This is a genomic window from Lysinibacillus sp. NPDC058147 (assembly GCF_042884205.1).
Lineage (GTDB): Bacteria > Bacillota > Bacilli > Bacillales_A > Planococcaceae > Lysinibacillus.
Map to the genome: position 1 here is coordinate 286,227 of NZ_JBHVUJ010000005.1, position 55,322 is coordinate 341,548.

A 55,322-nucleotide genomic window follows, 5' to 3' on the forward strand; every position below is an offset into this window, starting at 1 on the left:
GTACCCCAGAAAAGTGATCGGGTAAGGCCCGGAAGTGATCAGGTACCCCAGAAAAGTGATCGGGTAAGGCCCGGAAGTGATCAGGTACCCCAGAAAAGTGATCGGGTAAGGCCCGGAAGTGATCAGGTACCCCTGAAAAGTGATCGTGTAAGCCCCAGAAGTGATCAGGTAAGGCCCGGAAGTGATCAGGTGCCCCAGAAAAGTGATCGGGTAAGGCCCGGAAGTGATCAGGTACCCCTGAAAAGTGATCGGATAAGCCCGGAAGTGATCGGGTATCCCAGAAAAGTAATCGGATAAGCCCAAGAAGTCACCTTGCCACCCAATCAACTACTGAGCATATGTTTTAACAAATGTCATCCTTAACTATTGCTAATTAACTAAAATTCTGTTGAAGCTGAATGTTTGTCATACAATAGTCAAAATTGATATGATAATAAGTAAGAAGGAAGGTGATTGGGATGACAAGTAAGCAAGTAATTGAAATTACTGAGGCGGCTGTCTTTCATATTAATGGAATGATGGAGCACAATGAAGAGCAAGGTTCGTTTTTACGTGTAGTTGTTAATGGAGGCGGATGCAGTGGCCTATCATACGGCATGCATTTTGATAAAGAGAAAAAAGAAGATGATTTTGAAGATGTACAGCATGGTTTAACAATTCTTGTTTCCCGTGAAGATGCGCCGATTTTAATGGGGACAAAAATTGACTATAAGCAATCACTAATGGGTGGTGGCTTCACGATCGACAATCCAAATGCGATCGCATCATGCGGCTGTGGCACGTCTTTCAAAACGGCGAAACGTGAAGGTACGCCTGAGATTTGTGATTAAAAAATAAACATAAAGCTCATTAGTAATGGGATCTAATAATAAGCTTCTTTGATTTATGATGTTGTCAAACATGATAAATGAAGGAGGCTTTTTTTATGACTTTTTATAAGAAAAAAACGTACAGAATAGGTCGGTTTTTTGATATTGAGAAGGCTTTAGTATTAATAGAGAATGGAGGTTTTAAACACGAATTATTACATTGCTTAAACAATGAAGCAGAATCTTTTTGTATATCTTTTTAATAAGAAATAAGCCACGATTATTTCTAATCGTGGCCTTACTACTGTACCGATAATTCGTAATTAGTGAAGCTGTGTTAATACATAATCATAAATTTCATCGGAAGATTTATTTAGAGCTATGGAAAACTCTGAAAAGATAGTATCCTGTAAAGATTGCAGTATTTTTTCTTCCTGGTTAGGGAATTTTTTTTCATTGGTCTTATATTCGAGCTTTTTTCGTAACAATGTGTTTAAAAGCTTTGCTTGTTTTTGGCGATTGCCGGATTTAATGATTTCTAAATGAAATCTCATTCGATGTGTATTTTGTTCAATCCATTCCACACCAGGTGATGTGAATGAATGTAAAATACTTAGGGCTTCTTCTTTTTTTATAATATCTCTAAGCTGCTTTTTGGAATTGTCAATAGGGGTACGAATGATTAATTGTGGTTCATTTAGTGGTTGTAAAACGTAATAAGATCTAGTAATGTCGTTAAAGGTTTGTTCACAAATATCTTCAATAGAACAAAGTCCATGTGATGAGTAAATGACTACATCGCCAATGTTATACATATATATCCCCTCCAACAAACTATATTGTCAACTAAGTTGACTAAATTTATTGTAAGCAATTAAATGATTTTTGTCAACTTAGTTGACGATTGCTGCTGTTTTTTGTATATTAGTAACGAAAAAAATGAAATGAAGGTGAACTAGTTGAAGGACGAATTGCAGAATCGAGATGTCATTGATTTGCTGAGCGAACGTCACGAACTACTTCGAAGACTTGCGGAAGAGAAGTGGAATAAGCATAACGATATTTATATTTCAAATTCGGAATGGTATATTCTGGGTATTGTTAATAAAAAGCAACTTACGATTTCAGATGTAGCTAAAAATGTTAAATTTTCAAGACAAGCAACCCATAAAATAATTAAGAGTTTGGAAGTTAAAGGGTTGGTAACGGTTATGAGTGTCGAACATAGTAAAAAACATAAAGCTATTCGTATGACTGAATTTGGTGAAGACTGCTTTGAAAAAAATCAATACTGTAAAGCAGAAATAGAAAAACAACTGGTCAATACAATTGGAGAAGATCAGGTCATCCGATTAAAAAATATATTAACGCTTAATTGGGATATGGAGCAGCTGGAAGCGTAAGTATTCGTTGCTTAGGAATGGAAATTTTCGGAACACAACTTATAACATGAAAAGGTAGATTACAGTCTTAAGCCACTTTCGTTCTATTCGAAAGTGGCTTTTTTTAACTTTTTTCAGCAAAAGACACCTGTAGCTGACGCTTCGCTTTTGCTACAGAAGATAATTGCTGAAAGAAGTTAAAGCCTCCGGCGGATGTCACGGAATCGGAAGGGAGTTCTTAGGGGATATTAGCCTAAAACCATCGCATCCATGCGATAACGGCTAATTAATCTGCATCGGTGCTGTGTTGCTGACGCTTCGCTTTCGCACAGACAAAGAGACGTTGCTGTCGCTGCGTTAGCACTACGCTTTCGCGCAGAAAACATCTGCAGGCCTAAGCACAAAGCCGATTCCGGACGCAATTATGCCGGGGCATAATTGATAATCGTTACTTTGCCTTCTCGCGTTCTATAAATATTGCGCCATTTTCATTTGCTAAATTGTAAATAGCGCTTTTTTCCTCTGGGCCAAATTGTCCGTTTTCTTCAATGACAAACTTTTCGTTATTTTTCGTTTGGAAATAAAAAGTGCCTACTGTACCTATTTCATACTCATAAATGACTTCCTTAATATCCTGCCATTCATATGTAGTTTTATGGAGATATTCTTTGAAAACAATTCGTGTATTCTGTATAGCGATATAACTTAAAAGAGAAAAATAGCCTAAAACCAGACCGCTCACAATTGTTATAATCGTAATCAGATAGGTATATTTATTTCTTTTGAAACCAAGTAAGATCAACGTTAAAATGATTAGTGTAATTGCTAGGAAAAGCATAGTGAAGTTGCTTATTGGATTGATCAGCACGATATTATCACTACTATAATAAAACGTTTGGGAAACAGTAAGGGGCAACATGAAAACAATTACGGGCGATAGTAAAAGTAACGCTATCGCAAAAATAAAAAGCTTTCCATTAGGTGATAATTCGTTTAACATAAAACTCTCTCCTCTAAATAGAGTGAATATTCTATATTTTAAATAGTGTAACATATTTACAAAATTGGCGTACATGTATACTTTATGTTTGAGAGTGAGGAGTAACCATAAAATTCTGAATTAATACTTCTATATATGGAAAATTGCCCGTTATAATAGTGATATAGAGGTGAAGATGATTATGAAAAAAGACAGAGGAAAAGTTTGGTTAGGTGTTGCAGGAGTTACAGTAAATGAGTTAGGACAATGGCTAGTTGTCAAAAAGGCATATAGCGGATTAAAGGGAAGATGGTCATTGCCAGCTGGTTTTGTCAATGCTGGTGAAACAGTAGATGAGGCTGTTGTTCGCGAATTAAAGGAAGAAACGGGTATTGATTGCTACGTATCAGGCTTAATTGGTTTTCGAACGGGTGTGATTCGTGGTGACATTAGTGATAATATGGCTATATTTTATTGTCGGATGAAAGATGAGCAGCAGAAGATTTGCATTCAGGAAAATGAAATATTGGAAGCGAAGTGGATGTATCCAAAGGAGCTCGCTCAGGATGAAATGACATCAGTGATGTTAAAGGAAATGGCATCTAATCAATTTGAAAAGCATCAATTAGAGGGGATTGAAGGCATTAATCCTGGAGATGTCTTCGGTTATTCTTCTTATAAATTGTTCTTTAAAAAATAGAGTGATAGAGGGGGAAACCTATGATGGAGCTATTTTTATTTATGCTAGAGCGAGTAGGGCTAATCATTGTGTTTGCCTTTTTAATGTCAAGATGGCGCCTCTTTCGGGGAGTGCTTTTTCAGGATCAAGGGGTTAAGGAAAAAGTTTGGCTCATTGTTATCTTTAGTGCTTTAAGTATAGTTAGTAGCTATACAGGGATAAAAATTGAAAGTGGGTCCATTAATCCTTTAAATCAAATGATACATAGCTCTATAAATGCAGAGGAGGCCATTGCGAATACGAGGCTAATTGGCGTAGCGATTGCTGGTATTTTTGGTGGGCCACTTGTTGGTGTTAGCGTGGGGGTTATTGCAGGGATTCATCGTATTACCCTTGGCGGTTTTACAGCGGTTGCCTGTGGTGTTTCTACAATACTAGCAGGATTCATCACTGGTAGTTTAAGTAAGCAATTAAAAATACGTCAAACCTTCTCCTATAAAAAAGCTGTTATCATCGGAATTTGTGCAGAGACTTTACAAATGATTGTTATTTTACTTGTGGCAAAACCATTTGAACAAGCTTTGCAATTAGTTTCTTTAATAGCGCTACCGATGATTTTTATGAACGCCTTTGGGATTTTAATATTTTTCATTATTATTAAAACTTTTATTGATGAGGAAGAGCGCACAAAAGCATTACAAACACACCATGCTTTTTCTATTGCCCAACAAACAATTGAACATTTTCGTAAAGGGTTAAACGAAGAATCTTGCCGAACGGTTGCAGAAATTATTAAAAGAGAGATCGAGGTTGATGCAGTCGCGATTACGGATACAAATGGAATCTTAGCACATGCAGGAGTGGGCGAGGACCATCATGTCATCCATCAAGAAATAATGACGGCTTTAACGAAACGGGTATTAGTAGAAGGACGAATTATTACAGCGACGTCCGCAAAAGAAATCAATTGTCCACATGAAGATTGTCCGTTAAGTGCTGCGATTGTTTTACCATTAAAAGTACAGCATAAAACGGTAGGTACATTAAAGCTATATTTTAACAATGTTTCTTCATTAACAGGGGCGAAAAAGGAGCTTGCTGAGGGCCTCAGTCGACTATTTTCCTCGCAGCTTGAATATGCTGAAATTGAGCAGCAAAGAAAGCTATTAAAGGATGCCGAAATTAAAGCGCTACAAGCACAGGTTCATCCTCATTTCTTTTTTAATAGTCTCAATACTATTTCAAGTTTGATTCGAACGGATGCTGATGAGGCTAGAGCATTATTGATAAAGCTTAGTACATTTTTTAGGAGTAATTTGCAGGGAGCTCGTCAAATGCTGATTCCGTTAAAAAATGAAATTGACCACGTGGAGGCTTATTTGTCGATTGAACAAACGAGGTTTCCGAACCGCTATGATGTCCAATTTAACTTGGATGAAACACTTTTTGACGTACAAATTCCCCCATTTACTTTACAGCCACTTGTTGAAAATGCCATTTATCATGCCTTTAAAAATCGTAAGGAAGGCAAAATTGACGTCAAGGTGCAACGAATCAATAATATGCTATTGCTGTCAACAGAGGATAATGGTTGTGGGATGAGAAAAGAGCAGGTAAAACAGCTTGGCAAAACGATCATGCAATCCGAGCAAGGAACAGGGACAGCGTTATGGAATATTTATCAACGTATTCATGAAATTTATGGAGCTGAGGCAGATTTTCACATTTCAAGTACGTTAGATGTTGGCACGAAAATTATGATCCAGCTGCCGTTAAAAGCTACAAGATGGGAGTAGAGAAATGTTAAATGTCTATATTGTAGATGATGAACCGTTAGCAAGGGCTGAATTGCGATATTTATTGGAGCAAACAAAGTTAGTTCAAATCATTGGTGAATCGGAGGATTTGGAGGACATACTGCAGGACCCACAGTTTGAGCAGATTGATTGTGTGTTTTTAGATATTCAGCTAGGTGTAAATAATGGCCTTGAATTAGCAAAACAGCTACAACAAAACATACTTAAACCTGAAATTATTTTTGCTACTGCTTATGATGAGTATGCACTCCAGGCATTCGAAGTGAACGCTTTTGATTATATTTTGAAACCGTTTGAGCAAGAGCGTGTACAAAGAGCAGTTGAGAGGCTAGTGGCCAAAAGAAGAGCAACACAGACTAAAACGATGGAAAAATTAAAGCATTTACAATTGGACAAGCTTGATAAATTAACAGTTTATGTGAATGATCGAATTTTACTTATAAAAATACAGGAAATTTTATATTGTACATCTGAAGATAGTAAGACGATTGTTGTTACTGAGAAAGGGAGATATTTTGCTTCAGAGTCGTTAGCTACTTTGGAGAAAAAGCTTACTTTAAAAGGTTTTGTGCGTGTTCATCGGGCATTTATCGTCAACTTAGAACATATTGAAGAACTGGAGCCTTGGAGCAGTACTAAATACAATTTGATTTTGCATAATAGACATTCGATACCTGTCAGCAGGCTTTATATGAAGGATGTGCGAAAGATCTTTCAGCTATCAAAATAACTGCATTTCAACAGTAGAAAACACCCTTTCAACTTAAAATTCTGACATTTCGGTGAATTTCTTGAATAATTGGTTAGTTCATTTGCTATGATGTGGAAAAAGTAAAAGGAGTGATGAGATGAATGCGATTACAATTGTAATAGGTTCTATTTGTGTGCTGATGATTAGCTATCGTTTGTATGGCATATTTTTCACAAAAAAAGTACTTAAAATAAAAGATGATACGCCCACCCCAGCACATGCTTTGGAGGATGGTAAAGATTATGTTCCGACGAATAAATGGGTAACATTTGGGCATCATTTTGCAGCGATTGCAGCGGCTGGACCGTTAGTCGGGCCTATTTTAGCTGCACAATTTGGATATTTGCCAGGGCTCCTTTGGTTGTTAATTGGAGCAGTAATCGGTGGTGCAGTACATGATGCGGTAGTGTTATTCGCTTCTATGCGCCATGGAGGAAAGTCGTTATCAGAGGTTATGAAGAAGGAGTTAGGACCTGTTGCGGGATTCTGTACAGGCCTTGCAATGCTTTTCATTATTACTATTACAATGGCCGGGCTATCGATGGTTGTCCTTGGTGCGTTAGAGCGAAATCCATGGGGAACTTTTGCGGTAGGGATTACGATTCCAATTGCAATGCTTGTTGGTATTGCTTATCGTAAAACAGGAAATTTAATTGTTACGTCGACAGTTGGCTTTATTTTGTTAATGGTTGGTGTATTTATTGGACCAATGATTCAAGGGACAGCATTTGGTGATTTTTTAACGTTTGACCGTAATACTTTAGCTATTATACTACCAATCTATGCATTTTTTGCGGCGGCATTACCTGTTTGGCTTTTATTAGCGCCGCGTGATTATTTAAGTAGTTTCATGAAAATTGGCGTGTTTATTGCGTTAATCATCGGGGTCTTTTTCGTGAACCCAATCATTCAATTCCCGCCAATTACAGAGTTTATTCATGGTGGTGGCCCAGTAATTGCTGGTCCTGTATGGCCATTCGTCTCTATTACAATTGCTTGCGGGGCTATTTCTGGCTTCCATGCGTTTGTAGGTTCTGGGACAACTCCGAAAATGATTGATCGCTGGGAAGATATTCGCATCGTTGGGTTTGGTGCTATGCTCGTAGAATCTTTAGTAGGGGTAATGGCTTTAATTGCAGCAACGGCCCTTCATCCTGCAGATTATTTTGCGATTAATTCAGCTCCAGCAGTCTTCGCTACATTAGGAATGGAGCCGGTTCATTTACATGCATTAGCAGAAAGAATTGGGATGGATTTAGAAGGACGCACAGGTGGAGCTGTAACGCTAGCAGTCGGGATGACTGATATTTTCACGGGGATTCCTTGGTTTGCCGAATTGTCTTCATATTTCTATCAATTCGTTATTATGTTCGAAGCGGTCTTTATTTTAACGGCTATTGATGCTGGGACACGTGTAGCGCGCTATTTAATCCAAGATTTTGGTGGCAATGTATACAAGCCTCTGAAGCGTACAAATTGGCTTCCAGGTACTATATTTGCAAGTGCACTGGCATGTTTTATGTGGGGCTATTTATTGTACTCAGGAGATATCAGTTCGATATGGGTATTATTTGGCGTATCGAACCAGTTAATGGCGACAATTGGTTTAGTATGTGGTGTAACAATGGTCTTAAAAGTTGCTGATAAGCGAATTTACGCCTTAACATGCTTTATCCCATTAGCCTATTTATATGTCACTGTAAATGTAGCGGGCTATTGGATGATTAAAAATGTTTATTGGAATACAGAGGCTGCTGGTTACAATGTGTTAAATGGTGTATTGTCGGTCATTATGTTAACTTTAGGCTTAATAATTGTGATAGCGGCCTTTAAAAAATGGGCAGAGCTTTGGAAGTCGCCAAAGTATTTATTATCACAAACAGCTTCATAGTGAAAAGCGAGAAACTATTGAAAATTAGTTGTATACTAGTTTTCAATAGTTTTTTATTGGCTAATCATCAAGAGGTGTGGATGACTTTTGATAAAACGTCTATTATGTAAATAAGTTGATTGGAGTGGAGGCTGGGCGACTCCTCGGGGATTAGCGTCACAGATGAGACCCTGCAGCGAAGCGAAGCGGCTCATCGGACGCCCCCAGGAAAGCGCCCAGTCGGAACGGAAATCAACCCCACGTTATGGTGAGGATTCCTAAATATGACGAACAAGCGAAATCAAGGATATGCTCATTGAAAGCGCTGTAGTAATCATGTAAACTAATGAGAGGAAAACGGAGGTTATACATACATGGATGGTCCAGTTTCATTAGTACAGTTAATCATTTCAATTGTGTTATTTTTTGTCATGTTCTTTGGTATCGGATTTTTATTGAATATGCTTCTGCGAATGACATGGTTAATGGCGATAGTGTATCCAATTGTTGTTATCTTTATTGTCGATGATGTAAGCTTTTTTGATTATATTTTCAAGCCAGGTTCCGCATTCCCAGCACTTTTAGATAAGTTACAAGCACTGCAATTTGTAGATATTTCGATCTTATCTGGTGGCTTTGCCGGTTCAATTGTTGCGGGAATTGTCATGATTTATTTGCGTAAAAGTGGATATCGAATGTTTTAACTTCTTTCAGCGGATGCTTGGCCATCCGCTGATTTTTTTATGCATGTTTCCGATAGATCTTGAAAAGTTTCCCATAAAATCACAAAAGATTCCGATAAACCGTGAAATGTTTCCGATAAATCACAAAAGTGTTCCGATAAACAAAAAAACACAGCCTCAACATGAGGCTGTGTCTATATTTCACAAAATAAATTGGTATGTGATGATGGCGATAAAAACGCCCGTTAATGCCCCGAAAAATACCTCGCTCCGTTTATGGCCTAGCAATGTTTTTAGCTCTTCCATTTTTTCTTGCCCATCCATTTGTGGCCATTTTTTCAAATCATAAAGCAATGTTTGAAAGTCCTTACGCAATTGATTTAATACGGCTGCATGTTGACCTGCCTGATAGCGTACGCCACTCGCGTCATACATGACGATAAATGAAAACATAGCGGCTACGGCAAATATGGGGGAATCTAATCCTGTTTCATAGGCAATAGAGGTTGTTAGTCCTGTTACGGAAGCGGAGTGTGAACTCGGCATACCCCCGGTGGAAGTAAATAATCCCCAGTTAATCTTTTTTGTCATTAAAAAATGAATAGGGATTTTTACAAATTGTGCAAAGAGAACTGCAAAAAGGGCAACGAGTAAAGGGGTATTTTGAAGTAAACTCATAATCATCACAACCTTCACTTATAATTGCTTTTATTATAACATTCATTATTTTCTAAAAGCCAAATATTACGCGTTTTCTGAAACTTAGGTATAATAAATATTGAATGGAGGAATATAGCATGCATATTGTAAAAGAAGCAAAAACATTTGAAACAGTTTCTACTGAAGTGTTAGTAGTAGGAGTCTCTAAACATCGTGAGCAAATGCAGGATTGGGCAAGCTTTTCATCATTTTACGGAGAATCTCTTGATGCGTGGATTGGTACAGGAGATGTATCTACTGAGCTAAAAAATATTACGAAATTGCCATTCTTGAAGGGTCACGCAAGTCTTAAGCGCATTTTATTTGTTGGTTTAGATGAGCGTAAAAACTTAACAGAAGGCGATGTTCGAGCGGCATTTGGATTGGTTGGCAAGGAACTAAGAGCATTAAGGGTTAAAGAATATTCAATTTGGCTTGAGTCTTTTACGACAGAGTCGATTACTGTAACAGATGTTGCATATTTAGCTGGTGAAGGATTAGGTCTTGGTTATTATTCAATTCCTCATTACAAAACAACATCAAATGTAATAGAAAAATATATTGACGCAGTTCATCTTGTAACAACTGCTGATGATTTAGACGAAGTGGTAGCAAGCTTTGAAGTTGGTGCTATTTATGCAAATGCAGTAAATGAAGCACGTAGCTTAATTAATTTACCACCAAACTTATTGACAGCGACAGACTTAGCTAATTACGCAGAATCCCTTGCAGTCGAGTACAATTTTGAAGTAGAAATTTTAGATAAAGCACAATTAGAGGAGCTCGGTATGGGCGGTATTTTATGTGTTAATCAGGGCTCCCATGAAGAACCTCGTTTAATCACATTAAAATATAAAGCGACTGAAGATTTTGATGATCCAATTGGTCTTGTCGGCAAAGGGGTTACGTATGATACAGGTGGCTATTCCTTAAAGCCGAGAGATGCAATGGTAGGCATGAAGGGCGATATGGGCGGTGCGGCAGCAGTCCTAGGTGCCATGAAAATCATCGGTGAATTACGTCCTAATAAAAATGTCGTAGCAGTTATTGGTTCTACCGATAATATGGTATCTGGCACTGCATTTAAGCCGGATGATGTCATTACGACATATAGCGGTAAGACGGTAGAAGTTTTAAATACTGATGCGGAAGGACGTTTAGTATTAGCAGACGCTACTACATATGCTAAACAACAAGGAGCTACTTCTCTGATCGATGTTGCAACGTTAACAGGTGGAGTGATTACAGCACTTGGTATGGATAAAACAGGTGCACTTTCTAATGACGATGACTTTTTTGCTGCTTTCATGGAAGCTGCACAAGAGACTGATGAATTTGTATGGCGCATGCCTTTAACAGAAAATGATAAAAAACGAATTCGTAAATCAGACGTCGCTGATTTAAATAACTCTCCTGGTCGTGATGGGCACATGATTTTTGGAGGAGGCTTCGTTGGTGAGTTTGTTGGTGATACACCATGGATTCACTTAGATATTGCGGGAACGTCAGATGCGATTGCTGTACATGATTTAGGTCCAAAAGGTGGTACAGGAGTAATGGTACGTACACTAGCAAATTTTGTGCAACGTTTGGGAGAAGAAAAATAGAATAGGCAATAGACATGTGATAAATGCATCCTCCTACATAAGATAGAATAAAAAAAGGGAGGAAGCTTATGACATTCTTCGGAGGTTTTCCAGGAGGCTTTATGCCAGTAGGTGGGCCGTTTTTCCGACCACCATTTTTCGGACCACCGTTTTTTGGACCGCCATTTTTCGGACCACCATTTTTCCGACCACCATTTTTCGGACCGCCGTTTTTCAGACCCCCGTTTTTCGGACCGGGTTTCAGACCAGGTCCACCATTTAGAGGTCCTCGTAGATTTTAATTCAAATAAGATAGATCTCAGAAAAACCAGATGTCAGCAAGTGACACCTGGTTTTTTCTTTAATTAAGTAAATAAAATAAATATCATATTCTAGGCATTAAATAAACTGTTGACAGAATATACTATATTATATATTATTCTTATTATATTACTAAGAATTAAATACGTAGCTGACTAGCAAACTAGAGGCTCAAATTATTCACAGACATTGCTCTGCCTATGAATGATTTGAGTCTTTTTTTCTATCTGACAAGAGGGAGTGAAATCAAATGGGAAAAGTTTTTATAGTGGGTGCTGGTCCTGGCGATGTGGATCTTATCACTGTAAAAGGATTGCGGTGTATCGAATGTGCAGATGTTATCTTGTATGACAGACTGATCAATAAGAATCTACTATCCTATGCCAAACAAGAGGCTAAGCTCATCTTTTGCGGTAAGCTACCTCAGCAGCATGCCATGATTCAAGAGCAAATTAATCATTCACTTGTCAGCTATGCGCAGCAAGGATTGATTGTGACGAGATTAAAGGGAGGCGACCCATTCGTGTTTGGAAGGGGGGCTGAGGAAGCAGAGGTGCTAGCTCAGCATAATATTCCATTTGAAATTGTGCCTGGCATTACTTCAGGGATAGCAGCTCCTGCCTATGCAGGGATTCCTGTTACACATCGTGATTTAAGCTCAAGTTTTGCAGTGGTCACTGGACATATGAGAGAGGGCAAAGATGATGCCATTCGATGGGAAAGCCTTGCAAAAGGGATTGATACAATTGCTATTTATATGGGGGTTGGTAACCTCCCCTATATCCGTCAGCAGCTACTTAAGTATGGCCGTGATCAAGAAACACCAATAGCTCTCATTCATTGGGGTACATTTTCTCAACAAAAAACGGTCACAGGTACTTTAGCTAATATTGAAGAACTAGTGCAGCGAGAAAATATTCAAAATCCAAGCGTAATTGTAGTAGGGAAAGTTGTGACTTTGAGAGAAACAATTAAATGGTTCGAGCAAAACATTCCACAGCCACAATTGGCAGAAATTTCTGTATAAGGATGTGGGGTCATGCAAGCCATTTTATATATCGCTCATGGAAGTAGAGTAAAAGCAGGAGTAGAGCAAGCCATATCCTTTCTAAAGAGTGTACAACAGGAGATTGAAATTCCGATTCAAGAAATAAGTTTTTTAGAACTCGCGACACCAACAATTGCTGAAGGTATAGCAAGCTGTATTAACCAAGGGGCTACAGCTATAGCCATCGTGCCTATTTTATTGCTAGCTGCTCAACATGCCAAGCACGATATTCCAAGAGAGATTGATCAAGCAAAAAAACAGCATCCACAAGTGCGATTTACATACGGTGAGCCACTTGGTGTACATGAACTATTAATTGATACACTACAGGCTAGAATTTTAGAAGCAAGGATATCTTTTAGCAATGCAAGTGTTTTACTTATAGGTCGTGGTAGTAGTGATCCAGAAGTAAAGAGGGATTTAGCCAAAATTGCGGCAAGATTACGTGATAAATATGCTTATGAAGCTGTAGACACATGTTTTTTATATGGAATGGGTCCTACGTTTGAAGAGTGGTTACAGCAAGAGAAGAATAGGACCAATCAAGTATTTATAGTGCCGTATTTGTTGTTTACTGGGATATTGCGCCAAAGCATAACAAAGCGATTACAAGATTGCGAGAATAAGAACGTTATATTATGTGAAAGTTTAGGCTATGACGACAATGTAAGGAAAGTTTTAGTGGAACGTATTTATCAATTATTAAGATTTACTAAGGAAGGTGTTTTGTAATGATAGATAAAAGAACTGAAAATGTAAATCTAGCATTAGATAATGTTCGCCAAATTTTAAATACTGTGAACCACGGATCAATTACATTGATTGTACAAAATTCCTATGTGGTCCAAATTGAAAAGAAGGAAAAAATCCGACTTCGATAAAAACGTTTTTGTCAGACAAATTAAGAGTAGAAAATGATACGAATACGTGAGGTGGCAAGATTGAAACTGCAAGTAGTAAATAGTCCATTTAATGAGGAGCAGGTAAAGCTGTTAAATGAGCTGCTTCCTAAACTAACAGGAGAACAGAGGGTGTGGTTAAACGGCTATTTAAGTGCACCACTAGCAACTATTGATGCTGTTGTCGAAGAAGCAACGCCGATAGTAAAAACAAACACCAAGACAGTGACGATTTTATATGGTTCACAAACAGGCAATAGCCAGGGGTTAGCTGAAAAATATGCCTCAGCCTTGAAGGATAACGATGTGGATGTAACCATTGCATCGTTAGCGACGTTTAAACCAAATAATTTAAAAAAGGTAACGAATCTTTTGCTCATCGTTAGCACGCATGGGGAAGGGGATCCGCCTGATCAAGCGATACAGTTTTACGATTTTTTGCATAGTAAGCGTGCTCCTAAGTTAGAGCATCTTCATTATTCTGTGCTAGCCTTAGGAGATAGTTCTTATGAATTTTTCTGTAAAACAGGAAAGGATTTTGATGAGCAACTTGCAAAATTAGGGGCAACTCTAATCGTCCCTCGCACAGATTGTGATGTAGATTATGATGACACAGCAGCACAATGGTTCTCTGCTGTTCAGCAGAAGTTGTTGCAACAGACCGATATAGCTGCTACATCGACTACAGAAAATCAGACAGCACAAGGAGACACTACATATTCTCGTAAAAATCCGTTCTATGCAGAAGTACTTGAAAACATTAATTTAAACGGCCGCGGATCAAATAAAGAAACACGCCATATTGAATTATCCATCGAAGGTGCAAGTTTCCATTTCGAACCAGGAGATAGTATCGGTATTCAACCAGATAATGATGAAAAGCTAGTAGATGCTTTAATCACAGCGTTACAGTTTGATCCACAAGCTAATGTAAACGTCTTCGAAGAAACGCTACCATTAAAGGATGCATTACAAAAGAAACTAGAAATTACTGTATTGTCAAAGCCGTTGTTAAAAAAAATTGGTGCCTATACGGTCCATCAGGAATTTACAAAGCTACTTGAAGACTCTAATTCCTGGAAGGACTATGCAAAAGGAAGAGATTTACTTGACGTTGTGCAAGATTATGCACCATTTATATGGGATGCGCAACAATTTGTAGATTTACTACGTAAAATTCCCGCACGTCTATATTCCATTGCTAGTAGTCAAAAGGCGAATAGTGAAGAAGTGCATTTAACAATTGGGAAAGTAAGCTATGAGACGAATGGACGACAACGTCTTGGTGTTTGCTCCGGAAGTGTGGCAGAACGTATTCAAATTGGAGATACACTACCGATATATGTTCATAAAAATCCAAACTTCAGATTACCAGAGCATGAGGACACACCGATTATTATGATTGGTGCAGGTACAGGTGTAGCCCCGTATCGTGCATTTTTGGAGGAACGTGAGGAATTAGGCGTCGAAGGAAAAGCGTGGCTAATTTTGGGTGATCAACATTTTGTCACAGACTTTCTTTATCAAACGGATTGGCAGCGTTGGCTTGCTGCAGGCACGCTCAGTCAAATGCATGTAGCCTTCTCACGTGATACAGATAGAAAAATATATGTTCAACATAAAATTGAGGAAAATGCTGTCGCCTTTTATGAATGGCTAGAGCAAGGAGCTGTCATTTACGTCTGTGGCGATGAAAAATCGATGGCTGCTGATGTTGATGCAACAATACTTCACGTTATTGAACAACAGGGACAAAAAACGCCAGAGGAAGCGAAGGCCTTTGTCCAAGAGTTAAAACAGCAGAAACGCTATCAACGTGACATCTATTAACTTCTTTCAGCAAATGCCTTATGTAGCGAAAGGGAAAGCGGCAGGTACAGAAGTCTCCTACCTCTATAGGTGAAGGGATGAATGCAGTTTTAAGTCACTTTTCAGCGGGTGTCCAAACATCGGCTGAAATAGAGGAACTCAGTCTAAGAACGCCACGTCCTGTGGCAACGACTGAGTGACCAACATCTTGTTGACTCAAAGCCTCCGGCGGATGTCACGGAATCGGAAAGGAGTTCGATGTTAGCCTAAAATCATCGCATCCATGCGATAACGGCTAACTGACCTGTATCACGCAGGCCTAAGCACAAAGCCGATTCCGGACGCATTGTTTATCTGCGCGAAAGCGAAGCGACAGCGGCAATTATGCCGAGGCATAATTGATTAAAGGAGCGATAACAAATGACAGGAAAAATTATTCTACCTCCACAACCAGGGAAGCCTAGTGATGTAGAACGTATTAAAACCGACAGTAATTATCTACGCGGAACATTAGAGCGGACGATGAACAATCCATTAAGCTCAGGTATTCCAGAAGATGATAATCGTCTAATGAAGTTCCATGGTAGTTATTTACAAGACGACCGCGATCTTCGTAATGAACGTCAGCGTCAAAAGCTTGAGCCTGCCTATCAATTTATGGTGCGTGTACGTACACCAGGCGGAGCAGCTACTCCAGCACAGTGGCTAGTAATGGATGAAATGGCAAGAAAATATGGTAACGGCTCCTTAAAATTAACGACACGTCAGGCATTCCAAGTACACGGCATTTTAAAATGGAACGTCAAAAAATATATGCAGGAAATTAATGAGGTGTTATTAGATTCACTTGCTGCCTGCGGAGATGTGAATCGTAATGTCATGTGTAATGTGAATCCCAACCAATCCGCATTACATGAGGAAATCTATAATTGGTCTGCCAAATTAAGTGAGCATTTATTACCTAGAACACGAGCTTACCATGAACTATGGCTAGATGGTGAAAAGGTAGTTGATACTCAGGATGAAGAAATTGAACCTATATACGGTGCGCAATATTTACCACGAAAATTTAAAATTGGTATTGCTGTTCCGCCAAGTAATGATGTGGACGTATTCTCACAAGATATAGGACTTATTGCAATTGTTGAGGAGGATAAGCTAATAGGCTTTAACGTAGCAGTTGGCGGAGGAATGGGCATGACACATGGCGATCATGAAACATACCCACAGCTTGCTCGTATAATTGGCTTTATCACACCTGATAAATTGCTGGAAACGGCGGAGAAAATTATTACGATTCAGCGTGATTATGGGAATCGTTCGGTTCGTAAAAATGCACGTTTTAAATATACAATTGATGCAAGAGGACTTGAATGGTTTAACGAAGAACTAACACGTCGTCTAGGTTGGGATATTCAAGAGGCTCGTCCATTTACCTTTAATCGTACAGGTGATGAGTTTGGCTGGATTAAAGGTGCAGAAGGCCAATGGCATTATACATTATTTATTCAAAATGGTCGTATTAAGGACTTTGAAAATTATGAGTTACTAACAGGACTACGTGAAATTGCGAAGGTGCATACGGGTGATTTCCGCTTAACACCAAACCAAAATTTAATGATTAGTAATGTAACGCCGCAAAAGAAGAAAAAAATCGCTGCTATTATTGAGCAATATAAGCTTACAGATGGAGCAAACTATTCTGCTTTGCGTCGTAATTCGATTGCTTGCGTATCGTTGCCAACATGTGGTTTAGCCATGGCTGAAGCGGAGCGTTACCTGCCTTCTCTTATTACAAAAATTGAAACAATTATTGATGAAGCAGACTTAAATGATACAGAAATCGTTATTCGCATGTCAGGCTGTCCAAATGGTTGCTCCCGTGCAGCAATGGGTGAGATTGGCTTTATCGGTAAAGGTCCAGGGAAATATAATATGTATTTAGGAGCAAGCTTTACTGGCAATCGTCTCAATAAAATCTATCGTGAAAATATAGGTGAAGAGGAGATATTAGCGGAGCTTCGTCCAATTCTACTCCACTATTCGAAGGAACGTTTAGATGGCGAACATTTCGGTGATTTTGTTATTCGTGCGGGTTATGTAACAGCTGTTCACGACGGACGAGATTTTCATCATAAATAAATAATAGCCCTGTAGCATATTTTCACTGCTACAGGGCTTGTGTTGTTGTGTCCTATTAAATAAAGTCCGGGTCTTCGGCAAAATGAGGGGTTGATTTCCGTTCCGACTGGGCGCTTTGTAGCTGTCGCTTTGCTTTCGCTACAGAAAACATTTGTTGCTGACGCTTCGCTTTCGCGCAGATAAAACAATGTTGTTGTGTGACTAGTAGCCTAGAACGAAAATCATCATCATTTAAAGCGGCAGAACAACATTTCGCAATATTTCCTTGATCATATTGTTTTTCAACCCTAAGAGCCGTGTAGCAGAAATTTGCTACACGGCTTTTTTAAATGGAAAAATCTTCGGGGATAAAGACTTTTAATTGCTTTGGTTTGACAAATACATGGTCACCAACCTTAAGCTGCAGATTAGTAAATTGTTCTTTAGTCAGTTCTGCCTCTAAAAATTCATCTATATCTTCACGACGTAGCTCGATCTGCACGATAGGTCCGAGCAAATGAATATGGCTTACTTTGACAGGGACGGTGCCACGTACGTTAGTTCTCTCAATATGAATATCATGGGGACGTACATAGCCTACTGCATGATCCTCTGTATGTTCCTGTACGTCAGGTACATCAATAGCTAATTCACCATGCATGAGCTTACCTTTATGTAACCGTCCTTTAAAGATATTCACGTTACCTAAAAAATCATAAACAAAAGGACTCTTTGGGTTTGTGTATACGTCGTCTGGGCTACCAATTTGCTCTATCTTGCCGTTATTCATCACGACAATTCGGTCTGCAACATCAAGTGCCTCTTCCTGATCGTGTGTGACAAAAATGCTTGTAATATGAAAATCATTGTGAAGCTTTCGTAGCCAACGACGCAATTCCTTGCGCACTTTAGCATCCAGTGCTCCAAAAGGTTCATCTAATAAAAGCACCTTGGGCTCCACGGCGAGGGCTCTAGCAAGTGCAACACGCTGACGTTGCCCACCTGAAAGCTGAGTTGGGTAACGGTCATAAAAATTTTCTAGTTTGACGAGTCGTAAAAGCTCCATCACTTTGTCCTTTATTTCTAATTTAGAAGGTCTTGTTTTACGGGGGCGTACTTTAAGACCGTAAGCGACATTATCAAAAACTGTCATATGGCGAAAAAGCGCATAATGCTGGAATACAAAGCCTACATTTCGCTCCTTTGGATGGCGGTCTTTCATCGATTGACCGTCAAATAAAATCTCGCCAACATCTGACGTTTCAAGCCCAGCAATAACGCGTAGTAAAGAAGTTTTGCCAGAACCAGATGGACCGAGAAGTGCAACCAGTTCCCCCGATTGAATATGAAGTGAAACATCTTCTAAAGCTTGAAAGGAACCAAATTTTTTAGATACATTATTTATTTGAATGCTCATGTTGACAATACCTCCTATGACTTTGATTTCCAAGCAACAATATCTTTAACGATAAGTGTAATAATGGCGATCACGCTCATCAGTGAAGCAACGGCAAAGGCTGCCGCAAAATGGTACTCATTGTATAAAATTTCAATATGAAGGGGCATCGTATTTGTCATTCCTCGAATATGCCCTGATACAACAGAAACGGCACCAAATTCCCCGATTGCCCGAGCATTACATAGTATAAGGCCGTACAGTAAACCCCATTTGATATTTGGCAATGTCACATGCCAAAATGTTTTAAAACCACTGGCACCAAGTGAAATGGACGCTTCCTCTTCCGAAATACCTTGTGTCTGCATAAGAGGAATGAGCTCCCGTGCAACAAAGGGCAACGTAACAAAGACAGTAGCAAGGACAATACCAGGTAGCGCAAAAACAATTTTAATGTCATGTTCAAATAGCCAATCCCCAAATAGTCCTTGTGAGCCAAATAACAAAATAAACACTAAACCGGCAATAACAGGAGATACTGCAAAAGGAAGATCGACGATTGTAAGTAATAGGTTTTTTCCTTTAAAGTTGAACTTTGTTAAAGCCCAAGCAGCCATAACCCCAAAGATCGCGTTTAATGGTACTGCAATCGCTACAACTGTTAAGGTTAACTTAATAGCTGCCAATGCATCAGGATGTGTGATAGCTGCAATGTATACGTCTACTCCTTTTTGAAAGGCGGTGAAAAAAATTGATACAAGTGGAAGCACAATAAACAACGCTAAAAAAGCTAATGCAATAAATGTTAGCGTATATCGGACAAAGCGTGGATCTTGTAAGGCAACAGACTTTGTCACTGCATTCTTTTTCTGAGGTGCAACTTGCTGTATAAATGTAGACTGTTCCATAAATACCTCCTAATGTATAAAGCGACGATTTGTGAGCCATTGTATGAAATTAATGCTAAATAATAAGATGAAGGACGTGACAAGCATTACTACTGCAATAGCGGTTGCACCAGCATAGTCATATTGTTCAAGCTTAGTCATAATAATTAATGGTGTAATTTCAGTCTTCATCGGCATATTACCGGCGATAAAAACAACAGAACCATATTCCCCCAGTGCACGTGCAAATGCTAATGAAAACCCTGTTAAAATTGCTGGAGCAAGTTCTGGCAATATCACTTTACTGAAAGTTTGTAAACGAGTTGCTCCAAGGCTTGCAGAGGCTTCCTCAATCTCAACACTAATATTTTGTAAAACAGGCTGCACAGTACGGACGACAAACGGTAGACCGATAAATGTTAGAGCAATAATGATACCTAGGGGTGTAAAGACAATTTTGAAACTAAAAAATTGACCAATCCAACCATTTGGTGCATAGAGTGATGTTAAGGCAATGCCTGCTACAGCGGTAGGTAAGGCAAATGGTAAATCGACAAGTCCATCAATGATTCGTTTAAACGGAAAGCGGTATCGTACAAGTACCCAAGCAATGATTGTGCCAAAAATAACATTTAGTAAACCAGCAACGAGTGCAGTACCGAAACTTACCTTATAGGAAGCAACAGAACGAGGGGCGGTCACAATATCAATAAACTCTGCCCAGCTTAAGGACATTGTATGAATAATAATCATCGATAGTGGCAATAAGACTAGTAAGCTAACATATAACATCGTAAAGCCAAGAGTGAGGTGAAAACCTGGAATAATGCGGCGTGTTTTTTTATTAACCGTTAAACTACTCATGACATGCCTCCTTATTGAGGTACATAAATTTCATCAAATGTACCACCATCTTTAAAATGCTTCGCTTGTGCTTCTGTCCAACCACCGAATTCATCGATTGAAACGAGTTCAAGTTTTGGGAATTGCTCTTGATATTTCGCTAGAATTTTTTCATTTCGTGGTCGATAGTAATTTTTTGCAGCAATTTCTTGACCACTGTCACTGTATAAATGCTTTAAATATGCCTCTGCAACTTCGCGTGTACCTTTTTTATCAACGATTTTGTCAACAATTGCCACGGGTGGCTCAGCTAAAATACTTAAAGAAGGTGTAATGATATCAAATTCATCACCAAATTCATGGAGCGATAAATAGGCTTCATTCTCCCATGCAATTAAGACGTCACCGATTTTACGTTCAACAAATGTTGTGGTAGCACCGCGCGCACCAGAATCCAGCACTTCTACATTGTTATATAGAGCCTTCATAAATTCTTTTATTTTTGCCTCATCGTTTTTATATAATTTCCCTGCATAAGCCCAAGCGGCTAAATAATTCCAACGTGCACCACCAGATGTTTTAGGATTTGGTGTGATGACAGATACATTGTCTTTAATTAAATCATTCCAGTCTTTAATACCATTTGGATTGCCTTTGCGTACTAAAAAGACAATAGTCGAAGTATAAGGTGTAGAGTTGTTTTCAAATTTTGTTTGCCAATCCTTATTTAATAGGCCGCGAGCTTGAGCAATTTCATCAATATCGTAAGCTAGTGCTAGTGTCACAACATCTGCCTCTAGACCATCAATTACAGCTCGACCTTGTTTACCAGAGCCACCATGTGATTGTTTTATAGTTACATCTTGCCCTGTTTCATCCTTCCACTTTTTTATAAAATCTTTGTTGAATTCCTCGTAAAGCTCACGTGTTGGATCATAAGATACATTTAATAGTTCTACAGGTTTTTTGGTATCCTGAGCACCTGTATCTATTTCAGTAGAATTGCTACCACAACCTGTTAACGTCAGTGTTAATGCAGATATAAGTGCTAACGATTGGAAAAGCTGTTTCCTTTTTTTCATAAAAATCACTCCTTTTTTTGTCTAGGGAATACAAAAAGCCACCTACCAGTACGATTTATAATCGTCATAAGTAGATGGCCTTCAGATCCTCTGATCAGCATTTTATATTGTTTAGCTCAAAGCTTAGTTATACATTAAACATATATTTCCTATTAGTCAACAAGGAATTAAAAAAATATTGCTTTTAATCATGTTGAAGAAAGTTGGATTTAATGAAATGAATTTTCGAAAACCTAGTTGACTACTAGGTGTACTTTAGTATATATTGGGTAATAAGAAAAATGATTGTAGAACGAGGTAGGCCATACTAGTGAACAATTAATCAATTATGCCTCGGCATAATTGCCGCTGTCGCTTCGCTTTCGCGCAGATAAACAATGCGTCCGGGATCGGTTTTGTGCTTAGACCTGCAGATGTTTTCTGCGCGAAAGCGTAGTGTTAACGCAGCGACAGCAACGTCTCTTTGTCTGTGCGAAAGCGAAGCGACAGCAACACAGCACCGATGCAGGTCAGTTAGCCGTTATCGCATGGATGCGATGATTTTAGGCTAACATCCTCTAGAACTCCTTTCCGATTCCGTGACATCCGCCGGAGGCTTTGGGCCAACAAGATGTTGGTCACTCAGTCGTTGCCACAGGACGTGGCGTTCTTAGACTGAGTTCCTCTATTACAGTTGGACACTCGCTGATAAGTGACTTAAAACTGCATTCATCTCACCACCTATAGAGGTGGGGAATTTCTGTAGCTGAAAGAAGTTAAATAATAAGCTGGCTAGTAAAACTAGAGGCGTTTTAACAAAGACATGTCTATATATGTCTTTCGTTAGAACGCCTCTTTTTCGTTATGAGGAGGATTATATGCTAACATATGCAACTTGGCATGAGCCAACATTAAATTTTCAGGTGGACGAAACTTATAAGGCTGCTCTAGAGGTTTTACAGTGGAGTTATGCTGAATATGGTGAGGATATCGTCTATGCATGTAGTTTTGGAATTGAGGGAATTGTCTTGATTGACCTTATTTCAAAGGTAAAGCCTAATGCTACGATTATCTTTTTAGATACAGATGTTCATTTTAAGGAAACATATGAAACAATTGATAAAGTAAAAGAAAAATATCCGCAGCTTAACATTATTATGCAAAAACCGGCACTTACACTCGAACAACAAGCAACTGAATTTGGTAATGAATTATGGAAGTCTAATCCGAATAAATGCTGCGAAATTCGCAAGATTGTGCCGTTACATGAAGCGTTAGCGGGAGCAAAGGCTTGGATTTCAGGCTTGCGTCGTGAACAATCACCAACCCGACAAAATATGAACTTTATCAATCTTGACGATAAATTTAAATCGATTAAAATTTGTCCACTCATTCATTGGACATGGAAGGATGTCTGGCGGTATGTTTCAAAGCATGATTTGCCGTACAATCCTTTGCATGATAAAGGCTATCCAAGCATTGGATGTGAGCATTGTACAAAACCAGCATTTACAATGGATGATTTACGTTCAGGCAGATGGCAGGGATCTGGTAAAACTGAGTGTGGATTACATGAGTAAAGGAGTTTTGCCATGCTTGAATATGTAGCAATAGCGATTAGTTTATTTTTTGCGATGAATATTGGTGCTAGTGGAGCAGCAGCCTCAATGGGAGTCGCTTACGGAGCAGGTGCCATCAAAAAAGCTTGGCAAGCACTGCTCATTTGCTCAGTGGGTGTTTTTGCAGGGGCAATTCTTGGAGGTGGGGAAGTAGTAAAAACAATTAGCTCCGGTATAATGCCAAAGGAGTACATTACAGTAAAGATTGTCATAATTATTTTGATTTCTGCGACAAGCTCACTATTTATCGCTAATCTCCTAGGCATCCCATTATCGACGAGTGAAGTGACAGTAGGAGCAGTTGTAGGTGTTGGGATTGCCTATAAAGTGCTATATATTAAATCATTACTTGTCATCGTATCTTTTTGGGTAATAGTGCCAATCATAGCGTTTGCTATTGCATTTGTCTTTGGGAAGTGGCTCTATAAATTACGAGGCAAGGGCTTGTTAAAAGATCGTCCAATTTTAACGATTCTCCTTGTGTTTGCAGGATTTTTCGAAGCATTTTCAGCAGGAATGAATAATGTAGCAAATGCAGTTGGACCTCTTGTTGGTGCAGGAATGATGAGTGTAACAACTGGAATATTGCTTGGTGGTGCATTTGTGGCACTTGGCGCGATGCTACTAGGAAAACGAGTGCTTGAGACAAACGGTAAAAAAATTATGCGCTTTGAGAAGGCAGAAGGGATATTAATATCGAGTACAGGTGCACTCCTAGTAGGTATAAGCTCTATCTTTGGGCTTCCCGTGCCATTAACACAAGTAACATCCTCTTCGATTATCGGAACGGGGATGGCCAAAGACGGGAAACAGATTTTCCATAAGCATATTGTGAAAAAAATAATCCGTATTTGGATTGTCTCGCCAATCCTTTCTTTAGCCATCTCCTATTTTTTAGTACAGCTATTTTTAGAGAAAGATTTCTATGCCATCGTATTAATTGGCAGTATTATTGTTGGGACACTGGGTGTCATTAGCTTAATGCGAACAATGCGTGAAGAAGAGCGTTCGATATACGATGAGGGTGAAGGAATTTAAATATTGGATTACTTTTGAGGGAATGAAGTGGAGCCGATCAAATCAGAGGTGACTCCGATCAAATTAGAGTTGAAGCCGATCATCTCTGTATGGAAGGAGATCAATCGCAGAAGCCTCAAATTGCTTATGATGAAAAATCAATAAAGTGCGTAAATAAGCTTAATTATAAAACTAAGTATTTCAATAAAATTAGGAGGAGATTTTGATGAGTTTACAACCACATGGTGGACTATTAGTGCAAGCCTTTAATCCAGAGAAGGATGTAACGCATATAAATAAAGTTATTGAGCTAGATGCCATTTCACTGAGTGATTTAGAGTTAATTGCTATCGGTGGTTACAGTCCAATTGAAGGTTTTTTAACGCAGGAAGATTATGAATCCGTTGTTGAACACACACGTTTAGCTTCAGGCGTGGTATGGAGTATTCCGATTACATTACCTGTAGCAAAGGATGTAGCGGCAACATTACAGCCGGGCGATGAGGTAAAACTAGTATACGGTGATGCTGTTTATGGTGTTATTGAAGTTGCCGATATTTATGAACCAAATAAACGGAAAGAGGCATTGTTAATATACGGCACGGAGGATTTACAGCATCCAGGTGTTAAAAAGTTGCATGAACGTCCAAGTATTTATGTGGGCGGAAAAATTACATTAGTAAAACGACTAGAGCAAAAGTTCCCTGCCTATTCATTCGATCCACTTGAAACACGCCAACTTTTCGCTGAAAAGGGTTGGAAAACAATTGTTGGCTTCCAAACACGAAATCCTGTGCATCGAGCACATGAATATATTCAAAAGGCTGCACTTGAAACAATTGATGGATTATTTTTAAATCCGCTAGTTGGGGAAACGAAGTCAGACGATGTTTCAGCGGCAATTCGCATGGAAAGTTACGAAGTTTTATTACAAAATTATTATCCTGAAAATCGCGTGCAATTAGGTGTGTTTCCAGCTGCAATGCGTTATGCAGGACCAAAGGAAGCTATTTTCCATGCACTTGTACGAAAAAATTATGGCTGTACACATTTTATAGTTGGGCGTGACCATGCAGGTGTTGGTGATTACTATGGCACATACGACGCACAAAAAATCTTTGAACAATTTACGGAAGATGAATTAGGAATTGTTCCATTAAAATTTGAGCATAGCTTCTATTGCAACATATGTGAGGGTATGGCAACGACGAAAACTTGTGCACATGATAGCTCAGCGCATGTTATTTTATCGGGTACTAAGGTTCGTGAAATGTTACGTAATGGCGAAGTGCCTCCAAGTACATTTAGTCGTAAAGAGGTTGTGGATGTGCTAATTAAAGGAATGCGTAAGGAGGTTTTAAAGTGAATTCAAACATCGTTTGGCACGAAGCGTCCATTACGAAAGAGGAGCGTCGTACACAATACAAGCATCAAAGCTTTATTTTATGGTTCACCGGTTTATCAGCATCAGGAAAATCTTCTGTGGCGAATGCCTTCGCACGTCGACTTTTTGAACGTGGCAATCAAGCATTTGTCTTAGATGGGGATAATATTCGCCATGGCTTAAATAAGGATTTAGGATTCGACGAAACAAGCCGTAAGGAAAATATACGACGTATTGGAGAGGTTTCTAAGCTTTTTGTGGAAAATGGACAAATTGTTCTAACGGCCTTTATTTCACCTTACCGAGAAGATCGTCAAGTTGTCCGTGAGCTTGTGGAAGCTGGGGAATTTATAGAGGTCTATGTGAAGTGTTCTGTTGAAACGTGTGAAAAGCGTGATCCAAAAGGTCTTTATAAAAAAGCACGTAATGCTGAAATTCCTAACTTTACTGGGATTAGTGCACCCTATGAAGAACCGGAAAACCCAGAAATTATTTTAGACACAGAACGTCATTCTATTGAAGAATGCGTAAAACAGCTCACAGACATTTTAACTTTAAAAGGATATATATACTAAATCTGTTTTCTTAAAGAATCTGCTTACTTATGATGAGCAGATTTTTTTAACTTCTTTCAGCGAATGTTTTTTGTACCGAAAGCGAAGCGACAGCAACAATTATGCCGAAGTATAATTAATGGGTATATTTACCTGTTTATTATAGATTTATTCCATATATTGTGAGATGATTAAATCATCAAACGTTATAGGAGATGAAAGAAATGAGCATACATATTCAACTATTAACTGAGGATGTTGTAAACCAGAAATTATTAAATGAAATATTGGAACTATGGAATGAAAATGCCATAGAAACGGCAGATTGTGAATTAGGGGAGGGTGAAAGGAAGGGAATTCAAGAACAGCTGGAACAATATATTCATTCAAAATATGGGGCCATTTATATAGCAACGAATGAAAATAATGAAATGATTGGTTTTGGATTGGCATCGATCAAAAAGGATTTTATTTACGATATGAACTATGGTCAAATAGACGAGGTTTATATAGTACCAGTATATAGAAGACAGAAGGTTGCTAAACGTCTAGTAGATGATTTAGTGAATTGGTTTAATGACGAACATGATACTACTGTAGTAAATGTCTATGTAGATTTAGAAAATGACTTAGCACTAAACTTTTGGGAAGGCATTGGTTTAGAGAAGGAATTTTTTATGCTATCAAATAATTAAAAAAAGGAGGCCAATGAAGTTTATTCATTGGCCAACTATTTTTGAAAAGTTATTTAATGCCTTGTTCTTTTTTCATCCGGTCAATTTCAGGTCCTAGCTCGTCGTGTACTGTGCCTTTCCAAGGTTTTACGCCAGCGATGTATGAGGAGCGAGCCATAATATGCCCTCCGACAGGCCCTGTGATAAACAGGAACAGTATACCGAGCAAAATGCGGGGATTAAAGTGATCTTCAATCAGCCAAAAGTGAAAGAATACGCCAATGAGTACGCACATGACACCGAGCGTTGCACTTTTTGAAGCAGCGTGTGCACGTGTGTACAAATCAGGCAAGCGGACAAGACCAATGGCTGTAACGACTATAAATAGCACCCCTACAGAAATGAAAAAGATAACTAAACTATTAGCGAGAATTGTCACGTTTAATGATATCTCCTTTCTCTATGAATTTAGAGAAAGCAACAGTACCGATAAACGATAAAATCGCTAACAATAATATAATCTCCAGGAAGAAGCTTGTTTCAACCAGTACTGAAAACAGTCCAATTAGCGAGATTACTGATACACCTAATGAATCCAATGCTACTACACGATCGGATGCAGAAGGTCCTTTAACCATTCGATAAATGACTGCAATCATTGATAAGCAAATCACTACAATCGAAGCAATAATAAACGTTGTCATGATTTACTCACCTCCAAAATCGCTTTCTCAAATGAATCGCGAATTGCTGTAATCGCTTCATCGACATCACTAATATCGATAGCATGTACATACAAAGTTTTTGCATCATCTGATACGTGCACTACTATTGTACCAGGTGTTAACGTAATAAGACTTGATAATAAAGTAATCTCCCATTCCTCTGTTAAAACAGTCGGATAGGCAAAGAATGCAGGCTGCATATCCAACTTAGGCTTTAAGACTACTTGAAGAACTTGTATATTCGCTAACACTAACTCCTTTAAAAAGAGTAACGTCAGTTTAATCATTGCCCATATACGGTAGACGTAAAGACGAGTAGTAAAAAACCTACGCATAATAATGAGCAATATAATACCGAGAATGAACCCAACGATAAAGCCTGTTGCTGTGTAATTTGAAGAAAGGAACATCCAAACGAAGGCAAGTACAACATTTAAAATAATTTGAAATGCCATATCTCTAATCCCCCTTCATTACAGCATCTATATAAATAGATGGATCACTTAATAGTTTTGCTGCATCGTCCATAAATGGAGTAATCCATTCAGAACCTACACCATAGGCTACAGTAATGAGCACTAAAAGCACAGTAGGCACAAATAGAGTATTGTAGACTTTTTTATCGACAGTACCCGTTGTTTCTTTTTCTTCACCCCAAAAGGCGTAAAGGAAAATACGAATAACAGACAATAAAACGAGAAGTGACGAAGCTAAAATAAAAATACTGCTCCATTTACTGCCTGCTTCAAAACCGCCCTGTACAATTAACAGCTTTCCGACGAAGCCACTAAGTGGAGGGATCCCTGCTAAACCAAATGCTGCAATTAAATAACACCAACCAAGAGCAGGATATTTATTCATAAGACCGCCCATTTTTCGTAAATCAGATGTACCCGTAATGTAAATCACTATGCCTATTAACATAAAGAGCGCCGCTTTTATAAGCATGTCATGGATTAAATAGAACATTGCACCTTTTAGGGAGATTTCATTCATTTGAGATACACCGAATAAAATAACACCTACAGCTATGACAATATTATAGATAATGATGAGCTTCACATCGTGATAGGCAAGTGCACCAATACAGCCTGCAATAATTGTTGCAACTGCTAATGCCATCAGTAAATCATGCGTATACGATAAATCATGAACAAAGAACAATGTATATGTTCGAGTAATCGCGTAAATGCCAACCTTTGTTAGGAGTGCACCAAATAACGTTAGTACTGGTATAGGTGCTGCTGCATAAGAAGTTGGAAGCCAGAAGAATAGTGGGAAAATAGCCGCTTTTAACCCAAATACCATTAAAAATAGTACAGCTATAACAGTAACGATACCTGGCTGATTAATTTCTGCAATCTTTACCGCAATATCTGCCATGTTTAATGTGCCTACTACAGAGTAAAGGAATGCAACTGTAATAACAAATAATGCAGATGAAATAACATTAATTAAAATATATTTAATGGAACCTTTAAGCTGTCCTTTTTCGCCCCCAAGAACAATGAGCAAATAAGAGGCCATTAACAAGACCTCGAAGAATACGAAAAGGTTAAAAATATCGCCTGTCGTAAATGCCCCGTTAACCCCAGTTAAAATAAACATAATTCCAGGATAGTAGAAGAAGCGTTCACGTTCCTTTGTGATGGAACCGAAGCCATACCAAACAACAAAAAGGGCGATCAGCAACGTTGTTGTGACAAGTAGTGCGGATACCATATCAGAAACCATTGTAATGCCGTATGGTACAGGCCAATCTCCGAATGTTACCTTTTGGATACCGTCATTTTTCACCTTTAAAAGTAGTGAAATCGCTGATGTAAGTGCGAGCGCTATACCAAGTAATGCGAATGAACGTTGGTATTTTAAGTTTTTTTGCCCAAATATTAAAATCATACCGAAGAAAAACGGAATGATAATCGGCAGTAGAAGGAAGTTATTCATCCTCATCACTTCCTCTCATTAAGCTTATATCATCTGTCTCGAGCTCCTGATAAGAACGGTAAGCAAGCACAAGGAAGAAAGCTGTTACCCCAAAGCTAATAACAATCGCTGTTAAAATAAGCGCCTGTGGTAATGGATCTGCAAAAGTTTTAGCCCCTTCCTTTAAAACAGGTGGTGCTTCTCCGCCTAGCCCGCCCATCGTTAAAATGAGTAGATGAGCGCCATGACTTAAAAGGCCTGTCCCGATAATAATACGCAATAAGCTTTTGGATAAGATTAAATAAATCGCTGCCATAAACAGAAAGCCTATGACAAACGCCATCATTATTTCCATTATTCATCCTCCCCAATCGTTTGAATAATGGTCATCGTAACGCCGACAACAACCAAATAGACACCGCTATCAAAAAGCATAGCCGTGTGTAATGACTGTTTGCCTAGAAGCGGTAAATCGAAATAATCAAAGAAATGTGTGAAAAACGGTTTACCTACAAACATTGGGAAAGCGGCTGTTGCAAGTGCTAGTAGTAAGCCAATTGCTGTTAGATACGTATAATTTATAGGTAAAACCTTACGAACCGTATTTAAATCAAAGGCAAGAACTAAGAGCACGATCGCACTCGATGTTAAAAGTCCACCAACAAAGCCGCCTCCAGGTGTGTAATGACCAGCGAGAAAAATATGAATGGAGAAGAAGAAAATAATGAAGAATACAATTTTTGTTGTAAATTGTATAATGACATCATTTGTTTTCATGTGTTTTCTCCTTTCTATTCATGCGTAGCTTTATCATTGCTAAAATGGCCATTCCGGCAATAGCTAGCACTGTAATTTCAAATAATGTATCAAAGCCACGGTAGTCTACTAAGATTACGTTGACAATGTTTCCACCGCCTGCTTTTGAATAAACAGTTTCCTCATAATACTTTGAAATAGTTGGAATCAATTTTTGCGAATGTGCAGACAGTGCTAAAAGCGTAACCATAACACCGACAGCAACTGAAACAATCGCGCGATTTAATTGGAATCTCATGCGCTCTTCTCGTTTACCGAGCTTAGGCAGATGATAAAACGCTAGTAAAAATAGCGCAACAGAAATCGTTTCAATAACAAGCTGTGTTAATGCTAAATCAGGAGCATTAAAAATAACGAAGAATAATGCTACCGTGTAGCCCACAGCACCAAGACCTATAATGGCTGTTAAACGTGATTTTGCCAAAATAGTAATGGCTGTTCCAATGACTAACACCACAACTAAAATGATTTCGTAAGGACGAATAGGTGCAGTGTCTTGGAAGGAGACTGTAAAGGCATTTTTCACAAATAAAGAACCGATTACAATCGCCACAATGCTACTAAACATATATAGCAGGTAGTGACGCATAGAGCCCGTCATATAAAGACGTGATAAACGATTTAACCCAACATCTAGTCCGAGCATAATCTTGTCGTATGCATTATTTAGTGTTAAAGCTCGTGGGAATTTTTGATAAATGCCCTGCCATTTCGGTAATGCTACAAACAATAGAACCCCAATAAGTACTATGCCAAATGTCATGACTAATTCGGGTGTAATTTCTCCATGCCAAGCAGCCACATGAATATCAATATCCTTTGGCGAATCGTATAAGAATGGCTGAATAGCTTGTACTGCTGGCTTTACGAAAGTATCCCCAACTAGGTTCGGAATAAAGAATATTGTTACGACTAATGCTGCTAAAATCATCGGTGAAATTAGCATACCAATCGGTGCCTCGTGTGGTTTATGAGGTAATTTTTCTGGTTTATATTTACCAGTAAATGTTCTGAAAACAAAATAGAAGCTATAGATAAATGTAAAAATACTAGCAATCCAAGCAACAATCGGGAAGAGTGCTCCCCATGTTTCAAAGCCAGAAAATTCAAAATTTCGTAGTGCAAGCATTGCAGTTAAAAACATTTCCTTACTTAAGAAGCCGTTAAAAGGCGGTAGACCAGCCATTGATAAGCTTCCAATTGCTGCTACTGTAAAGCTAAGCGGCATAATACTCATTAATCCGCCGAGCTTACGAATATCACGTGTTCCTGTTTCATGATCGACAATACCAGCAATCATGAATAGACTTCCTTTAAAGGTTGCATGGTTGATAAGGTGGAAGATTGCCGCAAAGGCAGCAAATTTAATAGTATCTGTTGCCTCGTTGCCATGAAATGCTAAAGCACTAGCGCCGAGCAATGACATAATAAGTCCAAGCTGACTCACTGTAGAGAAAGCAAGGATTCCTTTTAAATCTGTTTGCTTCACTGCGAAGAAAGAACCCCAAAATAGCGTCAAGATACCTACGCCTGTAACAAGCCATATCCAAAGTTCAGAAACGGCGAAAATCGGTGTAAAGCGAGCAACTAAATAAATACCTGCCTTTACCATTGTTGCGGAATGTAGGTATGCACTAACTGGTGTTGGCGCTTCCATTGCATCTGGTAACCAAATGTAGAATGGGAATTGGGCAGATTTCGTAAATGCTCCTAAAAGTATTAAAACAAGCGACCAGGTGAACAACGGATGCTGCACTAAATTAGGTGCTATGACAATAAGTTCACGGATTGAATACGTTCCTCCCATTAAATAAAGAAGAATGAATCCTCCTAACATCATTAAGCCGCCACCGACTGTAATCATCATTGATTTAAGTGCACCAAAGCGAGAGGCATCACGAGAATACCAATAGCCGATCAGTAAAAATGATGAAATTGATGTTAGCTCCCAAAAGAAGTACAAAGTAATTAAATGATCTGACTGTACTACTCCGAGCATTGCTGTCATAAATAGTAATAAGTAAACATAAAAATTATGTAATTTTTCTTTATGTTTGTCTAAGTAAAAAATAGAGTAAAGTACGACCAATGAGCCAATTCCAGTAATTAGCAACGAGAATAGCAAGCTAAGTCCATCTAAATAAGAAACGACGGAAATATCAAGCGATGGAATCCAAGGAAGCTCTTTAAGAAATACTTTACCATCTGCTACTTTTCCGATATAAGATGCGTAAATAATCGCGAGTGTAGCAGGTACTGCAAGAACAAACCAGCCAGTGTGAATATTTTTAATGCTTTTATATAAAAATGGCACAAATATTGCAGCAAGCATTGGAATGAAAATATAAAGTACTTGTAACAAAAAAATCCTCCTTTATGCAGATAAGTATGTTAATTATAGCGCACTTCATGTATGAATGCATATGCACTCATAGGATTTAGCTTGCGATAGTGGAAGAATTTTGGCTATATTATAAATAGGAAGTTATCAATAAATGATAGAGGAAAAAATTTTTATGAAGAACCCTTATATTTATGGTTATCTACCATTAATTACAATTTTATTGTTTAGTTTGACATTTGGGATGTATGCTGTAAGTGAATCGTTGCAAGTTTTTCATGCAATCGGTGTGTATTCTGGTATGCGGGAGTTTTTATCCGATTTCGAGCTCCGTATTTTTTTGCTAATTGTCTTTGCTGGGATCTTTTTTATGCTATTTTCAGCATTAAAATTAGTAGGGGAAACTATTCATGAGCTAGGAATGCTGTTTTTCTCCAAGGATAATGAAGGTGCGACAGTTAATCAAGCACGAGGCGGATTTATCATTTTATTGGTTGGTGCAATATGTTCAGCCTTTGCTATCCAATTTATTTACGTATTAGTAGGTATTTTTGTCTTAACCGTTTTTATCTACTTTATCTACCTTATCTATAAAATGAGTCATTTTATGTCGATGAGTGGAACGATTGGCTTACTAGTATTTGAACTTTTTATGTGGACGATACTATTATCGCTATTAATTTATGTTGTTTTAAAATTGTATAATGGCATCTTAGCAAGCTTACCGTTTGCTCATTAAACGCCGTGGCCTACATTCAGTATTTATTAAATTACATAGTATCTTAAACACAATGCAAGGAGCAGCCCTAGAGTGAAGAATTTCACTCAGGGCTGCTCCTTTTAACTTTATTCAAGTAGAACATTAAATAGCTTGTGATGAATCTTATAAGATTCTAATCTCTCCATAGATTGTGGCTTATCGTAGCCAAGCCATACTGCTGCAGTGTATTCATCATTTAATCCAGCGAGCCAGTAGTCACGATAGTTGTTAGTTGTTCCCGTTTTGGCACCGACATAGTTACTTCTACTATAAACGCCCTGTCCTGTACCTTTAGTAACAACATCTGCAAGCATCGAGCGCATATACTTAACCGTTTTCGGTGACCAAATTTGATCGCGTTCTGAATCCCAGCTGTAAAGTTCTGTTCCATCAGCTGTTGTCACTTTACGAATACTATGAGCGAGTACATATGAGCCGTCTATAAAACTTGTATAGGCGTCTGCTAACTCAAGTGCTGTAACACCATACGTTAATCCTCCCAAAGAGGCAGCATAAGTATGGTCTTTTGCCACGATGGAGCGGAAGTGAAAACGCTCTAAGTAACTAAAGGCAGTTTCAATTCCGACTGTATTAAAGAGACGGAGAGCCGATGTATTGTAGCTATATTGAAATGCTACTCGAATCGGTACATCACCGTATTTAAAGCCCCCATAGTTTTGTGGACAAAATGAACCGACACAATAACTACCACCATTAACTATAGAATCAGGTGTGTGTGCTGTCGTTTCAAAGAAAGGAGCATAAACTGCTAGTGGCTTAAAAGCAGAGCCTGGCTGACGTGTACCTTGAAAGGCACGATGATAACCAAACTTTTCATAGTTTTTCCCAGCATAAAGACTAACAACTTCACGGGATTTATTATCAATAACTGCTCCAGCTGCTTGTAATTTACCTGAGCCTAGAATTGCAGTCATTTTTTCCTCGTCATGTGCTTGTTTGTCTGGATTAAGCGCGGTATAAATCGTTAATCCATTTTGGTATAACGTATTGAGTCGATTGTCTAGCTGCACTTTGATTTTTTTCTTTTCTTCCTCACTTTGTGTGTTTGCCAGACGATCTGAATAGCCTTCTTTTTCTGCAACTAACGATTTAAGCTCTTGTAGGACGTAAGTGCTGTACATAGGGTAGCTTTGGGCTTTATTCTTTACATTTAATGTTATAGTTTCGGCTTTATATGTAATAGCTTCTTCTTTTGTTATAGCGCCACTCGCTGCGAGTGTATCTAATAACCGCTCCTGTCGCGCCTTTGTTTTCTCAAAGTTTTTTAAAGGATTATACAGTGAGGGGTTATTTGGAATGGCAGCAATAAATGCAATTTCAGCTATAGATAATTCTTCGAGTGGTTTTCGGAAATAATATGTAGCTGCTCCACCAATTCCATAAACTTGATTGCTAAAATAGGCTTCATTTAGATACATCGTTAAAATCTCGTCTTTATCAAACTCTTTCTCAAGCTCATAGGAGTAAAAAATCTCTGTTAATTTTCGTTCATATGTTTTTTCGTCGGATAAATAACGCATACGAACGAGCTGTTGTGTAATGGTGCTGGCACCTTGAGAAGCTGAATTTTTGCTTGAGTTAGCAACAACTGCACGGACAATGGCACTTAGGTCAAAGCCGATATGCTCATAAAAATGAGCGTCCTCACTAGAGATGAAAATTTCCTGGGCAATTTTTGGGATTTCCTGTAAGGTTAAAGGTTGCCGCCATTCGACATATTCCTCACTAAATGTATTGCCGTTTCGATCTATAAGCGTTACTGGAAGCTGTGGTTGTACTTCCGGTAAATTAATAGCGCTAGCAATTTGCTCCTCATGCGCTTGTGCCGCACTGATTTCTGTCCTAATGTTTGTAGTAATCCACCAAAGGACAGGTAAGGATAGTAAAATGATAAAAAAACCAAAAGCCTTTTTCATGTGTGCCTCCACTCTAAATATGAGTCACTCAACAGAATAACATAATATGGATAGTTTCCAAATACGCGTTCCGACCTATTTGTATTTATCAAATAATTTTGCCATGAAGTTGGAAGTGACGTTTGTTAAAATGTATGCCATTTATAGGTTGATTGGAGTGTAGGCTGGGCGACAAAATGAAAGGATTCATACGCAGTTTTGTGTATGAATCCTTTTTTGCTCTTTGAAGGCGGATGTCTATAAAAATAAAAAGTTGGATGGCATTTTGTAAAAACGTATGTCATGTGAATAAGTTGATTGGAGTGTAGTTAGCGTCACAGATGAGACCCTGGAGCGAGCAGGCTAAGGAACGAAGGCTAATAGCATCAACAAAGCTTATGCTCTGTTTTTTTGGCTGTTACTTATGAATAGAGGAATTATACATAACAATCCAAGGAGAATGAACAGGATTAAGGTGTTGATTGGATTATCTTTTACTTTTGTATCTTCTATGTGTTTTTTCTCAAATTCTTTTACCTCGTCTGTTGTATTTACTTTATCGTTTGGAACCAATTCATTTTTATTGACATCATAGTAATAGAATCCGTGTTTGTTAAAGGTGAAAAAGTCATCTCTAATCGTCTTATATGAACTTGAAATCATCGCTAAGTCCATTTTTTCCGTATCGATCATTGGTTTTACATATTTTTCACTTTCTGCTTTAAACAATTCTTTTTCTTTTGTTAATAAGTTAGCTGCTTCACTTTTTACTTTTTCTACATCTTGAGGCGTTGTTGCTTTTTTCAATCCCTCTTCAATAAAGGCTATTTGTTCTTTTTTCATTTTTTCTTCAAATTCTTTTGTTTTTTGCTCTAATAATGATTTATCTTCTTTTACTGTTTTAATTAATACAGTTTTTGTTTCTTGTACTAATATTTTGGCGGAGTCGTTTTTGTAATCAGAAACTTCTTTTTTATTTTTATCATTTACTGAATTCAGGTACTCTTCTGTATCGATTTTTGTGGCCATGCTAGCAGATGAAAAAACGATACTCAACATACATACCGACAGTCCGATTACACTTATTTTTTGTATGAATTTCATTTCAATCCCTCCGTTTCTTCTATCATTATCCATATAATCCATTTTTACGATTGATCAAGGGGATATATGAACAATCATAAAAAATATACTAAGGGGGTTAAAATGAAAGAATATTTCTTAACCGAAGAACCGTACTGTGATAACGCCTTCGTGACCAACGTTGCTTTGACAATTCACTTTCACGCAAATAACGCTTATTTGCCCAATTGGAACATCGGGTGCCCACAGGAAGCTTTGCTCTGTGCGAAAGCGAAGCGACAGCAACAAATGTTTTATCTGTGCGACAGCAACAAATGTTTTATCTGTGCGAAAGCGAAGCGACAGCAACAAATGTTTTATCTGCGCGAAAGCGAAGCGACAGCAACAAATGTTTTATCTGTGCGAAAGCGAAGCGACAGCAACAAATGTTTTATCTGCGCGAAAGCGAAGCGACAGCAACAAATGTTTTCTGTAGCGAAAGCAAAGCGACAGCAACAAAGCGTTCAGCCGGAACAGAAATCAACACCACGGTATGGTGATAAGCTTAAAAATTAAAAGTGCAAAAAATCGTCAATACTTTGGTGAAGAAAACCATTAAGAAGTATGTTAGACTAAAATGAGGTCAGAAATGATAGTACTATCATTTTCATTGAAACTGAAATTTTACATTTAAAGGAGAGACTTCAATGTTTCCACAATTAACAACAGAAGTACTAGAAGGCGAAGTACTTGTAGAAATGAAAACAACATTAGGTGCCATCAAAATTAAATTATTCCCAGAACATGCACCGAAAACTGTTGAAAACTTCTTAGGCCATGCAAAGTCAGGATACTATGACGGCATCATTTTCCACCGTGTAATCCAAGACTTTATGATTCAAGGTGGTGACCCAACTGGTACAGGTATGGGCGGTGAATCAATTTGGGGTAACTCTTTCGAGGATGAGTTCTCTGAAAACGTATTTAATCTGCGCGGTGCCCTTTCAATGGCAAATGCGGGTCCAAACACAAATGGTTCACAATTCTTTATCGTACAAATGAAGCACCTTCCAAGTGATATGCTTCGTCAATTACAAGGTGCTGGCTTCCCAGAAGAAATTATTGAAGCATATGCTCAAAATGGTGGTACTCCTTGGTTAGACCATAAACATACAGTATTTGGTCATGTTGTTGAAGGAATGGACATCGTAGACAAAATTGCAGATGTAGAAAAAGACATGCGTGATAAACCATTAGAAGATGTGAAAATCGAGTCAATTACAGTTTTTGAATAATAATTGTAAGGACGTGTAAAACATGGAACATTTGATGTATCAATTTTTATATTTCCCAGAAGATAAATCAGGCTATATTCCAGCAGCTTTTGAATTTTTAATAATGCTTATTTTATGTATTATTGTATTTACTGTTTTCCGTAAGATTTCTAAGAAACAAGAAATGAAATCAAAGGAAATCGAAGCACGTATTCTTTCAGAGAAAAATAATACAAACAATCAGCAAAATATTTAACTGCATTCATTGGATGTCCAAACATCTAATGAATGCAGTTAAGCCTCCGACGGATGTCACAGAATCGGAAAGGAGTGCACATAGGATGTTAGCCAGAATTATCACATCTATGCGATAACGGCTAACTGACCTGCATCCTACAGGCCTAAGCACAAAGCTGATTCCGGACGCAATTATGCCGCGGCATAATTGATTGTACTAGATGCCTCGCAGCCATTAAGGGCTGCGGGGCATCTGACTTTTTCATTAATCTTATGTCAAAATACCTCATGTATTGTTTGTCTTAGCACCATTCTCCATATGAGATATATTTTCTAAACAAAGGCTATTTCGTATAGATTGTTGCTCCCTTGAAAATATCGATTATGATTGAATATAATGCAGTTTCAGGAGGCGATCAAAATGTGGAGATCTATGTATGAAGAAGTAAGTAAAGAAAGTAGACCAACAAGCCTTATTTAGGTCTAAATCTATAAGAAGTGATTAAAATCGCAGTAGAACAAATATAAAAGAAGTAACGGCATGAAATATCATTAGAATACCTATAATCATCAACGTCTTTTTGTCCTCTCTTAAATCACCCGATTCTTTTTTCATCTCTTTGTAATATTTTGTCGTCATAAACACGCCGTACATCAATAAAACGGCGCAAACGATAAACGAAACGTTGTACGCTCCTAAACCTTTACTCGTTTCTAAAGCCCCTACCGCATTAAGGTATATAAAGAATGCAAACAAATAAGGAGCATTTTCTTTCCTCTTTAATTTTCTACTTTTCTTTTTCTCTGTTTTATACCAATTCTTTAAATCGTCTTGCGACACATACTGCGCAACAATGGTTTCTACTAGTTTCGTATATTTTTTTTGAACTTTGACCATATAAAAATTTTCGTATACTTCAGACGACGGCTTTAATCCTTTGTAATCGATATAACACGGAATATTACTATTCTCTATGTGTTTGATAATTGCCAGGACAGTATCTTCTGAATGTCCAATCAATATTTTCTTTTTAAACAAACTCAGCACCTCTTCGAAATAAGTAAATTACGCTTAAGTATACTATTTCTTTCGCCTTTTCTTGCGATCCAAAATATACCACTATCTTTTAAGTATCTGACTTTTCGTATAGCAACAATCTTTGAGAAAACAAAACAGCCAAACAAAAAGGACATCTCAGAAAAACTAGAGATATCCTTTACTATTTACTTTCTATTGTTGAAGTGCTTGCTTAAAGCGCTGAACACCATCTTTTACTGTGTCAAATGAGCAGGCAACGTTCATACGTAGGAAGCCGAGACCCTCTTCGCCATATTTTGATCCTGGCTCTAATGCTAGCTTGCCATTTTCCAGCAAGCATTTCATAATTTCTTGTTCATCAAGTCCTAATTCACGATAATCAATCCAAAGTAAATAAGTGCCCTGAGGTTTTTTAATATGGATACCAGGTAATTGACCTAATTCAGCAATCACATAGTCCATATTGTTTGAAATGTAAGTAAGCATGTCATTTAACCATGGGGAACCCTCTGTATAAGCAGCCTGAAGTGCAACAGAAGCAAAGGTATTTAATGAGCCTTGTCCACTAGCCATATGAACTGCTTCTAGTAGCATTCGCTTTTCCTTATCCGTCACAATCATATAAGCAACTTGAATACCAGCTAGATTAAATGTTTTTGTCGGTGCCATACACGTAATAATACGATCAATTTCGTCACCAGCGATTTTTGCTAATGGTGTATGTTTTGAGCCATCTAACATTAAATCCGAATGAATTTCATCGGAAATAATCACTACATCATATTTTGCACATAGTCGTACGATTTCCTTTAATGTAGCTTCATCCCATACATAGCCTCCTGGATTATGAGGATTACACAATATGTAGGCTTTCACGTTTTGAGCAAGTGCTTGTTCAAAGGCTTCAAAGTCATAGACAAATGTCCCATCTTTTTCAACTAAAGGACAACTAACAATCTCTCGACCATTACTTTTCGGGATGTTATAAAATGGTGGGTAGACAGGTGAGGAAATAAGTACTTTATCTCCTGGATTTGTCAGTGCCTTGACACTATCCGCTAAAGCAGCAACAACACCGTTACAGAAAACAATCGATTCTTTGTCAATGTGCCAATCATGATGAGCATTTTGCCAGTCTACGATCGCCTGCACCGCTTCATCGCTAACAAAGCTATAGCCGAAAACAGTCTTTTCAGCATGCTCTTGTAGCGCTTTTGATACAGCAATTGGTGCAGCAAAATCCATATCAGCTACCCACATTGGAAGTATGTCTGAAGCATCTTGTAGCCCATATACGTTTTCCATTGCGTCCCATTTTACCGAGTTTGTAAAACAACGTTTAATAGTTTGATCAAAAATAGACAAGCAAATCACTCTTTTCTTTTTTATTTACTATGGTATCATACGATTATGATAAAAGGATAATAGGTGAGTATTTTGGAAAATGTAAAAATGAATCAAGCAGCCGTACATCTGCTAGAGGAGTGGGATCCATTCCACTTAGGTCCAGATCATTATGATACTGAAACCGCTGATGTTGTAGCAGCATTGCAAGGTATTGATGATCCATCTACTCTTGCAAAGGTTATTCAAGAAACATATGAACATTCGTTTGAAGAATGGATACCATATGAAGAGTGTGTAGCCATCTCTTACAAACTTATCGCGATAAAATTTGAAGCAAAGTGCATTATTTAACTTATTTTTAGTGGGTGTCCAAACGTCCGCTAAAATAAAGGATCTCAGTCTAAGAACGCCACGTCCTGTGGCAGCGACTGAGTGACCAACATCATGTTGTTGCTGTCGCTACGTTGCACTACGCTTTCGCACAGACAAAAACTCTTTGCTGCCGCTGCGTTAACGCTACGCTTTCGCACAAAAAACATCTGTTGGCCTAAGCGCAAAACCGAATTCGGGCGCTTTGATGTTTTTGCTTTTCTATAGAAAACGAGGTTGTCTCTTTCAATTATGAGACAACCTCGTTTTTTTACGGTCTTTTATTTAAATAAAGGTAACACAGCACATTTCAGGTATGATTTATAGATATTTTAAAATAATTTCGTTAGTGTAACCGAAGTAATTTTTAGCGACGTAATTAGTGTTTAGATCTATTATTAAAAAAGTAAAATTCGTTTAAATATGTAACAATTAGGAGGAATGATTCGTTTCATGTGCAAAGGGGGGATGACTGTGACAGAAACTGAATTAATAGAACGGGCTCAGCAAGGAGACAAAGAGGCCTATATAGAGCTGATTCGAATACATCAACACACAGTTGAAAAATTTGCTTTTCAATGCGGCGTTCATAGTAATGATTTAGCAGATGTTTCACAAGAGGTATTTGTGAAGCTCTATCGTTTTTTACATCAATTTAAGCAGGATCGTTTTACAACATGGCTCTATAAAATCACATTGAATGCAACGCGTGATTATTATCGCAAAGAACAACGTGAGCAGGCAAAGGAAGAAAAGCTAAGTGCTCAGCAACAAATGCCCTCATCTTCAGCAGAAAAGTATGTCCTTAATTTTGAGGAGGATAGGCAATTACATAATGCTATTAAAGAACTGGATGAAAAATATCGTTATCCTCTTATATTATTTTACTTCCATGAATTAAAGTATGAGGAGATAGCGGAGGTACTAAATATTTCGTTATCAACTGTCAAAGTTCGTATATTACGAGCAAAAGAAAAGATCAAAGCGGTGTTAATGCAGGAGGGGAGTGTTGAAAATGGGTGATAAACAATTTGAAAAACGCATGGAGCTTCTAAAAAAATCTTATGATCGCATGGAACCACAGTTAGATCCAGAAGCCGTTTTCGCACAAATCGAGGCAGAAAATGCAACACAACAATCACAAGAAACAGTAACAACAAAAAAGCCCCCTTCTAGATGGCAAAAGCCAGCTGTCTGGATAGCAAGCATTGCAAGTGTACTTTTATTAAGTGTTCTTATTTCGTCGTATGTCATTGATCCATCGACATTTGTTCAAACTGCTGAACAAGAACAAGAAAAAAAATATAACGAATGGGTTTCAAACCTTACAAAAAAATATCAAGAAAAACGTGAGCAAATGCGTAAAGAGCTCGATATACCAGAGAAAGAGTTTAGTGAAATATTAAAAGTTCAAAATGCAGATACTGAAATTTATTCTTTACCTAAAAGAAAAGAGATGTTTATAGAAATACAGAACACCAATAATAATGACTTTTTTAAAAATTTAGAAAAAGATGTATTGGATAATCTACAAACGCCACGAGAGAGAATACAGAGTATCGAAACTTACGAAAATCCTATGTCGTTTGAAGAATCTTATTACTTTTATAGTATATATTCTAACTCAGTAGAAGATATTGCAGGCTATTATTCCAATAAACTTGCTCCGTATGAAAAAGTTTTATCACAAAAACCCAAAAGTCTCCCTGAAGACCTAAATAAATTAATTGCTACGGCTAAAAAGCAATATTTGGAATTGCAATATAATGGACAAAGTTATAGTTTTCGACCTAATCCTGTGTTTGGAAAAGATGCACCCGAATATTTGGACCGCCTTCACCCAAATGTATTAGGTTATTTTAAATACTTGGCCACAGGCTCTTTGCTTGTTGGCGGAGATTTACTTTATTCTATAGAGGATTCTGCCACTATTCTGCGTCTCTATGAAAAAACACTTGTAGCGGATCAATCTACTGAGTACGATAATTTTAACGTATTAAAGGGAGAGTTTGAAAATGTGTGGCTTGCGATTTTTAAAGGAACTGACAGCAATCCAATTCGCACAAAAACTGGTCAATTTAAGCCTGAATACATGGATTTATTAACGATCATTGCGAATGGCGAATATGGTGAGGCAATGCGCAAAACAGCCCAATTAATACTAGATGAAATAAAGTTGTCTGGACAATCTAAGACTCTAGAACAGTTAACAACATACGATATATGGATGGGAATTTTATATGCGCGAGAAGACTTATTTATGCAGACAGAGGATGGGACAACAAGTATAGCAATTAATTCTGATTGGATTGAGCAAACTAAAACTCTTTACGATTCGTATGTAGAGACGAGGGATGATACAATTATAGACACTTTAAATCCAATTAATATTGTTAGTTTATTTTTATATGCTCATGGGGTTGGTGATCGAGAAATAGCTCAGAGACTATTGACTGATGATATGGATATAGATACAGTTGTACGGTTTGATGGGATGGGAAAATTTAAAGCTCTCCATGAAATAGGGGGCTCGTCACTTAATATTAGAGCCGCTGTAAAAAGTGCAGCGCACGATGAAATTGGACAGCAAATATCCTTTAAATTAACCTCTGTAGTAACTAAAAATGGTGGACAGCATTACCTAATTAGTGCTATTAACGAATAAGGAGATTTTTTGCCCCACAAATACACGTATGTTATAATTTATGGTGATATATACGTAGCAAACAAAAAGAAAGTGGGCAAAGTTTATGGAAAAAAAATATGAATTAGGGGACGTGTTGAGCGGAAAAGTTACAGGTATACAACCGTATGGTGCATTTGTTGCGCTTGATGAAGATACACAAGGCCTTGTACATATTTCCGAAATTACGTACGGCTTTGTAAAGGACGTTAGTGAATTTTTGTCAGTTGGGCAAGAGGTAGAAGTGAAGATACTTGAAATCGATGAAGATAAAGAAAAAATTAGTTTGTCGATTCGAGCTTTACAGGAGCGCCCAGCTACATTGCGTAAAAAAGATGCACTACCACGTAAATCATTGCAGGACCGTGTAGATGAATCGGATGCGAATGGTTTTAATTCCCTAAAAGATAAATTACAGGACTGGATCGAGCAGTCAGGACAATAAAATAAAACTTAATTAGTGGGTTTTTTCATTCCACTGATTATTAATCTTCACCAATAGCGCTTTTTAATGCGAGATAAAAAAACGAGGATGCTTTCAAATATGAAGGTACCCTCGTTTTTTTGTATTCAAATATAATTATTGATTTTTTATTTTTCGAATTCGATATTGTAGGTTTTGACGACTCATGCCAAGTGCACTAGCAGCTTTTGTAATATTGCCTTCATATAAATTTAATACGTTTTGCACATAATATGATTCGGCTTCACGTAAATAAGCATCGAGCGGCATAACATCATTTTGTTGCTGGAACATAAAGAATTCCGGCTCGTGATTGGATGTGTCTTGCTGTTGTACCTTGAAACGGAAATGCATGGGAAGTAAATCTGAGGTAACTGTTGATTCAGTGGTCATAAACGACACAATTTCATCTAGTAATAGCTCAAGCTCCTTTAAATTTCCTGGCCAATCATATTGTAAAAATAAATCCCGTACATCAGGTGCTAGTTCCCCGACAATTGAAGCGAATCTTTCACGATGACGGGTAAAGTAATCATCTACAAATGGAAGAATATCTTCTTTTCGATCTGTTAAATTTGGGATGGTGATGGCCATTGTTGCAAAGAAATAATACAGTGATTTTGAAAGTTTTTCTTCTGCGATTAATGTAATGGGATCGCTTCCTACACTCCCAATGAGCATGTATTTAGACTGTGGAAGAGATTGTAATATCTCTAATAGTTGCTCTTGGATGTCTAAACTTAAAAAATCAATGCGTTCAAAGAAAAAAGTGTATGCTTTGTCATCTTGTAAGAGCTCCTGTAATTTGTCTAAAACAGATTGAGCAGAGCGACGACTCACTAGAGTTACAAATGCTTCAGGATCAGTTGATGCTGCATGGTGCATGCCCTCTGCGATTAAATCCTTTCCTGTACCCGATTCACCAATTAGTAATACTGGTAATTTCACAGCTGCTGCTTTTTTTGCATTTGCGATAACTTGTTGCATCGATTCGGAAACAGCTGTAATCATATCGAACGTTAAAGGCTCACCATATCGACGAAGGGGCTGATAAACTAGCTTTTCGAGTGATGTAATATCACGCGCGAATTCAATCGCTCCAAATAGTTTATTTTCAACATAAAGTGGAAAAGTATCATTAATAGTTGTAATTTCATGACCATTTTTATTCCAATAAGTTTGTTTTACATTAATTTCTTTTTTTCCTGTTTGTAAAACACGCATTAAAGTACTTTCATGTTGGCGGAAGGAAAACATTTCAATAACAGAACGATCTGCTAATTCATCAATATTAAATCCTTCAATTTCTTTCATCTTTGTATTATATATAATTGTTTTGCCAGAAAGGTCTACAGCATGAATACCAACAGATACATTTGTTGCAATAAACTCATAAAAAGGGAGTAAAGGTTCAAAATTTTTCATAAAATGTGCACCTCAAAAAATTTTTTACTTGAAATATGCAACGAAATTTTGCATTATAATAAGTGTAAGAATATTCTAAACGCAAAGATATTTTGCGTCAATGTTTTTTGCACACTTAAAACACATCTCACGAGGGAGGATTAAGTATGATTTCATACAAACACGAACCATTCACAGATTTTACTCAAGAGGCAAATTACAACGCATATTTAGAAGCATTAAATAAAGTAGAAGGTTATTTAGGTCAAGACTACCCACTTATTATCGGTGGCGAACGTATTACTACAGAAGATAAAATCGTTTCATATAACCCTGCAAAGAAAACAGAAGTAATTGGTCGCGTATCAAAAGCGAATAAAGAACTAGCTGAAAAAGCAATGCAAGCAGCAGACGAAACATTTAAAACTTGGAAAAAAGTAGATCCAGCTATTCGTGCAGACGTACTATTTAAAGCAGCGGCAATTATCCGTCGTCGTAAACATGAATTCTCTGCACTTTTAACAAAAGAAGCAGGTAAACCATGGGCTGAAGCTGATGCAGATACTGCAGAAGCAATTGATTTCTTAGAATACTATGGTCGTCAAATGCTACGTGTTAAAGAAGGTCAACCTGTAGAAAGCCGTCCAGGTGAATACAACCGTTATGACTATATTCCATTAGGTATTGGTATTGTTATTTCACCATGGAACTTCCCATTCGCAATTATGGCAGGGACAACGGTGGCAGCTTTAGTAACAGGTAACACTGTATTATTAAAGCCAGCTTCAACAACACCTGTAGTTGCTTATAAATTTATCGAAGTATTAGAGCAAGCTGGTCTTCCAGCAGGTGCTGTGAACTTTGTACCAGGTTCTGGTGCAGAAGTAGGTGACTATTTAGTTGATCACCCAAAAACACGCTTTATCAGCTTCACAGGATCTCGTGATGTAGGTTTACGTATTAACCAACGTGCATCCGTATTAAATGACGGTCAAATTTGGATTAAACGTGTTATCGCTGAAATGGGCGGTAAAGATACAATTGTTGTTGATAAAGAAGCAGATCTTGAGCTTGCAGCACAATCTATCGTAAAATCAGCATTTGGCTTCTCTGGTCAAAAATGTTCAGCATGTTCTCGTGCTGTTATCGTTGAAGATGTTTATGACCAAGTCGTTGAACGTGTAGTGGAATTAACAAACACGTTAACAGTTGGTGACCCATCAGACTTCAACAACTTCATGGCAACAGTTATTGACCAAGCGGCGTTCAATAAAGTTACAGAGTACATTGAAATTGGTAAAGGTGAAGGTCGCCTTGTTGCAGGTGGTACAGCAGATGATTCAGTTGGTTACTTCATCCAACCAACAGTATTTGCAGACGTAGCTCCTTCTGCACGAGTTATGAAAGAAGAAATCTTTGGACCAGTTGTAGCTATTACAAAAGCTAAAGATTTCGATCAAGCAATTGATATTGCAAATGATACTGAATACGGCTTAACTGGTGCGGTTATTACAAATAATCGTATGAACTTAGAAAAAGCACGTGAAGATTTCCATGTAGGTAACTTATACTTCAACCGTGGATGTACTGGTGCAATCGTTGGTTACCAACCATTCGGCGGCTTCAATATGTCAGGTACAGACTCAAAAGCAGGTGGCCCTGACTATCTACAACTTCACATGCAAGCAAAAACAACTTCTGAAATGCTATAACTTCTTTAGGTTGACTGAAGAAATTATGCTTCCGGACGCTTTGCTGAGGCATAAATTATAAGAGAATCTGCGAGACTCCTCCTGGTAAAGTGAGTCCGGCAAGAACCGTCGAGGCGGCTTACCTAGGAGTAGTGAGCAGATTCTTGCTTTTTAAATTCAGAAAATGCTGAAATCATTCTATTGATTTTACTTATAGAGAAACATAGTCTTCCAAAGATTTTTCATCATGAACGTAAGGAGAGAATACTATATGACAAAAACAGATCAAGTTATTGAACAAACTCAAAATTTTGGTGCAGCAAACTATCACCCGCTACCAATCGTTATTTCAGAAGCTGAAGGTGCTTGGGTAAAAGATCCAGAGGGTAACAAATACTTAGATATGCTATCAGCATACTCTGCTGTGAATCAGGGACATCGTCATCCAAAAATTATCGCTGCGTTAAAAGAGCAAGCTGATAAAGTAACATTAACTTCTCGTGCATTTTATAGCGAAAACCTTGGTGAATGGTATGAGCTTGTTGGAAAATTAACGAATAAACAAATGGTATTACCGATGAATACAGGTGCAGAGGCGGTAGAAACTGCATTTAAAGCAGCTCGTCGTTGGGCATATGATGTAAAAGGTGTAGAAGATGGCAAGGCAGAAATCATTGCATGTAATGGTAACTTCCATGGTCGTACAATGCTTGCTGTATCTTTATCATCTGACGAAGAATATCGTCGTGGCTTCGGTCCAATGTTACCGAATGTTAAGTTAGTAGATTACGGTAACCTAGAAGCGTTAAAAGCTGCAATTACTCCAAACACAGCAGCGTTTTTAATTGAACCAATTCAAGGGGAAGCTGGTATCGTTATTCCATCAGAAGGCTTCTTAAAAGCTGCGCGCGAGCTATGCCGTGAAAACAATGTTTTATTCATTGCAGATGAAATCCAAGCTGGTTTAGCACGTACAGGTAAAATGTTCGCATGTGATTGGGAAGAAGTAGAGCCTGATATGTACATCTTAGGGAAAGCTTTAGGCGGCGGTGTATTCCCAATTTCTTGTGTAGCTGCAAATCGTGAAATCTTAGGTGTATTCAATCCTGGATCACATGGTTCAACTTTCGGTGGTAATCCTTTAGCATGTGCTGTATCTATTGCTTCAATTAAAGTATTACTAGATGAAAAATTAGCAGAGCGTTCACACGAACTTGGTGAATACTTTAAAGGTAAATTAAAAGAAATTAATAACCCAGTCATTAAAGAAGTTCGTGGTCGTGGTTTATTTATCGGAATGGAATTAACAGAGGCGGCACGTCCATACTGTGAAAAACTTAAAGAATTAGGCCTATTATGTAAAGAAACACATGATACAGTTATTCGATTTGCGCCACCACTTGTTATTTCACAAGAAGATTTAGATTGGTCAATCGAACAAATTGAAAAAGTATTTAATATTTAACAAAATGTTCACATTTTAATTCGGAAGTATGTTACAATGATGCCGATATACTATCATTAAAAAAAACAAAGAGGCGATTTAATATGTCTGAAAACTTAAACCTGTTCACATCAACTCAAGTAGTTATTCAAGAGGCTCTAAATAGACTTGGCTATGACGAAGCTATGTATGAATTATTAAAAGAACCACTTCGCATGCTACAAGTTCGTATTCCAGTGAAAATGGATGATGGTACAACAAAAGTATTTACTGGTTACCGTGCACAACATAATGATGCTGTAGGACCAACTAAAGGTGGGGTACGTTTCCATCCGGCAGTATCTGAGGAAGAAGTTAAAGCGCTTTCAATGTGGATGACATTGAAATGTGGTATCGTGGATCTACCGTATGGCGGTGGTAAAGGCGGTGTCATCTGTGACCCTCGTCAAATGTCTATGGATGAAATCGAACGATTGAGCCGTGGATATGTACGTGCAGTTAGTCAAATCGTAGGACCAACAAAAGATATTCCTGCTCCAGACGTATTTACGAATGCACAAATTATGGCTTGGATGATGGATGAATACAGCCGTATGGACGAATTCAACTCACCAGGTTTCATCACAGGTAAGCCACTAGTGCTTGGTGGTTCTCAAGGTCGTGACCGTGCAACAGCACAAGGTGTAACAATCGTTATCCAAGAAGCAGCGAAAAAACGTGGCATTGATATTAAAGGTGCGCGCGTTGTTATTCAAGGTTTCGGTAATGCAGGTAGCTTCCTTGCGAAATTTATGCATGATTTAGGCGCGAAAGTAATCGGTATTTCAGATGCTTATGGTGCACTTCATGATCCTGAAGGTTTAGATATCGACTATTTATTAGATCGTCGTGATAGCTTCGGTACTGTAACTACATTATTTGAAAATACAATTTCAAATAAAGAATTATTAGAGCTTGATTGTGATATTCTAGTGCCAGCTGCTATTGAGAACCAAATTACTGCTGACAATGCACATAACGTTAAAGCAAACATCGTAGTAGAAGCAGCGAATGGTCCAACAACTGCTGAAGCAACTAGAATTTTAACTGATCGTGGCATTTTACTAGTACCAGACGTATTAGCATCTGCTGGTGGCGTAACAGTTTCTTACTTCGAATGGGTACAAAATAACCAAGGTTATTACTGGACAGAAGAAGAAGTTGAAGAACGTCTGTACAAAAAAATGGTTGATGCATTTGAAAACGTTTATACAACAGCGACAACACGTAACATTAACATGCGTTTAGCAGCTTATATGGTAGGTGTTCGCCGCACTGCAGAAGCTTCACGCTTCCGTGGATGGGTTTAATCAATATATAAATGAAAAACGGGTCATCCCTAGTCGGATGACTCGTTTTTTTGTATGCGTACCATTTTTATTCGTATGAATAAGATGTTTAGGACATTGCTCCATGAACATTTTTTTCAATAATCGAGGAGCCAATAGTATGGTTTTAATTCTTTGCTTTCATTAATATAAATATGAGAAAATCCAACTAGAAAGGGGCGAATTGAATGGATTCATTTACATTTTATAATCCGGTGAAATTACATTTTGGTGAAGATGCATTGGAAAAGCTATCAAATGAGTTAGCTCTACATGGTAAAAAGGTGTTAGTTGTTTATGGTGGGGGTAGCATTAAGAAAAATGGTGTATACGATGCTGTCATCGAGAAGTTACAAGAAGCGGATAAAACAATATTTGAACTAAGTGGTGTTGAGCCAAACCCGCGTGTAGAAACAGCAAGACTTGGTATTGATCTTTGTAAAAAAGAAGGCATTGATCTAGTCCTAGCTGTTGGAGGCGGTTCCGTAATTGACTGTTCTAAGTTAATAGCTGCTGGTGCAAAATATGATGGCGATGCTTGGGATATTGTAAAGCGTAAAGTATTTGTGCAGGACGCATTACCGCTTGGAACAGTATTAACGCTAGCTGCAACAGGCTCCGAAATGAACTCCGGCTCTGTTATTACAAATTCGGTTACTGAGGAAAAACTAAGCTGGGGTAGCCCTGCGGTATTCCCGAAATTTTCGATTTTAAATCCAGCATATACAGTGACAGTACCAAAAAATCATACAGTTTACGGTATGGTTGATATGATGTCGCATGTACTTGAACAATATTTCCATAATACGACGAATACACCGATTACTGATGAAATGTGTGAGGGGGTATTAAGAACTGTCATTGCAACAGCACCTAAATTGATAGAAGATTTAGAGAATATTCAGTTGCGTGAAACGATTTTATTAGCCGGAACAATAGGGTTAAATGGATTCTTATCAATTGGTTCTCGCGGTGATTGGGCGTCACATAATATTGAGCACGCTGTATCTGCAGTGTACGATATTCCACACGCAGGTGGTTTAGCAATATTACAACCACATTGGATGCGTCTTAGTGTACCCGTAAATCCAGAGCGTTTTGCAGGCATTGCAACACGCGTTTTCGGTGTTGACGCAACAGGGAAGTCCCCAGAAGAGGTTGCATACGAAGGAATTGATCGTTTATCGGCATTCTGGACTTCACTAGGAGCACCGAGTCGACTTGTAGATTATGAAATTGATGATTCAAAATTCCAGCAAATTGTAGAGCATGCTATGCAAAATGGACCTTTTGGAAACTTCAACAAATTACAGGAAGAAGATGTGCAAACTATTTTGCAAAACTCCCTTTAATATGAAAATAGACATGTGGCTACGCGTTGTAGTCTCATGTTTTTTTTATTGAGCAAGTAACAATCCTATGTCGAATGTTCTCATTAATTGTAGAATTGTTCAGAATTTGTTCAACTCTGTTTATTAAAATAAAGATAATAATAAACTAGGATGGAGAGGGACAAATGTTGAAACAAATGCTTGAAAGTCGCAAGGTCACATTGGGTTGCATAAAGACGACATTTCAGCGGCACGTGTATAAAATGCAAAATTGTGTAGAAGTATTGGGGATTGAAACGAAATTACTGCAAATTGAGAATGACCAAATTGTCACGGGATATATCGTTGATCAAAGTATATTCTTTAAAAGTTTACAATGTGGCCAAACGAATATTACCTTTACAGATGGTGTAAATAAAGCAAATGTACAATTGTTTGTACGTCCTTCTGGGGAAATCGTTGTAGAAGTGGAACCTTATTTAGGAGATGCTGAAATAGTGCTAGTTTATTATCGAACAATATTAGCAGACACAGCAATTGCAATAGATTTAAAAGGTGCTTTAAAATATTATTTGGTGACTCATCAAATGATGAATAATGATGATTCAATAGCAGCGGTACATTACCAATCTATGCATCCTAATGTATTGAAAAATTCTTATGCTGGTAATTTCATATTAGGTTGCTATGCAGATGGAAGAGAGATTACAAATGCAGAAGAATATGCATTAGCTAATCGATTGGCAACATTAAAATTCTCAAAAATCGTTATTCAACAGCAAGGTGTAAAAAAGATTATCGCATTAAAAATGTTATTGACTTTTATGATAACAGATCACGTTTTTGTAAGGAATGAAAAGATTCTAGATTGTTTAATAGAAGAAGAAGTTAATCGAGAACAAAGTCATCTAATGCTGGTATAAAAAATAGCCAACTGCCTGAAATAAGGCAATTGGCTATTTATCCTATTTAGGAACATGATGCTATTGTTTGAATGTTGGGTCTTCCGGTCTTTCTCCAATATGCACCCAATCCAGTTTTCCATCATCCTCATCAAATAAAATTGCCACTTTTGATACGCCCTTCTGACTTAAAATGACCTCTGTTAAATGGTCACGTACATCATCTAGAAATGCGAGTGATAGGTTGGGATCAGCTTCGGCGACTAATTCCACGTGTAAAAATTCGCCTTCTTTAACGACCTCTAAGCGAACAATATCTTTAATGTTTGGGTCATCCATAACAAGATGAGCAATATGATTCAGCATTTCTTCATCTGTTTCACCAATAACTCCTCGTGCATTATCAAGGAAAACCTTTGCTACTACATAAAACATCATACAGCCAATAATCATTGAAACAAGTCCTTCTATTCTTGTCCAGCCTGTAAAATGTGCGATTAAAATAGCGGCGAAGGCCAAGACGTTGCCTCCTGTAGCAACTAAGTCTTCCATAAATACTAGTTTTGTTGCTGGTTTTGCACGATTTAAATAGGGAAAAGCTTTAGGAACAGCTGTTAGTATTCCCGTTTTTTCCTGCCCGGCCTCATGTAGTATTTCAACGGAAGCCTTCGCAAGAACTGATCCCTCTAAAATAATACCGATAAATAACACGCCTAGTGCAATGAGCATTCCTTTAGATTCTCCAGAAGGATGCATAAAATGATGTAAGCCTTCTTTTACAGTTTCATAAGAAAGGATAGCTACAATAATGACAGCAAAAAGGCAAACTAAATTTACAATTCGGCCAAAGCCTCCAGGAAATTGTTTTGTCGGAGCTTTTTTCGAAAGCGCTGAGCCGATATAAACGAATAATTGGTTTGCCGCATCTCCTAGAGAGTGCATCATTTCTGCAAACATAGCAATATTACCTGTAAAGAAGAAGGCAGCACCTTTTATAATTCCTAAAAAGGCATTGACTACTGCTGCCAACAGGGAAGGTTTATTACCGTTCTTTAATAGTTTCAATATTTCTGACACGAAAGAATCCTCCAACTAATTTAAAATTTCCATTTCGATTTTTTCTATATAAGGTAGTGTTCGTAATGAACGATAAAATGACAGTAAGTTATCAGATATTATTAATGATAAGCGTAAATCTAATTCGTGAAAAACATGATCATTATTCGGAATATCTAGAATGCGTATGTTTTCGATAATAATATTGTTTTCCTTTAGGAATTGTAAAAAGGATTCACTATTTTCATCATTGTTAATCTGAACTTTCAATGATATTTCTCGCATACGAATTCTTTTTGGCCCTATTTTCATTAGAAAAGGCGATAAAACCTCAATTCCGAAGACGATGATAATAACAGCTAATGTAGCATCTATATAGAATCCTGCGCCAACAGCAATTCCTATCCCCGCAGCTCCCCAAATCATTGCTGCAGTTGTTAAACCTGAGATACTATCATTCCCCCGTCTTAAAATAACACCGGCTCCAAGAAAACCAATTCCACTAACAATTTGAGCAGCCAAGCGAAGGGGGTCCATTGTAATATTAATTCCTGACCTCGGGGGTGTTGAGTATGCAGTTTCAATCGAAATAATAGTTAATAAACAGCTAAATGTAGCAATAACTAAACTCGTTTTTAATCCTACAGGCTTCTTTTTTAACTCCCTTTCGATGCCGATCACTAAACTTAATGTGGCTGCAATTACTAATTTTATGCCAACTTCATATGTAATCATATTTTCCAAGGTTTCCACACGCAACCCTCCACAGATATTTCGTATTGCTAAGAGATATGCAAGGTGTCATTATTATATGTACATTACTTTGTGTATTGTACATCACGATAGTAATTAAGTATAAGTATTTTTATTTTCTTGAAAGCAATATTTTCGGTAGCGAAAGCGAAGCGGCAGCTACAAATGTTTTATGTGCGAAAGTGGAACGTCAGCTACAAATGTTTTATGTAGCGAAAGTGAAACGTCAGCTACAAATGTCTTCACCTTTACTATGTAGTGAGATGAATGCGAGTATAAGTTAAAGTTTCCGGCGGATTTCACTGAATTGGAAAGGAGTCTTTATAGATGTTAGCCGAATCCAGACGTAATGATGCCGAGGCAAAATTGATTGGAGGTTGATTTTATGGAGAAACCAAAAATTCATCCATACATACCTATTTTTATTGGCGTAATTTCTGTATCCCTATCTGCCATATTTGTAAAATTAGCAAATGCAGAAGCGGGGGTTATTGCGTTTTACCGTATGTTCTTTTCGGTGTTAATAATGGCGCCTCTGTTTTTTTGGAAGTACTCTAACGAGATAAAGGAATTAAGAATACGTGATTGGTTATTTTCTTCTATTGCAGGCATATTTTTGGCCTTCCATTTTATTTTGTGGTTTGAATCGCTCAATTACACTTCTGTAGCAAGTTCTACAGTTTTGGTTACATTACAGCCATTGTTTGCATTTATAGGTACATATTTTTTCTTTAAAGAGAACATTACGCTAAAAACCATTTTAGCAGGAGTTATTGCTATTGTCGGTAGTATTTTAATTAGTTGGGGAGATTTTAAACTTAGCGGAACTGCGTTTTATGGAGACATGCTTGCTCTTATTGCGTGTGCACTTGTTACAGCTTACTTTTTATTTGGACAAGATGTACGGAAAAGATTATCTCTTGTGACATATACGATGCTTGTTTATGCTGTTAGTACAATTACATTATTGATCTATGTTCTTATTAAGGGGGAATCGTTTGGCCCTTATTCGACTATGGACTGGATATGGTTTATTTTATTAGCGATAGTTCCTAATTTATTTGGTCATACTCTATTCAATTGGTCTATTAAATACGTTAGTACAAATGTAGTCTCCATTGCGATATTATTTGAACCAATTGGCGCGGCCATTTTAGCTCTTCTAATTTTTAAGGAGTATTTAATAGCCACACAAATTATTGGTGGATTCATTGTTATAGTAGGAATTCTCTTATTTGTAGTCGATGAGAAAAAGATTTTTAACTTTTTTTCAAAAAAAACTTGATTTTTAAAATGCTATATTATATATTATTACTTGTCCTTAACAAGAAGGACGACTTGAAAAAGATTCGAAAAAAGATTTTTAAAAAGTTGTTGACTTCTTGTTGAATACAAGTTATGATAATAGAGTCGCTGAAAACGATAGCGACAAAATGAACCTTGAAAACTGAACAAGCAAAACGTAATCAATAAAGTTTTTAGTAGCTAACCTTGAGTTGGTGAACGAAACAAAATTTTGGACATCAAA

56 protein-coding genes are annotated in these 55,322 nt (G+C 37.8%); 34 read left to right on the forward strand and 22 right to left on the reverse strand.

Features of this window, described 5'->3' with window-relative positions; genetic code table 11:
- The coding region (locus ACFVT8_RS16895) for a hypothetical protein (protein ID WP_387083651.1) at window positions 1–303 on the reverse strand (303 nt) is incomplete at its 3' end.
- Window positions 304–458: 155 nt separating this feature from the next.
- On the opposite strand from ACFVT8_RS16895, the gene ACFVT8_RS16900 reads away from it, so the two are divergent.
- On the forward strand, window positions 459–830 hold the full coding sequence (locus tag ACFVT8_RS16900; protein ID WP_387083652.1) for a HesB/IscA family protein: 372 nt from the start codon (window positions 459–461) through the stop codon (window positions 828–830).
- A gap of 302 nt (window positions 831–1,132) precedes the next feature.
- Here the strand turns inward: ACFVT8_RS16900 and ACFVT8_RS16905 are convergent, their stop codons facing one another.
- On the reverse strand, window positions 1,133–1,624 hold the full coding sequence (locus ACFVT8_RS16905) for a CarD family transcriptional regulator (RefSeq protein ID WP_387083653.1): 492 nt from the start codon (window positions 1,622–1,624) through the stop codon (window positions 1,133–1,135).
- Window positions 1,625–1,768: 144 nt separating this feature from the next.
- Here ACFVT8_RS16905 and ACFVT8_RS16910 point away from each other — a divergent pair, with 144 nt between their 5' ends.
- A complete protein-coding gene (locus ACFVT8_RS16910; protein WP_387083654.1) occupies window positions 1,769–2,212 on the forward strand; it encodes a MarR family winged helix-turn-helix transcriptional regulator in 444 nt (147 codons plus the stop codon).
- A 427-nt stretch (window positions 2,213–2,639) separates the two neighbouring features.
- Here ACFVT8_RS16910 and ACFVT8_RS16915 read toward each other — a convergent pair whose 3' ends face one another.
- On the reverse strand, window positions 2,640–3,191 hold the full coding sequence (locus tag ACFVT8_RS16915; protein ID WP_387083655.1) for a hypothetical protein: 552 nt from the start codon (window positions 3,189–3,191) through the stop codon (window positions 2,640–2,642).
- Window positions 3,192–3,372: 181 nt separating this feature from the next.
- On the opposite strand from ACFVT8_RS16915, the gene ACFVT8_RS16920 reads away from it, so the two are divergent.
- The 5 genes from ACFVT8_RS16920 to ACFVT8_RS16940 all read left to right on the forward strand — a co-directional run bounded on the left by ACFVT8_RS16920 (window position 3,373) and on the right by ACFVT8_RS16940 (window position 8,991).
- A complete protein-coding gene (locus ACFVT8_RS16920) occupies window positions 3,373–3,870 on the forward strand; it encodes an NUDIX hydrolase (RefSeq protein WP_387083656.1) in 498 nt (165 codons plus the stop codon).
- A gap of 23 nt (window positions 3,871–3,893) precedes the next feature.
- Window positions 3,894–5,645, forward strand: a complete 1,752-nt coding sequence (locus ACFVT8_RS16925; RefSeq protein WP_387083715.1) for a LytS/YhcK type 5TM receptor domain-containing protein — start codon at window positions 3,894–3,896, stop codon at window positions 5,643–5,645.
- Between the two features lie 4 nt (window positions 5,646–5,649).
- Window positions 5,650–6,396 carry a LytR/AlgR family response regulator transcription factor gene (locus ACFVT8_RS16930; protein ID WP_387083657.1) on the forward strand — a complete coding sequence of 249 codons (747 nt, stop codon included), beginning with the start codon at window positions 5,650–5,652 and terminating at the stop codon, window positions 6,394–6,396.
- Window positions 6,397–6,514: 118 nt separating this feature from the next.
- A complete protein-coding gene (cstA, locus tag ACFVT8_RS16935) occupies window positions 6,515–8,308 on the forward strand; it encodes a carbon starvation protein CstA (RefSeq protein ID WP_387083658.1) in 1,794 nt (597 codons plus the stop codon).
- Window positions 8,309–8,661: 353 nt separating this feature from the next.
- Window positions 8,662–8,991 carry a YuiB family protein gene (locus ACFVT8_RS16940; RefSeq protein WP_387083659.1) on the forward strand — a complete coding sequence of 110 codons (330 nt, stop codon included), beginning with the start codon at window positions 8,662–8,664 and terminating at the stop codon, window positions 8,989–8,991.
- A gap of 180 nt (window positions 8,992–9,171) precedes the next feature.
- Here the strand turns inward: ACFVT8_RS16940 and ACFVT8_RS16945 are convergent, their stop codons facing one another.
- Window positions 9,172–9,654, reverse strand: coding sequence for a divergent PAP2 family protein (locus ACFVT8_RS16945; RefSeq protein ID WP_387083660.1), 483 nt, complete (start codon window positions 9,652–9,654; stop codon window positions 9,172–9,174).
- 113 nt (window positions 9,655–9,767) lie between these two features.
- On the opposite strand from ACFVT8_RS16945, the gene ACFVT8_RS16950 reads away from it, so the two are divergent.
- From ACFVT8_RS16950 to cysI, 7 genes are all read left to right on the forward strand, one after another.
- Window positions 9,768–11,276 (forward strand): leucyl aminopeptidase, encoded by a 1,509-nt coding sequence (locus ACFVT8_RS16950; RefSeq protein ID WP_387083661.1) that lies wholly within the window; start codon window positions 9,768–9,770, stop codon window positions 11,274–11,276.
- Between the two features lie 68 nt (window positions 11,277–11,344).
- Window positions 11,345–11,557, forward strand: coding sequence for a hypothetical protein (locus tag ACFVT8_RS16955; RefSeq protein ID WP_387083662.1), 213 nt, complete (start codon window positions 11,345–11,347; stop codon window positions 11,555–11,557).
- Between the two features lie 269 nt (window positions 11,558–11,826).
- Complete coding sequence (cobA, locus tag ACFVT8_RS16960; RefSeq protein ID WP_387083663.1) at window positions 11,827–12,603, forward strand: uroporphyrinogen-III C-methyltransferase; 777 nt, start codon at window positions 11,827–11,829, stop codon at window positions 12,601–12,603.
- Window positions 12,604–12,615: 12 nt separating this feature from the next.
- On the forward strand, window positions 12,616–13,356 hold the full coding sequence (locus ACFVT8_RS16965; protein ID WP_387083664.1) for a sirohydrochlorin chelatase: 741 nt from the start codon (window positions 12,616–12,618) through the stop codon (window positions 13,354–13,356).
- Entirely contained in the window at window positions 13,356–13,505 is a 150-nt protein-coding gene (locus ACFVT8_RS16970) for a YezD family protein (RefSeq protein WP_370042262.1), read from the forward strand. Before ACFVT8_RS16965 ends, ACFVT8_RS16970 begins: the two co-directional genes overlap by 1 nt.
- 60 nt (window positions 13,506–13,565) lie before the next feature.
- Window positions 13,566–15,353 (forward strand): assimilatory sulfite reductase (NADPH) flavoprotein subunit, encoded by a 1,788-nt coding sequence (locus ACFVT8_RS16975; protein ID WP_387083665.1) that lies wholly within the window; start codon window positions 13,566–13,568, stop codon window positions 15,351–15,353.
- Between the two features lie 399 nt (window positions 15,354–15,752).
- Entirely contained in the window at window positions 15,753–17,474 is a 1,722-nt protein-coding gene (gene cysI / locus ACFVT8_RS16980; protein ID WP_387083666.1) for an assimilatory sulfite reductase (NADPH) hemoprotein subunit, read from the forward strand.
- Between the two features lie 325 nt (window positions 17,475–17,799).
- On the opposite strand, the gene ACFVT8_RS16985 is transcribed toward cysI, so the two are convergent.
- The 4 genes from ACFVT8_RS16985 to ACFVT8_RS17000 are packed head-to-tail and all read right to left on the reverse strand — an operon-like array spanning window position 17,800 to window position 21,661.
- Entirely contained in the window at window positions 17,800–18,870 is a 1,071-nt protein-coding gene (locus tag ACFVT8_RS16985; protein ID WP_387083667.1) for a sulfate/molybdate ABC transporter ATP-binding protein, read from the reverse strand.
- Between the two features lie 14 nt (window positions 18,871–18,884).
- Window positions 18,885–19,757 (reverse strand): sulfate ABC transporter permease subunit CysW, encoded by an 873-nt coding sequence (cysW, locus tag ACFVT8_RS16990; RefSeq protein WP_387083668.1) that lies wholly within the window; start codon window positions 19,755–19,757, stop codon window positions 18,885–18,887.
- Between the two features lie 9 nt (window positions 19,758–19,766).
- A complete protein-coding gene (gene cysT, locus ACFVT8_RS16995) occupies window positions 19,767–20,600 on the reverse strand; it encodes a sulfate ABC transporter permease subunit CysT (RefSeq protein WP_387083669.1) in 834 nt (277 codons plus the stop codon).
- Window positions 20,601–20,611: 11 nt separating this feature from the next.
- Window positions 20,612–21,661, reverse strand: a complete 1,050-nt coding sequence (locus ACFVT8_RS17000) for a sulfate ABC transporter substrate-binding protein (RefSeq protein ID WP_387083670.1) — start codon at window positions 21,659–21,661, stop codon at window positions 20,612–20,614.
- A gap of 857 nt (window positions 21,662–22,518) precedes the next feature.
- On the opposite strand from ACFVT8_RS17000, the gene ACFVT8_RS17005 reads away from it, so the two are divergent.
- The 5 genes from ACFVT8_RS17005 to ACFVT8_RS17025 all read left to right on the forward strand — a co-directional run bounded on the left by ACFVT8_RS17005 (window position 22,519) and on the right by ACFVT8_RS17025 (window position 26,909).
- On the forward strand, window positions 22,519–23,220 hold the full coding sequence (locus tag ACFVT8_RS17005; protein WP_387083671.1) for a phosphoadenylyl-sulfate reductase: 702 nt from the start codon (window positions 22,519–22,521) through the stop codon (window positions 23,218–23,220).
- Between the two features lie 12 nt (window positions 23,221–23,232).
- Entirely contained in the window at window positions 23,233–24,297 is a 1,065-nt protein-coding gene (locus ACFVT8_RS17010; RefSeq protein WP_387083672.1) for a sulfate permease, read from the forward strand.
- Window positions 24,298–24,502: 205 nt separating this feature from the next.
- A complete protein-coding gene (gene sat, locus ACFVT8_RS17015) occupies window positions 24,503–25,642 on the forward strand; it encodes a sulfate adenylyltransferase (RefSeq protein WP_387083673.1) in 1,140 nt (379 codons plus the stop codon).
- Window positions 25,639–26,235 carry an adenylyl-sulfate kinase gene (gene cysC / locus ACFVT8_RS17020; RefSeq protein WP_387083674.1) on the forward strand — a complete coding sequence of 199 codons (597 nt, stop codon included), beginning with the start codon at window positions 25,639–25,641 and terminating at the stop codon, window positions 26,233–26,235. The genes sat and cysC overlap by 4 nt, the downstream gene beginning before the upstream one ends.
- A 203-nt stretch (window positions 26,236–26,438) precedes the next feature.
- A complete protein-coding gene (locus ACFVT8_RS17025; protein ID WP_387083675.1) occupies window positions 26,439–26,909 on the forward strand; it encodes a GNAT family N-acetyltransferase in 471 nt (156 codons plus the stop codon).
- A gap of 49 nt (window positions 26,910–26,958) precedes the next feature.
- Here the strand turns inward: ACFVT8_RS17025 and mnhG are convergent, their stop codons facing one another.
- From mnhG to ACFVT8_RS17060, 7 genes are read right to left on the reverse strand one after another with little or no spacing between them, the layout of a single operon-like run.
- Window positions 26,959–27,327: a monovalent cation/H(+) antiporter subunit G gene (gene mnhG, locus ACFVT8_RS17030; protein WP_370078027.1), complete on the reverse strand. Its 369-nt coding sequence runs from the start codon at window positions 27,325–27,327 to the stop codon at window positions 26,959–26,961.
- Entirely contained in the window at window positions 27,311–27,592 is a 282-nt protein-coding gene (locus tag ACFVT8_RS17035) for a Na(+)/H(+) antiporter subunit F1 (RefSeq protein WP_142510536.1), read from the reverse strand. The genes mnhG and ACFVT8_RS17035 overlap by 17 nt, the downstream gene beginning before the upstream one ends.
- Window positions 27,589–28,068: a Na+/H+ antiporter subunit E gene (locus ACFVT8_RS17040; RefSeq protein ID WP_387083676.1), complete on the reverse strand. Its 480-nt coding sequence runs from the start codon at window positions 28,066–28,068 to the stop codon at window positions 27,589–27,591. Before ACFVT8_RS17040 ends, ACFVT8_RS17035 begins: the two co-directional genes overlap by 4 nt.
- A 4-nt stretch (window positions 28,069–28,072) precedes the next feature.
- Window positions 28,073–29,560, reverse strand: coding sequence for a Na+/H+ antiporter subunit D (locus ACFVT8_RS17045; RefSeq protein ID WP_387083677.1), 1,488 nt, complete (start codon window positions 29,558–29,560; stop codon window positions 28,073–28,075).
- Complete coding sequence (locus ACFVT8_RS17050) at window positions 29,553–29,894, reverse strand: Na(+)/H(+) antiporter subunit C (protein ID WP_387083678.1); 342 nt, start codon at window positions 29,892–29,894, stop codon at window positions 29,553–29,555. The genes ACFVT8_RS17045 and ACFVT8_RS17050 overlap by 8 nt, the downstream gene beginning before the upstream one ends.
- Window positions 29,894–30,316 carry a Na(+)/H(+) antiporter subunit B gene (locus tag ACFVT8_RS17055; protein ID WP_049669152.1) on the reverse strand — a complete coding sequence of 141 codons (423 nt, stop codon included), beginning with the start codon at window positions 30,314–30,316 and terminating at the stop codon, window positions 29,894–29,896. The genes ACFVT8_RS17050 and ACFVT8_RS17055 overlap by 1 nt, the downstream gene beginning before the upstream one ends.
- Window positions 30,303–32,717, reverse strand: a complete 2,415-nt coding sequence (locus ACFVT8_RS17060; protein WP_387083679.1) for a Na+/H+ antiporter subunit A — start codon at window positions 32,715–32,717, stop codon at window positions 30,303–30,305. Before ACFVT8_RS17060 ends, ACFVT8_RS17055 begins: the two co-directional genes overlap by 14 nt.
- Before the next feature lie 154 nt (window positions 32,718–32,871).
- Between ACFVT8_RS17060 and ACFVT8_RS17065 the strand changes: the two genes are divergently transcribed.
- Window positions 32,872–33,435: a DUF5366 family protein gene (locus ACFVT8_RS17065; RefSeq protein ID WP_387083716.1), complete on the forward strand. Its 564-nt coding sequence runs from the start codon at window positions 32,872–32,874 to the stop codon at window positions 33,433–33,435.
- 107 nt (window positions 33,436–33,542) lie between these two features.
- Here ACFVT8_RS17065 and ACFVT8_RS17070 read toward each other — a convergent pair whose 3' ends face one another.
- Window positions 33,543–35,393 (reverse strand): transglycosylase domain-containing protein, encoded by a 1,851-nt coding sequence (locus ACFVT8_RS17070; protein ID WP_387083680.1) that lies wholly within the window; start codon window positions 35,391–35,393, stop codon window positions 33,543–33,545.
- Between the two features lie 375 nt (window positions 35,394–35,768).
- Entirely contained in the window at window positions 35,769–36,476 is a 708-nt protein-coding gene (locus tag ACFVT8_RS17075) for a hypothetical protein (RefSeq protein ID WP_387083681.1), read from the reverse strand.
- Between the two features lie 102 nt (window positions 36,477–36,578).
- Here ACFVT8_RS17075 and ACFVT8_RS17080 point away from each other — a divergent pair, with 102 nt between their 5' ends.
- From ACFVT8_RS17080 to ACFVT8_RS17090, 3 genes are all read left to right on the forward strand, one after another.
- Complete coding sequence (locus tag ACFVT8_RS17080) at window positions 36,579–37,010, forward strand: hypothetical protein (RefSeq protein ID WP_387083682.1); 432 nt, start codon at window positions 36,579–36,581, stop codon at window positions 37,008–37,010.
- A 131-nt stretch (window positions 37,011–37,141) separates the two neighbouring features.
- The gene (locus tag ACFVT8_RS17085) at window positions 37,142–37,729 is read left to right on the forward strand and encodes a peptidylprolyl isomerase (RefSeq protein WP_387083683.1); all 588 of its coding nucleotides are present in this window, start codon (window positions 37,142–37,144) and stop codon (window positions 37,727–37,729) included.
- Between the two features lie 22 nt (window positions 37,730–37,751).
- Window positions 37,752–37,964, forward strand: coding sequence for a hypothetical protein (locus ACFVT8_RS17090; protein WP_387083684.1), 213 nt, complete (start codon window positions 37,752–37,754; stop codon window positions 37,962–37,964).
- Between the two features lie 483 nt (window positions 37,965–38,447).
- On the opposite strand, the gene ACFVT8_RS17095 is transcribed toward ACFVT8_RS17090, so the two are convergent.
- Together ACFVT8_RS17095 and ACFVT8_RS17100 are read right to left on the reverse strand one after the other, a co-directional pair.
- Window positions 38,448–38,984 carry a hypothetical protein gene (locus ACFVT8_RS17095; protein WP_387083685.1) on the reverse strand — a complete coding sequence of 179 codons (537 nt, stop codon included), beginning with the start codon at window positions 38,982–38,984 and terminating at the stop codon, window positions 38,448–38,450.
- Window positions 38,985–39,176: 192 nt separating this feature from the next.
- On the reverse strand, window positions 39,177–40,349 hold the full coding sequence (locus tag ACFVT8_RS17100; protein ID WP_387083686.1) for a MalY/PatB family protein: 1,173 nt from the start codon (window positions 40,347–40,349) through the stop codon (window positions 39,177–39,179).
- A gap of 72 nt (window positions 40,350–40,421) precedes the next feature.
- Here ACFVT8_RS17100 and ACFVT8_RS17105 point away from each other — a divergent pair, with 72 nt between their 5' ends.
- The 4 genes from ACFVT8_RS17105 (at window position 40,422) to yugI (ending at window position 43,828) form a co-directional block, all read left to right on the forward strand.
- Window positions 40,422–40,682, forward strand: coding sequence for a DUF1871 family protein (locus tag ACFVT8_RS17105; protein ID WP_387083687.1), 261 nt, complete (start codon window positions 40,422–40,424; stop codon window positions 40,680–40,682).
- Between the two features lie 492 nt (window positions 40,683–41,174).
- A complete protein-coding gene (locus ACFVT8_RS17110; RefSeq protein ID WP_387083688.1) occupies window positions 41,175–41,723 on the forward strand; it encodes an RNA polymerase sigma factor in 549 nt (182 codons plus the stop codon).
- The gene (locus tag ACFVT8_RS17115; protein WP_387083717.1) at window positions 41,716–43,365 is read left to right on the forward strand and encodes a hypothetical protein; all 1,650 of its coding nucleotides are present in this window, start codon (window positions 41,716–41,718) and stop codon (window positions 43,363–43,365) included. The genes ACFVT8_RS17110 and ACFVT8_RS17115 overlap by 8 nt, the downstream gene beginning before the upstream one ends.
- Window positions 43,366–43,450: 85 nt before the next feature.
- Window positions 43,451–43,828, forward strand: a complete 378-nt coding sequence (gene yugI / locus ACFVT8_RS17120; protein WP_387083689.1) for a S1 domain-containing post-transcriptional regulator GSP13 — start codon at window positions 43,451–43,453, stop codon at window positions 43,826–43,828.
- A 135-nt stretch (window positions 43,829–43,963) separates the two neighbouring features.
- Here yugI and ACFVT8_RS17125 read toward each other — a convergent pair whose 3' ends face one another.
- Window positions 43,964–45,271, reverse strand: a complete 1,308-nt coding sequence (locus tag ACFVT8_RS17125) for an AAA-type ATPase lid domain-containing protein (RefSeq protein ID WP_387083690.1) — start codon at window positions 45,269–45,271, stop codon at window positions 43,964–43,966.
- A gap of 146 nt (window positions 45,272–45,417) precedes the next feature.
- Here ACFVT8_RS17125 and pruA point away from each other — a divergent pair, with 146 nt between their 5' ends.
- The 5 genes from pruA to ACFVT8_RS17150 all read left to right on the forward strand — a co-directional run bounded on the left by pruA (window position 45,418) and on the right by ACFVT8_RS17150 (window position 52,006).
- Window positions 45,418–46,962 (forward strand): L-glutamate gamma-semialdehyde dehydrogenase, encoded by a 1,545-nt coding sequence (gene pruA / locus ACFVT8_RS17130; protein WP_387083691.1) that lies wholly within the window; start codon window positions 45,418–45,420, stop codon window positions 46,960–46,962.
- A gap of 250 nt (window positions 46,963–47,212) precedes the next feature.
- On the forward strand, window positions 47,213–48,406 hold the full coding sequence (locus ACFVT8_RS17135; protein ID WP_387083692.1) for an ornithine--oxo-acid transaminase: 1,194 nt from the start codon (window positions 47,213–47,215) through the stop codon (window positions 48,404–48,406).
- 83 nt (window positions 48,407–48,489) lie between these two features.
- Window positions 48,490–49,734, forward strand: coding sequence for a Glu/Leu/Phe/Val family dehydrogenase (locus ACFVT8_RS17140; RefSeq protein ID WP_387083693.1), 1,245 nt, complete (start codon window positions 48,490–48,492; stop codon window positions 49,732–49,734).
- 206 nt (window positions 49,735–49,940) lie between these two features.
- A complete protein-coding gene (locus tag ACFVT8_RS17145) occupies window positions 49,941–51,104 on the forward strand; it encodes an iron-containing alcohol dehydrogenase (protein WP_387083694.1) in 1,164 nt (387 codons plus the stop codon).
- A gap of 164 nt (window positions 51,105–51,268) precedes the next feature.
- Complete coding sequence (locus ACFVT8_RS17150) at window positions 51,269–52,006, forward strand: hypothetical protein (RefSeq protein ID WP_387083695.1); 738 nt, start codon at window positions 51,269–51,271, stop codon at window positions 52,004–52,006.
- Window positions 52,007–52,066: 60 nt separating this feature from the next.
- On the opposite strand, the gene ACFVT8_RS17155 is transcribed toward ACFVT8_RS17150, so the two are convergent.
- Entirely contained in the window at window positions 52,067–53,062 is a 996-nt protein-coding gene (locus ACFVT8_RS17155) for a cation diffusion facilitator family transporter (RefSeq protein ID WP_387083696.1), read from the reverse strand.
- Window positions 53,063–53,077: 15 nt separating this feature from the next.
- On the reverse strand, window positions 53,078–53,794 hold the full coding sequence (locus ACFVT8_RS17160) for an MgtC/SapB family protein (RefSeq protein WP_387083697.1): 717 nt from the start codon (window positions 53,792–53,794) through the stop codon (window positions 53,078–53,080).
- Between the two features lie 38 nt (window positions 53,795–53,832).
- Here ACFVT8_RS17160 and ACFVT8_RS17165 point away from each other — a divergent pair, with 38 nt between their 5' ends.
- Window positions 53,833–54,078: a hypothetical protein gene (locus ACFVT8_RS17165; protein WP_387224305.1), complete on the forward strand. Its 246-nt coding sequence runs from the start codon at window positions 53,833–53,835 to the stop codon at window positions 54,076–54,078.
- A 101-nt stretch (window positions 54,079–54,179) separates the two neighbouring features.
- Window positions 54,180–55,079 (forward strand): DMT family transporter, encoded by a 900-nt coding sequence (locus ACFVT8_RS17170; RefSeq protein WP_387083699.1) that lies wholly within the window; start codon window positions 54,180–54,182, stop codon window positions 55,077–55,079.
- Window positions 55,080–55,322: the final 243 nt, after the last annotated feature.

Excerpts from the sequence above, each read along its gene's own strand:
- ACFVT8_RS16940 (WP_387083659.1), top strand. The coding sequence starts at position 8,662 with ATGGATGGTCCAGTTTCATTAGTACAGTTAATCATTTCAATTGTGTTA.
- cstA (WP_387083658.1), top strand. The coding sequence starts at position 6,515 with ATGAATGCGATTACAATTGTAATAGGTTCTATTTGTGTGCTGATGATT.
- ACFVT8_RS17125 (WP_387083690.1), bottom strand. The coding sequence starts at position 45,271 with ATGAAAAATTTTGAACCTTTACTCCCTTTTTATGAGTTTATTGCAACA.
- ACFVT8_RS17005 (WP_387083671.1), top strand. The coding sequence starts at position 22,519 with ATGCTAACATATGCAACTTGGCATGAGCCAACATTAAATTTTCAGGTG.
- ACFVT8_RS17115 (WP_387083717.1), top strand. The coding sequence starts at position 41,716 with ATGGGTGATAAACAATTTGAAAAACGCATGGAGCTTCTAAAAAAATCT.
- ACFVT8_RS17080 (WP_387083682.1), top strand. The coding sequence starts at position 36,579 with ATGAAAGAATATTTCTTAACCGAAGAACCGTACTGTGATAACGCCTTC.
- ACFVT8_RS16905 (WP_387083653.1), bottom strand. The coding sequence starts at position 1,624 with ATGTATAACATTGGCGATGTAGTCATTTACTCATCACATGGACTTTGT.
- ACFVT8_RS17150 (WP_387083695.1), top strand. The coding sequence starts at position 51,269 with ATGTTGAAACAAATGCTTGAAAGTCGCAAGGTCACATTGGGTTGCATA.
- ACFVT8_RS17090 (WP_387083684.1), top strand. The coding sequence starts at position 37,752 with ATGGAACATTTGATGTATCAATTTTTATATTTCCCAGAAGATAAATCA.
- ACFVT8_RS17140 (WP_387083693.1), top strand. The coding sequence starts at position 48,490 with ATGTCTGAAAACTTAAACCTGTTCACATCAACTCAAGTAGTTATTCAA.
- ACFVT8_RS17055 (WP_049669152.1), bottom strand. The coding sequence starts at position 30,316 with ATGAAAACAAATGATGTCATTATACAATTTACAACAAAAATTGTATTC.
- ACFVT8_RS17170 (WP_387083699.1), top strand. The coding sequence starts at position 54,180 with ATGGAGAAACCAAAAATTCATCCATACATACCTATTTTTATTGGCGTA.
- ACFVT8_RS16945 (WP_387083660.1), bottom strand. The coding sequence starts at position 9,654 with ATGATTATGAGTTTACTTCAAAATACCCCTTTACTCGTTGCCCTTTTT.
- ACFVT8_RS17000 (WP_387083670.1), bottom strand. The coding sequence starts at position 21,661 with ATGAAAAAAAGGAAACAGCTTTTCCAATCGTTAGCACTTATATCTGCA.
- ACFVT8_RS17135 (WP_387083692.1), top strand. The coding sequence starts at position 47,213 with ATGACAAAAACAGATCAAGTTATTGAACAAACTCAAAATTTTGGTGCA.
- ACFVT8_RS17040 (WP_387083676.1), bottom strand. The coding sequence starts at position 28,068 with ATGGCATTTCAAATTATTTTAAATGTTGTACTTGCCTTCGTTTGGATG.
- pruA (WP_387083691.1), top strand. The coding sequence starts at position 45,418 with ATGATTTCATACAAACACGAACCATTCACAGATTTTACTCAAGAGGCA.
- ACFVT8_RS16930 (WP_387083657.1), top strand. The coding sequence starts at position 5,650 with ATGTTAAATGTCTATATTGTAGATGATGAACCGTTAGCAAGGGCTGAA.
- ACFVT8_RS17035 (WP_142510536.1), bottom strand. The coding sequence starts at position 27,592 with ATGACAACGTTTATTATTGCTTCGATTGTAGTGATTTGCTTATCAATG.
- ACFVT8_RS16900 (WP_387083652.1), top strand. The coding sequence starts at position 459 with ATGACAAGTAAGCAAGTAATTGAAATTACTGAGGCGGCTGTCTTTCAT.
- ACFVT8_RS17085 (WP_387083683.1), top strand. The coding sequence starts at position 37,142 with ATGTTTCCACAATTAACAACAGAAGTACTAGAAGGCGAAGTACTTGTA.
- ACFVT8_RS16950 (WP_387083661.1), top strand. The coding sequence starts at position 9,768 with ATGCATATTGTAAAAGAAGCAAAAACATTTGAAACAGTTTCTACTGAA.
- ACFVT8_RS17010 (WP_387083672.1), top strand. The coding sequence starts at position 23,233 with ATGCTTGAATATGTAGCAATAGCGATTAGTTTATTTTTTGCGATGAAT.
- ACFVT8_RS16970 (WP_370042262.1), top strand. The coding sequence starts at position 13,356 with ATGATAGATAAAAGAACTGAAAATGTAAATCTAGCATTAGATAATGTT.
- ACFVT8_RS17045 (WP_387083677.1), bottom strand. The coding sequence starts at position 29,560 with ATGAATAACTTCCTTCTACTGCCGATTATCATTCCGTTTTTCTTCGGT.
- ACFVT8_RS17025 (WP_387083675.1), top strand. The coding sequence starts at position 26,439 with ATGAGCATACATATTCAACTATTAACTGAGGATGTTGTAAACCAGAAA.
- ACFVT8_RS17165 (WP_387224305.1), top strand. The coding sequence starts at position 53,833 with ATGCAAGGTGTCATTATTATATGTACATTACTTTGTGTATTGTACATC.
- cysW (WP_387083668.1), bottom strand. The coding sequence starts at position 19,757 with ATGGAACAGTCTACATTTATACAGCAAGTTGCACCTCAGAAAAAGAAT.
- yugI (WP_387083689.1), top strand. The coding sequence starts at position 43,451 with ATGGAAAAAAAATATGAATTAGGGGACGTGTTGAGCGGAAAAGTTACA.
- ACFVT8_RS16955 (WP_387083662.1), top strand. The coding sequence starts at position 11,345 with ATGACATTCTTCGGAGGTTTTCCAGGAGGCTTTATGCCAGTAGGTGGG.
- cysT (WP_387083669.1), bottom strand. The coding sequence starts at position 20,600 with ATGAGTAGTTTAACGGTTAATAAAAAAACACGCCGCATTATTCCAGGT.
- ACFVT8_RS17050 (WP_387083678.1), bottom strand. The coding sequence starts at position 29,894 with ATGGAAATAATGATGGCGTTTGTCATAGGCTTTCTGTTTATGGCAGCG.
- ACFVT8_RS16915 (WP_387083655.1), bottom strand. The coding sequence starts at position 3,191 with ATGTTAAACGAATTATCACCTAATGGAAAGCTTTTTATTTTTGCGATA.
- ACFVT8_RS16985 (WP_387083667.1), bottom strand. The coding sequence starts at position 18,870 with ATGAGCATTCAAATAAATAATGTATCTAAAAAATTTGGTTCCTTTCAA.
- ACFVT8_RS16920 (WP_387083656.1), top strand. The coding sequence starts at position 3,373 with ATGAAAAAAGACAGAGGAAAAGTTTGGTTAGGTGTTGCAGGAGTTACA.
- ACFVT8_RS17075 (WP_387083681.1), bottom strand. The coding sequence starts at position 36,476 with ATGAAATTCATACAAAAAATAAGTGTAATCGGACTGTCGGTATGTATG.
- ACFVT8_RS17070 (WP_387083680.1), bottom strand. The coding sequence starts at position 35,393 with ATGAAAAAGGCTTTTGGTTTTTTTATCATTTTACTATCCTTACCTGTC.
- ACFVT8_RS16925 (WP_387083715.1), top strand. The coding sequence starts at position 3,894 with ATGGAGCTATTTTTATTTATGCTAGAGCGAGTAGGGCTAATCATTGTG.
- ACFVT8_RS17145 (WP_387083694.1), top strand. The coding sequence starts at position 49,941 with ATGGATTCATTTACATTTTATAATCCGGTGAAATTACATTTTGGTGAA.
- ACFVT8_RS17065 (WP_387083716.1), top strand. The coding sequence starts at position 32,872 with ATGAAGAACCCTTATATTTATGGTTATCTACCATTAATTACAATTTTA.
- cysI (WP_387083666.1), top strand. The coding sequence starts at position 15,753 with ATGACAGGAAAAATTATTCTACCTCCACAACCAGGGAAGCCTAGTGAT.
- ACFVT8_RS16965 (WP_387083664.1), top strand. The coding sequence starts at position 12,616 with ATGCAAGCCATTTTATATATCGCTCATGGAAGTAGAGTAAAAGCAGGA.
- sat (WP_387083673.1), top strand. The coding sequence starts at position 24,503 with ATGAGTTTACAACCACATGGTGGACTATTAGTGCAAGCCTTTAATCCA.
- cobA (WP_387083663.1), top strand. The coding sequence starts at position 11,827 with ATGGGAAAAGTTTTTATAGTGGGTGCTGGTCCTGGCGATGTGGATCTT.